Genomic DNA, 54612 nt, shown 5'->3' on the forward strand with positions numbered 1-54612 from the left:
AAAACTGGATCACCATTTACAACGAAGAAAGACCGCACAGCTCTCTTGGCAGAATATCGCCTAGAGACTATCGAGCACAGGCAGAAAACAACACTTTAGGAATGTCGGCTTGACGGGGGATACTACACCCTATTTCCAGGGTGTAGATGGCGGTAATGCGATCTACATTTAAGTTGGCGTTTAAGTTTTGTTGCATTATATGTTTCCTTGTGGTTTCGCTGGCTAAACCTTTTATTACTTTTTAAAAAAGATGTTTAACTAACTTACAAACAGTTTAGCCCGCTAAACCCATTTTGTCAACTAAAATTTAGGAATTGGGGTGAAATAGATGCAGGTGGTTTGTAGATAGTGCTATTAAGATCAAATAATGTTATATTCAAATCTCTATATATATCTTTATAGGATATAAATTGAACATAAATAATAATAATTCATCTAAAACTCTAGGCCCTCGCATGGCGGGGTTATTTACACGCCTATATGAGAAGGGGCTCTTAACGTTTAGGGTGGCTGACGCCGTCAAATACACGGGATTGTCTCCAATTGCAGTTAGTAACTTATTGCACAAAGCTCAACAGCGCGGGGTTGTTACACGATTAAAGCCGGGTCTATTCAATTTAGTACCTTTTGAGTTGGGGGGTGTGTCAGAGCATATTGATAGTCCTTACATCATCGCCAGAGAGCTTGTAGGGGCGGCACCCTATTTTTTATCGTATGGGACAGCATTTGAATTGCATCGGATGTTTACGCAACCGATGTTTACGACATACGTTTCATCCACTAAGCGTATGCGCTCCCAGACTGTTGGGGGGTATGAATTCAAGTTCGTCAAAGTGAGCAGCGATCAAGTCTTTGGGGTAGAGAAATACTGGGTGGATAAAGAGCGATTTGTGTTGATCAGTAATATTGAAAGAACACTCATTGATGGCTTGAAGCACCCAGAGTATGTTGGGGGGGTTACGGAGGTCGCAAAAGGTTTGTGGATGAAAAAAGACGCAATTAATTTTAAGACTCTGATTGAGTATGCAAAACAACTAGGTGTAGGTGCGGTAATTCGCCGACTCGGATATCTATTGGAGAGGTATGAATTGGTGGATGAAAGCATTTTGCGAGAATTACAAAAGCAGTTAAGTGCAACCTATCAGCGCTTAGATCCACAAATGCCTGCGCAGGGGATATTTCTTTCGAGATGGAAATTGCAACTGAATGTGAATCAAGAAGAGCTTGATGCCGTGAGGTTTGGATAATGATTCCGCAAAGAAATATTTCTCTAATTGCTAATAAATTATTAAAAGAGGGCGGTAAACGTGTTCCCGAGTCCGTGATTGAGCGGGACTATGTGTTGGCTTGGTTTTTGACCGGGCTTGCCAATCATCCTTTACGTGAGATATTGGTCTTTAAGGGTGGAACAGCCCTACGACGTTGCTGGATTGATCACTATCGATTTTCAGAAGACTTGGATTTCACTTTAACAAAACCCATTCAATTTTCAGAAATCTTGGTTGGATTAAATGAGGTATTTGAAAGCGTATATAGGGAGTGCGGCTTAAAAATAGAGTTCGATAGAGAAGATCGGGCCAGCCATCAAAATAGCTATACTTTTTATCTAAAGTATCAAGGACCGTTGCCAGCATCCAATGATGTCAAGGTGGATATCACGATTAATGAGGTATTTTGTTTTGGCGCACAAAGCAGGCCCATCTTTCAAACCTACGATGAGTTCGAAGATCTGCCACAGGGACCAATTCTCAATGTATATTCCATTGAAGAGATTGTGATTGAAAAGGTCGCAGCCCTAAGTGATCGTGCTAGAAATGAACCTAGAGATCTTTATGACCTTTGGCATTTATTTGGAGAGCATTCGATTGTTCTTCAAGAGTTACGCCCTGAACTTGTGCGCAAGTTAGCGCATCGCAATAGGCTCGTAAATGGTCTTGAGCAAGCAATTGCCGTTAAAAATGAGCGTTTAAAGCGTCTTTGGACAGGCCGCCTAGCTCATCAGATGAGTGCTCTTCCAGAGTTTGATGGCGTTTTCAGGGATGTTATGAGGGCAATTAGAGCTGCTGATTTACCGGAATGAAGGTATTTTTTGGATGAGGTTCATTTAATAAGGGCAGTTCATCATCAAAATTCAAGGCAGCTTATAAGTGGCAATCCGAACCCTAGAGAAAACAGTGATTTTGCGTATGATTTTTTCAAGGGTATGCCTACGGTAAATAATTGATATGCTCCACATACCTCATGACGGTATCCGTTTTTGACCATCGACCCATGCTCATGATGATGGGAAAGCTGGCTCCCGAAACAACTAAATCCTGGGCATGACCTACTCGCATTGAATGACCACTAATTCTGGCTACAAAAGATTCATCTAAGCCGGCTTTTCTGGCAATTCGCTTGAAGATCCTGTTAATTTGACCTCCACCCAGATGTGAGGATATCTTCTGCGATTTTCCAATGCCACGAAATATCTGACCCTCTTGATCCCCAATTTTCGCTATCCACTCCTTTAAGGCAAGATGAGCTCGTTGACTAACGTGTAGCCATTTGCCAGTAGAGTCTTGATCGGTTTTGCTTTTCCTAAGTAATATAGTCGTAGATTCAATACTATTTTTAATAGTAATTTTGACATCTTGGATTTGCAGGGAAACTAATTCGCTTCGTCTGCATAGGGTGTCATAGGCAACCAGCAGAAGCGCTCTATCTCTAATGCCCATATTATCTGCATCGGTTGCGCTAAGCATCTGCTCTAAAACATCTTGATTAATTCCTTGAGCCTGTTCGGACGCGCGCCCTAGTTTTCTATGCATTCGCCTCATTTCCAATGTGACATCTGGATCTTTGCTTGGATCGTCAAAGCGATTTAACTTATGGATTGTGGCGATTCCTGTAATTGCACGTCGAATGCTAGCGGACGTTCTGCCGCCATTCGCAAGCATAACAATATAGTCGGCAAGGATTAGCGGGTCAACTGGCAGGGCAGTTTGATTGTGCAGACTGCAATAAGTAATGAAATCAATAAAGTCAGCGCGATATGCCCTGATGGTCGAGGCAGAATAGGCGCCATCAATTTTTAGAACTGTTTTGGCCAACTGTTCGCTTGGGCTGAGTATTATTTTGGTATTTCCATAATTGTCTTTTACAGTTTAGCTAGCTAATGTACCGTAGCCAAAAAATCACTTCCTCATAAATTTAATTAATAAGTTTTTAACAAAACTCAATTGCGCCTCAGCAGAAGTTTCATTACGCTTTGCAGCTTTAATGATGTCAATTTTCTGACCCTTAAATTCCAACAAGCCAAATTCACTAGGAATCTGCTTGGCTCCCACTTTTGGGTCGTAATCGTGAAAGGTAACCCACACGAAGTCAAAATAGGAGCTAACCTTTTTTAAAGTGTCATATTTAGTTACAGGCGAATTATTTGATTTGATTTCAATGCCGTGTAATTCAATAGGGCCATCTACATTCATTTGAACTATTGCAATCGCATCGATGTAATAGAATTTAGACTCAGAGATGGCTAAGCGAGCTACCTCGCCCCTTAGAAGTTCAAAGTGAAATGGTTTTGGTGTTTTGAGCCAAGAACCTGCACTTTGAGAGAGGGCAGTAAACACATGCGCTTCTAATAAGCTGTCATGTTGAGCCTTATCTTTTAAATCTACTCTAGGAATAGGCATGCCCATACCCCTAGCTGTTCTTCCCTCAAGAATGGGGCGATAGATTAACCAAGTTTGTCTTAAAGAATCACGCGTAATTGTCGCGGAAATAACCTGGGCGGCTAATTTGATAAAAATATCATTGGGCATGACTCGCTCTAGCTTACCCAAAATTTCTATATTTTCAGGGCTGACCTTGGTGGGGAGTTCATTAAGGAGGGGATTGGTAATCTGATTTTTACTTAAAAGAGGCTGAAGCTCTTGATAGTATTTGCCCGCCCGATAGTAGCGCCAAATGCTACCTTCTTTAAGGCCAATGCTTTGCCCAAATGAAACAAGCCATTCAGTAAAGGAGCGATGACTGGCTTCCCAAAAGTTATTTTCTTCAACTTGTAAAACTATAAGAGCAATTTTTGTCCAGGCGCGAGCATCATCAGCGTTAAGACTTTTAATTGAACTTACAATTGTTTTGGTAATCTCTTGCTTGGACATATATATAGTGGTTTAAAGTAATTAGTTAAGCTTGTAGTCTAGCTCGCTAAAGTATTTATTGTCAAGTTAATAATAGAGATGCAGTGTTTATAAGGCTCGGCGGCGCTTGCACTTTATGGTCTCTCAACTTGCAGCTTATGGGGGGCAACTTGCACTTTATGCATGAACCCACAGGTGTATCAACTTGCAGCTTATGGGGCCCCAACTTGCACTTTATGAGTACACCCGCATTGGGGGATATGGAGTATTGAGATCGTTATTCCCTGCTGAAAAATTTAAATATGCTCAACATACCGCATCACCGTATCTGACTTGGACCACCTCCCCCGTTGCATCATGATTGGCATGCTTGCTCCAGAGCTCAATAAATCTTGAGCCGCGCCTACTCGCATGGAGTGACCGCTGATCCCCTTAATGACTGATTCATCTAATCCGGCTGCCCTGGCAATCCTCTTATAGATACGGTTAATCTGGCCTGCCCCCACTGCAGAGCTAATAATATGGGCTCTGTTAACACCAGCCATGATTTTTTCTTGCCCCTCGGGAAGTTGCTTTATCCACTCCATCAATGCAAGGCCGGCCCTTGGACTTAGGCGCAATACTTTACCCATTGAATCTTGATCGGTCTTACTTTTTCTCAGTAGGATCGAAGTACTCTCAACTCCATTTTTAATGGTTATTTTCACGTCTTTGACTTGCAGTGACACTAACTCACTGCGTCTACATAAGGTGTCGTAAGCCACAAGTAATAGGGCCCTATCTCGCAAGCCTCTGATCGAATCATCGGTAGCTGACAGCATCTTATCTAGAGTATCTATATTTATGCTGCCTGCTTGACTTGATGAGCGCCCTAGTTTTCGATGCATTCTTCGCATTTCGATGGTGACATCAGGATCCTTCGTGGGATCATCCATGCGGTTAAGTTTGTGAATGGTAGATATTCCACAAATGGCTCGACGAATACCTGCTGAACTTCGCTTGTTATTTGAGAGCTTAATGATGAAGTTGGCGATAGATGAGGGGAGGGCGGGCAATGCATCTTCATTGCATTCCTCGCAAAATTGGATGAAGGCATTGAAGTCAGCTCTATAGGCGCGAATGGATGCGTATGCGTAGGCACCTTCAATTTTCTCAAGGGTGTTAGCTAATAGCTCCCTGGGATCAATTCTGATTTTTAAGTCGTTCAGATTGGTGTGAGCTAATGCTGATGCGTTCTTTGGTAGGCTCGTCATATATGGCTTTCTGTGGTCGGGATGGTTTACTTCTGGGCTTTCGGATACTTCTAGACAAATGTCTCAATACTGGGCAAAATCTAACTTCTGATACTTTTTTATCTCCTTGTTAATAAATAATTATTGTAAATAAATAATTAATACTAATTATACAGCAAATATACCTTGATTACAAGCAATCAAATTCGTGCAGCGCGCGCCATGCTCCGGTGGAGTGGGAAAGATTTAGCAGAAAAAACAGGATTGGGTTTTTCAACCTTGATGCGTCTCGAGTCTTTAGAGGGCGTACCGGGCACCCACTCTAAAACTCTGGAAGCAATTGAAAAGGCTTTTGAAAAAGCGGGGATTGAATTCATTGGGACTCCAGAATCTGGTGCTGGTGTGCGCTGGAGGCTTAGGTAGACTTCAGCTTGCACCGAGCTAAGCGCATTGGAAGCTACATAAATGATTTGATTTGCATCCCTTGGCAGGATGGAGCCTTAAAGTCAGTCATCCATAAAACATAATGTATGTATTTATTAATATTTACCGACATTATGTTAAAATAATGCATATGCAGACATCCAAAGAAATCATTCTTGCAATGGCAAGTCAAAGAGGTATTTTGAGGGCCAGAGACTTGGGCGAGCTCAATTTGCCCCGAGTTGAATTGGCAAGACTGGTAGACGAAGGGCGTCTATTGCAACTAAGTCGTGGTTTGTATTCGCTTCCCGATAGAGTGGCAACTGAGCAAACAACACTGGCGGAAGTGGCTATTAAATTTCCTAAGGCCATATTCTGCCTACTCACGGCATTGCAGATGCATGGATTGACCACGCAGTCCCCACATCAAGTTTGGGTAGCAGTTGATGTAAAGGCACGCGCACCCAATATTAAATATCCACCGCTCAAGGTCGTTCGATTTTCAGGGGAAGCGTTGGAGTCAGGCGTAGATACTAAAGTGATTGACGGCGTAGTTAACGTCAGCGTCACATGCATTGAAAAGACCATAGTGGATTGCTTTAAGTTTCGGAACAAAATCGGGATTGATATTGCTATCGAGGCCTTGCACGAGGCTTGGCGTAGCAAGCGAATGTCAATGGATAAAGTTTGGGAATATGCAAAAATTTGTAGGGTAAATAATGTGATGAGACCTTATTTGGAGAGTCTGAATGGCTGACAAAAACATTGGCGCATCCGTTCGAGCTAAGTTGAAAAATAAGGCGCAAGCCGAGGGCAAAGAATTCAATTTAATTCTTACTCGCTATGCATTGGAGCGTTTTCTGTATCGCTTAAGTATTTCAGAGCATCGAGATCACTTTTTATTGAAAGGAGCCTTACTATTTGATTTATGGTTTGATGTTCCCTTAAGGGCCACAAGGGATATTGATTTACTGGGATTTCAACTTCCCGATGCCGCCTACTTGATAAAAGCATTTGAGGATCTATGCGCTTTAGAGGTGGCCGACGGCATCGAGTTTGAAGGGGGCAGCATTCGGGCGGAAGAAATTCGCAAAGAAGCAAATTACACAGGAATGCGGGTGACTTTAGTCGCCTATCTGGATGGGGCAAGATCAGCCATTCAAGTGGATGTCGGTAATGGGGACGCAGTCACACCAGCGCCAGAAATGGCGAACTATCCCGTACTCTTGAGTGAGTTTCCTAGCCCCAGGTTAAGGGTGTATCCACGCTATACCGTCGTGGCTGAAAAATTAGATGCAATTATTTCCTTAGGTATGGCCAATAGCAGAATGAAAGATTATTTTGATCTATGGGTAATCCTTAATCAATCTGGGTTGGATCAAGAAATTTTAAGGACTGCAGTAGAGGCCACCACTACTCGTAGAAAGACTTTGATGCCAGAGGGATTGCCATTGGGCTTATCTGATGAATTTGTGCAAGATAGGAATAAAAATATTCAATGGAATGCGTTCTTAAGTAAGAATCAATTAGATAGGGTTGAGTTGAAAGATTTGGTAATGGATCTAAAAAATAAATTAGGATATTTATTTCATGACTGATGCCAAGTGGAGAGTTTCAGATATTTTTAGAGAAAAGGCTGTGTGATGCTTGCATGTACGACAACCAATATCGGTGTCGGAGTAATTCTCCTGGGCACACTTCAATTTTTAGCATCTCTTTTGGTTACCGAAAGACTTAAAACCTCGTTACAGAAGGAGCACTCTCATTTCCTTGAAAAATTAAAGTGGGATTTGAAGGTTAGAGAGCAAGCCGTAAAGGTTGCCGAGTATCTTTCCCTTATAAGAGAAATGAATACAAGTCCAAATACTGCTGAGTTTGACTATCAAAAGTTAAATCAATTGTCTTGGGAGTTGGCATTATGGCTTCCTGAAAAGATATATAAGGAAATGGTACTTTCCATTAAAAATCCTACGCCCGAGGTTAATGAATTGACAACAATTATTTCTATTAGAAAATTACTCTTGGAGAAAAATTCTGGAAACCTGACCGCTGATGATATCGCGCATCACGGAGTTGATATTGGCAAAAAAAGTCAATCTTAAGTATGGCTTAGAAGGAGATTAGGTGCGCTAATGCCATGTATCGAACAGTCAATGGGTGAGTGCTAACCCCATTTAAGGCCAACTTGTATTGCTTATATTCAAGATTCACAGTATGATATGTATATACAAATATATGGTACAAGCATGAAAAATCTAATTATTAGCCCTGATACAGAAGAAAAACTGATCAAAAAACATGGTTTAAGGCGGATTGACGTAGAGCAGTGCTTTAGGAATAGGGAGCGCTCTTATTTACTTGAAACAAGACCAGAACATAAAACTGAGCCATTGAGTGAGTGGTTTATATCTGAAAACGATAGAGGTGTATTGATCAAGGTTGTTTGTATTTTTATAGAAGGCATGATTCATCTGAAAAGCGCATTTCCTCCAAATGATGAAGAGATTAGTATATACAATACAATGTCTGAAAATTACTAAAAGTGTTGACTACCAAAAAGCAGATAATTCAAATAGAGGACAGTGATGATTACAAACGAAAAAACAAAAAAGATTGAAGCCGCTCAAGACGCTTGGGAAAGTGGCAAGTTAGGCAGGGATAGTAAATATGCCGTAGCGGCTAGCAAAGAGCATGGTGATCAAATCGATGATGCATTGGGTTTACAAATGATTTCAATTCGATTGGATAGAGAGTTGATTGATACATTCAAGCTTTTGGGTGGGAAGTACCAAATGGGCTATCAGCCTTTAATGCGGGAAGCATTAAAGCGGTTTGTCGATGGTGAGCTGAAGATGGTGGCGCTTGAGGCTTTGGAAAAACAAAGCTTAGCAAGATCAAAATCAAAGGATGATCAAAATCCTCCCAAGAAAGAAAAGGTAGCCAAGGCTGCATAAAGTTAAAGTCCCATCAGGAGCTTTTTTATTAAGTGGAATGGTGTTTATTCGCCCAAGGACTTTATAGAAAGCGTAGCAAAACATGCCATCAACTAAATTATTTAAAGAAACAGTCCGTTTAAGAATCGAGCGTGATCCTGCTTTCAGACTAGCCTTGCTTCAAGAGGTGCTCTCTGCTTTATATATGGGGGATATGTCTCTTGGAAAAGCCATACTTCGAGACTTACTTATCCACAATTAGTCTTGAGAGTTAGGTTCGCTATGGGGAAATAGGGCGCTTATCTGAGCGACATTCCACTTCGTCTTACGAAAACTTCAGCAGTCACTGACCCGTTTGGGTTTGCTCTTTCTTTAGGATGTAGTGAGTCATCAATCCCAAGGAGTTGCAATGCTTTCAATTGAATATGTGCACAAGCGAGCTCGATTATTTCGGATCGAGTTGCGCTTAATCGTGGTTGCCTGTTTGGTGGTGCTGATACTTGTTTGGCAAATACTGCGTGTGCTCATGGTACTTAAATAATCTAATTGGTGCTACTTGTGATGTTTAAGGATGCATCCATTTAGGTGTTCTAAATGTAACCACTCTTCTGTAGAGCCACATATAGGACGCGACGAAGATGAAGAAAAATCCAATCAGTATTGGGGTTGAGCCGTAAAAAAATATTGCTGGAATAACTGAAAAACTACTAAGTACCCAGAGGTAGGGCGAAGTCCTAGCATTAGCGCTAATCCAGTCACTCTCAGTAGTAGTGTTTTTACGGTTAAGAATGCGTCTAAATATTAGAGAGTGAAAGTGAGTCCCATCGGGATGGCCAATACTTGTACCTTGATGAAATTTTCTACGATAAATTGTAAAGAGCGTTTCTAGAATGGGGTAAGCATTGTCCAGTACCGCAAACCAAGGGGAAATCTCACTATGTCGACCAACTATCAAGATGCTCAGGATCGCAATCCAAAGGCCGATGAGATAGGCGCCGCCATCTCCCAAAAATATCAAGCCTCGTGGGTAGTTCCAAATAAAAAATCCCAGGATTGCGCTAGCCATAGTAAAGCTTAAAGAAAAAATCATCGGGTCATTCAATTTAAAGCCAACGTAGCCTAATCCCAATAACGAGATAATGCCAACCATACTTGATAAACCATTGAAGCCATCAATGATGTTGTATGCATTGGCTAAGCCAGTTACGGCAAATACTGTAAACATAATGGAGACCACGGGGAGGGCAAATGCATAATCTATTAATGGGATATCTAAGCCATTAATTTGTGCGCCTAAAAAGAGGTTGGCGAGCAGTGCGCCAAAGGCCGTAAAAATGAGTCTACTGCGAACACTTATTTTTTTAGTCACATCCTCAGCAATACCAATGCAGAATGCAGGCAGAGCGCAAAAAAGAAGAATGAGGTCTGTAGCGTTCTCTAAATTGCTTTGGTGGCGCAGGGCAATGGCAACAAAAATTCCCAGTCCGATGGCTATACCCCCAACCCTTGGAACTACTTTAGTGTGAAATTTTTGGGGGCCTGAAAGATCTCTATCCCCACTAAAGCCGCTATGCAATTTCTGGGTACGAATAATCAGAATGGTGGCAATAAATGAAGTGAAAAAAGCGGCTAGCAAACTAATCATGGAATCATTATAAATTCTAATACTGCTTATTTAAAGGTTTAATTCGGGATAAACCATTAGATGTTCGGTTATGCGCCAATAAGTGCATATTTTGGCTAAAAGGCTATTGCTTTAATAAAGGTATTATTGGAAATAATATAAGTAATTTTGATTTTGACTTTATTCCCATCCGTCAATTAGCCCCATGAAAAATGGCCCTAAATTCACTACCTCTAGTGTTGCAAATTTTATTTCCGATTTGGCTTTATTGCGCTTGGCCTGCCTCGTTGCTTTATCGACATTAAGTTTGGGCACTTCTGCCCAGACCATTCAATTTGAATACGATCTCAAAATTACTGCAGACCCAGCCAAGCGTGTCGCCTATTTAAAGGAGTCTGGTGAAGCCCCGAGTCCTTACGAGCAAGTCTTTAATTTGGTCAAGGGCTCCATGCAGGTGGCTACTATTGTGGATAAGGTGGATATTCGTAAAGACCAATATCACATTAATTCCGTTGGCACTCTTGGCGCAGTGCTCTCAACTGCGCTCTCTGATCAAAAGTTGGTGAGAGATTCAGTAGGGTCTGTGGGTAAAGATGGCATGCTTACCAATACCTATCAAGAAAAGCGGGGTAACACTGACTTGCTGATCGCCAAGGTAGAAAAGAGTCTCGTGAACTTTTATAAAGTGTCCTCACGCAATCCGCCTGTTGGAAGTGCGCCTTATACGGGCCGTTTGCTTGACATGGTTTCGGTGGGTTACCAGTTTTTGGGTCGTGAATTATCCCCTAAATCGATTGTGTTACCGGTAACAGATGGCCGCTCTGTCAAAAATTACACCTTGGTACGTGGTGAGCCTTGGGAGTTCCCATTTGATGGTGGCAAGGTCAAGGCGATTCGTTATTACAAGACCACCTCTAAGGATGACACTGCTACTTTTGAGGTTTGGTTTTCTGAAAAAGAACATGCGCCGCTGCGCTCAGTGATTGGTCTGAATGCCCAGTATGGCGCAACTATTCAGTCAGATTTAAAGAAAATGCCTAAGTTTTAATGCTGTGTCTTTTTAAATAATTACTATTTGCAATGATAGGAAAATATTGTCATGAATAAAAAGGCCATCATTTTTATTGTTGCCATTGCGCTCATCATCTTTGTCTTAATAAAATTTATTTATAGTCAACTATGTGCGCCGACGCAAAACAATCTCATTGCTAATGTTGCCTCTAGTCTTGCTTCTGGCGTGGTTTCAGATGTTAGATCTGCGCCTCCCAGTGCTCCAGAGCCCTTATCTTGGGAGCTAGTGATTCAGCGCTTTGTTACATTCTTATCAAAAGCTTGTAATCGCTAAGAGTAGAAATGGCGACTGGTCTTAAGGCACTAGGCTCAAAAACAAATACTCAAAGAAAATAATTAAGTGAACCACGCCTTGCAACATGGTGGTTCTGCCAATGGCTAGTGTCAGTGCGCCAATAAAGAAGGATAGGTACATTAAGGTCACGTTGAGATTGCTGATACCTAGACTTAAAGGCAGATTAAAGTAAATCGCAATAGCCGCTACCGTTGGAATGGTGAGCCCAATACTCGCTAATGCAGAGCCTAAGGCTAAGTTCAAACTACTTTGCAGGCGATTGGCCCTCGCTGCTCTGACAGCGGCATAGCCTTCAGGCATCAGCACTAATAGTGCAATCGCAATACCCACAATAGTTTTTGGCGCCCCAGCAGCCTTGACGCCTGATTCAATCACGGGGCTGAGCAATTCAGCTAGACCCACTACAGTTACCAGGGAAATGAGTAAGAGTGCGCAACTGGCAGTTGTCTTTAAATTACTCGGTTTCTCAGCATGCGCGTGCTGATTGCCTACTTGCCCCTCTACTTTGGGTAGATAGTAATCGCGGTGACTGACGGTTTGGAAGAATAAAAAAGCAATATATAAAACAAATGAAGCAATCCCGGCAAAAGCTAATTGACTCTTGGTGAAGTCTGGTCCCGGGGTGCTAACAGTCACAATTGGCATGACTAAAATAAATGTTGCCAATGCAGTCAGTACTGCCAATGCAGAATTAGTACCTTCGTTGCGGAAACTCATTTCATGATGTTGAAAGCCGCCCATAAAAATACATATACCAATCACGCCATTGACCACAATCATCACAGTAGCAAAGACGGCGTCACGGGCAATAAATTCTGAGCCCTCATGGCCAGAGAGCATCATGGCGATGATGAGAGAGACCTCAATGATGGTAACGCTGATCGATAGCACTAAAGTGCCAAAAGGCTCACCCGTTTTATGTGCAATGACCTCTGCATGATGAACGGCCGAGAGAACCGCCCCAATCAAAATGGCTGCGAGTATGGCAATAAACCAAGAGTGGGTAAGTAAGTTGGCCATAGTTTGATAATCGATAAAGGTGACTGTGAATACGACTAATAATAGGTAATATAGAGTAAATCCATATTAAGGTACTAGTAGAGTATGAAGGCAATTATTCTGTTTGGTCATGGTGCACGAGATGCCCGCTGGCGTGAGCCTTTTGATCGCCTGGCCGCCCTATGGAAAGCCCAGCATCCAGACACTTTGGTTCAATTGGCCTTCCTGGAGATGATGGATCCCAGCTTAGAGGCTGCGGTTGTCAATCTTGCGAGTGCGGGTGCCTCTGACATTGTTGTAGTGCCGGTCTTTTTTGGACAAGGTGGCCATCTACGCAATGACTTCCCTGTGCTACTTAATTCCTGCCAAGAAAAGTTCCCCAGTGTGAAATTAAGTGCGACGCTTGCTGTTGGCGAGGATGAGGGTGTTTTGCAGGCTATCGTTGATTTTGCGGTTCAAAGGATCTAGAGCTAGATATCCATAACTTATGTAATGGTATTCATTACAATATAATGAATACCATTACAATAAGCCCTAGTAATTCATTGATTCAATCATTTCGTCATCGTGGATTAGAGCTCTTTTATTCAAAAGGGAGTTATCGAGCTATTCCCGCTCAATATGCTGCGCGTCTTGAGCGAATACTGGATCGCCTCGATGCTGCTATTTCTGCAGATGATATGGATTTACCGGGCTATCGGTTTCATCGGCTGAGCGGCAAGAGAAAGTCATACTACGCTATTGCAGTATCAGGTAATTGGCGTCTCACTTTTAGATTCGATGGAGATAACGCAATTGACGTTGACTTAGAGGATTATCACTAATGAAGAAAATGCTGAAAAGTTTAAGAAATACAAATCGTAGGCCAACCCATCCAGGTGCAATTTTGAGGGAGGATGTTCTGCCGGAGTTAGGCATTACCCAATCGCTTTTTGCAAATCACTTGGGAGTAAGTCGCCTCACGGTATCGGAAATTTTGCACGAGAAGCGTGGGATTAGTGCAGAGATGGCGGTCAGAATTGCCAGAGTTATCGGCGGCACTCCTGAAAGTTGGCTCCATATGCAGGAGGCCGTTGATCTTTGGGAAGTCGAGCAAAAGTTTAAGCAGAACCCCAAGATGGCCCCAACAGCGCTTTTCCCATTGGCACTCGCAGCATAGTTTTACACTAACTAGGCCGCTTTATTTTCCTCTTTAACTTTAATATCAAATTGCGTTGCATCTCTTTTGCGCAGACTATCAAGCTGTCGACCCTTTAAAGTTTCACCAATCATAATGAGCGCCGGCGAGCTGTTATCAAACCATTGATCAGCTTTGCCATGAGCGAGCTCACCTAAGTTGCTCGACCAGTGGCGCTCTCTTGGGGTGCTGACTGATTCCAAAATATGGACTGGAGTTTTTTGGGTGTGATTGGCGCTACTTTCTATCAGTTGCTTAGCAATCTTAGCTGCATCCTTGCGACCCATGTAATACACCAAGGTATCAGCCGTAGGATGTTGGATTGGACCTCTAGATACTTCTGTTTTACTCTTTGCTGTATTTTCTGTAGCTTGCGCAAGTGTCACAAATGCCACGCTTCTAGAGACGCCTCGCAGTGTTAAGGATTGCTGCAGGCTTGCTGCTCCGGCTAATGCCGCAGTAATGCCTGGCACCACTTCCACTGCAATACCTTCATTATGAAGTGCTTGTAATTCTTCATCAGCCCTGCCAAAAAGCATTGGGTCCCCACCCTTTAATCTGACTATAGTTGGATATTGTTTTGCTGCATCAACTAAGCGCTTGTTAATAAAGTGCTGGGCTGAAGATAATTTACCGCAGCGTTTACCAACAGCTACTTTGATCGCTTGTGGACAAAGATCAAGCATCTCAGGCTCTATGAGCGCATCGTGAAACACAATATCCGCTTGGGCCAACAGTTTTGCGCCGCGAATAGTAATGAGGTCAGCAGCGCCAGGACCGGCGCCAACCAAATAAACTTTTCCGAGGGTATCGTTGTTCATGAGATTGTTATGAGCTGTGCTGAGGCTTCTAGCAAGGTTCTTTTGCCGCGCCAACTGTTTTGTGTGCTCACTGTAAAGAGATCGAATTGCTTTAAGCCTACCTCTAGGTTTTGATCTGGACGCATTTCAAAGGCGTCAAATCCAACACGCGCACCTTGGAGCAATTGATCAATCAGTACATCACCAATGGCGCGTACCTCTCCCTGCCAGCTAAAACGGTCACGCAATAGCGCTGCGGTACTAAAACCTCTACCATCTCTAAAAATGGGGAAGTGGGCCGCCACTACTGCCCAGTACGCTTTGCCAGCTTGAATAATGTCAGCATGTTTCAGGATGTCATCATCGGCTGCGAACCACACACCAATTTCTCCTTTGTTGGCGCGCTCAACAATGTCGGCATTCTGATGATGGCCGCTGCAATGACTGCGCCACCAATAAAACGGCACTAGCACCTTATTGAGACCATGCTTCAAATCAGGGGTATTTAATGGTGCGCCTTCATCACCTTTACCATCCCATATTTGCCACTCATTGGCTGCTAGGCTAGGCTGGCCAGCTTTCGGAAATCGAATAATGTGCTTGTTCATCATTAACTCGCAGCACTTTCTTTTTGATCGACTGCTTTATCTTTTTTCTTAACGTTTTTATAAGCAGCTTCTTTGAAAGGTGTCACACCAATTCTGCGATATACATTGATAAAGGATTCATCATCGGTGCGATGTTCAACATACGTATTGATAACGTTGGTGATGACATCTGGAATTTCATCGGCGTAGAAAGAAGGTCCAATCACCTTACCAATGGCCGCGTCATTCCCTTGCTCGCCACCCAGGGTGATTTGATACCACTCTTCACCATCTTTATCCACACCGAGTACACCAATGTTGCCAACGTGATGGTGACCACAAGAATTAATGCATCCGGAAATATTTAAACTGATATCACCTAGATCAAATAAGTAATCTAAGTTATTAAAGCGTTCCTGAATAGCCTTGGCGATTGGTAAGGATTTAGCATTCGCTAAAGAACAGAAGTCACCGCCAGGGCAAGCGATGATGTCGGTGAGTAAGCCAATATTCGGCAGGGCTACATGTTGTTGCTTGGCGGCTTGCCATAGTTCAAGCAGTTTTGATTGCTCAACATCAGCCAAGACTAAGTTTTGTTCGTGTGTAACGCGCAGTTCACCAAAGCTATATTGATCTGAAAGGTCTGCAATCGCATTCATTTGCGCAGTAGTGGCATCGCCAGGTGCAACTGTTCCATGGGGTTTGAGTGACAAAATCACACTCGCATAGCCAGGTACTTGGTGCGGTTTGACATTGCGCTCGAGCCAGCGAGAAAAAGCGGAGCGCTGAGATTCTGGTGCGCTGGCAATGACTTGTTCACTTGTTAGTTTGCCCAGTTGCTTGTATGCAGGTTTGGTGAAGTGCTGTGCGACCCGATCCCACTCAGCTTGGGTAAAGTTGTCATCACCATTCTTAATGTGGATCCATTCGCCTTCGACTTGGCGGGCAAACTCTTCTGATCCCAAGGCCTTTACAAGAATCTTAATGCGGGCTTTGTAGAGATTGTCTCTGCGTCCAAAGCGGTTATATACCCGCAGGAGGGCAGTTAAATAACTCGGTAGTACTTCCCATGGCAGATCTTGCTTAATGAGTGAGCCTAGAATCGGAGTGCGACCCATGCCGCCACCAGCATAGATATCTGCTACTAGCTCACCTATGGGATTTTTCTTGAGCTCAATGCCAACGTCGTGACACAGCAGCACTGTACGATCCTCTTTAGCGCCATTGATTGCAAACTTAAACTTACGGGGCAAGTGGGCAAACTCGGGATGTAATGTTGACCATTGACGAAGTAATTCGCAAATCGGGCGAGGGTCAATATATTCATCTGCAGCAACACCAGCAAATGCATCGCTCGTAATATTGCGAATACAGTTTCCCGAAGTCTGAATGGCATGCATTTCAACTTTAGCTAGTTCCGCCAAAATGTCAGGAGTTTTTTCCAGCTCCACCCAGTTGTATTGAATATTCTGACGGGTAGTGAAGTGACCATAACCACGATCATATTTTTCTGCAATGAGGGCTAGGGTACGCAATTGCTTTGCACTCAAAAGTCCATAAGGAATCGCAACGCGCAGCATATATGCATGGCGTTGGTGATAAAGACCATTTTGCAGACGCAGGGGACGGAACTCTTCTTCAGCCAAAGTGCTATTCAGGCGCCTAGCAACCTGGTCTCTAAATTGGGCAACCCTTTGGTCTACAAGGGTTTGGTCAATCGTGTCGTATTTGTACATAGCGCTAGATTCTCGTAGTTTTTGAATATAACTTCAAATACTGAAAAGTCTCATCTATATATCTGATTGGATATATAAAGAGCTATTTGCTTGAAATAATGAAAATCTGTTTAAATACAAGGAGATATCTAAATTTTTCAATTTAACTATCAATTAAAAACAGAATAAATTGGAGACAAAATGAACTCATTAAAAGCTTTCAGCCTGCTGGCGGCATTATTGGCTAGCGCCACTCTCTGGGCGGCAGAGTCTGCAGCGCCACTACCAATGGCACTAGGCAAAGGGTTTAATCAAGAAGGTCTTGCCAAAATTGACGCTTATTTTGCGGATCAAATTGCAAGCAATCAAACGCCAGGCGCAGTGTTGGCAGTGGCTAAAAATGGCAAGTTGGCTATTTATAAGACCTACGGCTATTTAGATAAGGCTAACAATAAGCCGATGACAAAGGATGCTATTTTTAATTTGGCATCCATGACTAAGGTGATGGCGGCTGTCGGTGGTCTGACATTTTATGAAGAGGGTAGGCTACCGCTCAATGCCCCCATCTCTAATTGGTTTCCCCAATTTAAAAATATCACAGTAGGACAAGTTGATGCTGACGGCAAGGTTGCTGCTGTTCCAGCGAAGCGTCCAATTACAGTGCAAGATCTTATGCGCCATACCAATGGTCTGACTTACGGTGCTCGTGGTGATACTCCGGTACATAAGTTGTTTCCGCCATCCTCAGCAAATGCTGCTATGGATTACACCGGCGAACAATTCATTGATAAGTTGGCCAGCACACCTTTGTTATATGAGCCAGGGACGGTTTGGGACTATGGCTTCGGCATTGATGTGCTCGGTTTGCTTGAGGAAAAAATTGCTGGCAAGCCACTGGGCAGCATTCTTCAGGAGCGCGTATGGAGTAAGGTCGGCATGCCTGATACGACTTTTCAGGTGCCAGAAAAAGATCGCGCTCGTTTAGCTCAAGCATTGCCCATTGACCCAATTTCTGGCAAGCCACAAAAATTAAGTATTTTGACCGACAAGGTGAAATTTGATTGTGGTGGCTCTTGCGGATTTTCTACTGCGGGTGATTACGTGCGCTTTGGTCAGATGCTATTAAATGGCGGGAGCTTGGATGGCAAGCGTGTCCTCGGTCCGCAGACCGTGACCTTTATGACTTCAAACCACTTAAATAAAGACATTAAAAATTTAGTGGGCGATACAGAGCCAGGGCGTGTAGGTTATGGTTTTGGCTTGGGTGTTGCAGTGCGTATGGAGCGTGGCTTATCAGCTATTAACGGTAATGTTGGTGATTACACTTGGAATGGCGCTAATGGCACGATTTTTTGGGTTGATCCAAAAGAGCAATTAGTCGTAGTGATGATGTCTGTAGCTCCAGGGGAGATTCGGAAAATTCATCGCGAGAAGTTGAATGCACTTGTGTATGGGGCGCTTGAGAAGTAGATCATCAACTACATCTGCATGATAAAAAGCCCCGATAAGTCGGGGTTTTTTATGAACTACTTTTAGGTTTTATTGCCAATGCTTGATCAGAGTTTAAATTCTCGATAGTGTCGATATAAATTAGCAATCGATGCAAAACCCAGCACCACAATTAATACCGAGAAAAGATATTCGCTAGTTAAGTAAGTGAAGATGCCCAAGTAAATTGCTAGCATGGCCGCGATGAATGCACCAATCGCTCCCAGCACTACTAGCTTAAAGTTTGGAATAAAAGCGCCCAAGGTAATTGCTACAAAAATCAGAATCAGGTCCGAAACTAGTTTGTCGGCAGTTTCAAAAATAGTATTGGTTAGTGCAGGGTAGGAGATCTTACCCAATACAGCAATTAATAGAATGGCTGCAAGAACTATAAAATTGAGTTTTGCTTTATTCAGGATGGTTTTGAGTTGCTCGTTCATCGCCGTCTATTTTTCTTAAGAAATATTGCCATTAAAAACAAGGCTCATGCCAATCCAAAGCAGGATAAAAGCAACCAAAATGGTGAGACCCAGCTTTTTGAGGAAGTATTCGAGCGTATCCATATACGCTTCATCATTTTTGCCAAAGTACTGATCAAACCGTTTCCAGACGAGACGAGCTACGAATAGCGGAAGAATGATGGCCGCAATGCCAAGTAGGACGGTAAAGGTAGTGCTCATGTGATAAGTAAATCCTTGCGCTATCTAAGATGGTTGAGTTGGGAGCAGAAATTACGATAAGGATACATCGCTTGCTTCCAGGGGCTGATTTTTAAGGGGGCTGTAAGCCTAAGGGGCATTTAATACCCTTGCGACCGCATTTCTGATGATTTCCGTGGATTCATTGGATAATCAGCTAGGAGATTCAATTAAAAATTGAGTGATCAGTATTTATTGATGCATTACATGGCAAGCGCTAAAGGGTATATATATGTCTGAAAATAATTCACAATTATCTGGAGCCCAGCTTCAAGAAATTCGTACGGCCGTACTCGGAGCAGCTGCTAAGGCGCCGGGTGCACTAATTGGCTTGGGTGTTTTATTGATTATTTTGGGTATGGTTGGTGTGGCTGGTCAGGTCATGTTCTCATTTGCAACGATAAGTATGCTGGGCGCTTTTTTGATCATCGGCGGTGGCTTACAGTTTGCACATGCTATCAAGTCGCATGGCTGGAAGAGTGTTGGGACTCAAATGGCATTGGCTGTTTTGTATATTGTTGCTGGTGTCTATACTTGGGTTTACCCAATTCCCGCCTTAGAAGCAATCACCTTGTGGTTAGCAGCGATCTTCTTTATCACCGGCTTCTTACGTTTACTTTCCGCATTCCATCACCGTCATTTTCGTGAATGGTTTTGGTTGGTGCTGTCTTCAGCGATCTCTATTTTGATGGGTGTATTGATTATGAATGGCTACCCAGCATCAAGCTTGTGGTTGCCAGGACTGTTAATTGCAATTGAATTGCTATTACAAGGCTGGTCACTACTATTCTTGGGATTTGCTGCGCGCAATTTTGTAAAAAATCAATAATGGTGACATGGTGTTTGTGTAGACAATTTGCCGATAGATAACAATGAAAAAAACCGACCTGTATAAAAATCTAGGCCTAGCAACAGCCCAACGCATGAAAAATTCTGTGAAGGCTGCTAAGCCTGGTGGCGCAGATACCGCTAAAACTAAAAAAGAGCTAGCCAATGCCAATCCCCTGCTAGCGTCTTTAATGGGTAAGGCGAAATCTAAGTAAGTCGGCATCAGTGTTTGCCTAGTCTCTCAATCCTTTTTAAGTTGCCCCCTTGCAGTCAAAAAACCATTTCTTACTAATTGATTTTTTAAAGGTCTTTGCCGCCTTATTAATTATTCTTCATCATCTCTCCAGTTATGGACAGTTAGCTGAAGATGCGCAACATTTTTTACCTGGAATCATGACTTGGTTATTTGAGTATGGGCGCTATGCGGTTCAAATATTCTTGGTGATGGGCGGGTATTTGGCGGCTCAGTCGCTCACACGAACGAGAGACATTAAAAATCCGCATACCGTTCTTAAGCTGATCTTTAATCGCTACTTACGCCTTTTTGCGCCCTATGTCATTGCCTTGTTGGTCACCATGGTGTGTGCTTGGATAGCGCGCTTTTGGGTGCAGGACGAATATGTTGGTGAGTCCGAAACTTTGGGGCAATTTTTAGCCCACCTTTTTTTCTTACAGGGCATCTTGGGTCTCGATTCTATTTCTGCTGGCGCTTGGTATGTTGCAATTGATTGGCAGCTCTATGCGGTGCTTGCGATCATGCTGGGAATGTTTCCAAACTTTCGATCTTTGATTTGGGCGTCCCTCATCCTGATCGTAGCCTCTTTGCTATATTTCAATCGCTTGAGCCATTATGAAAATTATTTCATCTACTTTATTGGCGCTTATGGCTTAGGAGTATTGGCTCAATTAGCAAAAAATGATTCTGAGCCAACCATCAGTCGTTTGGCAAAGTTATCTATCGTAATTACGGGCTTGATTATTTTGGTTTCAAGTTTTCATCATCTCTGGATCAGAAATATTTTGGCCTACCTGGTGACCATTGCCTTAATCATGTGGGGCGATCGCGCATATAAAGATCAGAAGCACGCAAAAATGCACAATCTGGTTTTTTCTATCTTATGGGGTAGCCGTAGATCCTATTGTGCATTCTTGCTGCACTTTTCATTGATATTAATTGCGAACACGATTTATATTGCCTCAGGATTGAGCTCACAACACAACGGTGGGGTTGCTCTCGGATTAATGTTAGCAACTGTCGTAGCGAGTTGGATTGCGGCCAACTATTTATATCGTCTGGTAGAAGTGCCGTCGCGACACCTCAAGCTCTGATATTTATAGACCCAAGTCTTTTAAAACGCGGAAAATTTCACGATACGCTTTGGGTGGTTTGTTTTGTTCTTTTTCTCTACGGGCATTTCGAATGAGTGTGCGCATATTCTGAATATCCATATCCGGAAATTGCTCAATGAGTTTGGTGAATGTTTCATCATTTGCTATGAGCTTATCGCGGTAGTTTTCCAAGAAGTGTAGTTTGGCTGTTTCAGCCTTACTGACTCCTTGAATGGCATCTAAGCGTTTTTGAATGGCTGCCAGCTCTTCTTCATCCAAAAAGCGCATCAGTTTGCCTAGATATTGCTTATGACGACGAATCGCTTCAAAACTCTTAATCTTGGGTGTTTCGGCAATGGCAGTTTTAATCGCTTCATCCATGGGGATGCTCTTTAGTCCATCACTACTGAGAGCGGCCAATACCTCAGCTAACTTTTGACGCTCCGTCATTTGGCGTTTTAGCTCAGATTTACTGGGACCCTCATCAGGATCTTCCTTCTTGGGGGTGCGGTTCTTTTCATTAACGTGCATATGAGGATTTTAGACTGTATTGGTTCCATAGCCACTTAAAGAAAGTGCTTTTATGTGAGTATTTGTTTAAGTTTTCGAAGATCCATGGTTGAAAAGAGCTGGCTTCTGCCGATGACATCTTTAGGTTTCAGTTTGCCCGATTGAACATAGCGACGAAAGGTCGGCATAGAAACCTCTAAATATTCTGCGGCCTCTTCAGCAGAGAAGATGTCATTCCGAAGATGGCCAAATAGCTGCTCATGATTAAAGTCACTCTCTTGGAATGCGTTAATTGCGATTAAAGAGAAAAATTTGATACGCTCTTTCGTTGACATTTTTTTAACTTGATCAAACATATCTTCTGCCGTTATTGAGAAACTCATTTCTCCTCCTCTTCAGATTGTCGCAACACTGCTTCTTGTCGTAAAAATCGCTTTAATTCAGTATAAAAATTTTCGTGACTACCAATTTGGTAAAAATTAATCCAAATAAGATTAATTTTTCCATCACACTTACTAAATTTATAAGCTATCAAATACTCTTGTTTGTTAAAGCGAAACTTAAAAATAAAAATACTCTGTAAGTCCCCCAATTTTTGCTCACCTAAATTTGGGTTTTTGCATATCTCGATAACCCTATCTTCAATTGCGAGCTGAAAGGGCTTGTTTGCCTTTTTTACGAAGTGTGCAAAAGGTCTTTTGTAATTAATTTTTATGATCTAATATTAGATAAGCAATGATTCTATATAAAATCACTAAAAGTGACAAGATTCACTTGACTTTCTAGTATGGTGAATAATGAACATCAGGTACAACGTGCTTATCTAAATAGAGACATGACTCAAGCAGACCAAAATAATACTTACGACTACATCATTATTGGAGCGGGGAGCGCAGGCTGTTTGTTGGCAAAGCGTCTGACAGAAAATCCCAATAAGCGTGTTTTGTTGATCGAAGCCGGCAAGAGCGATAACTACATTTGGATTCATATTCCCGTTGGTTATTTGTATTGCATTGATAACCCACGTGCCGATTGGCGCTTTCGCACGAGCAATGAAGTTGGATTAAATGGACGATCATTGCTCTATCCAAGAGGAAAAGTGTTGGGTGGATGTTCCTCTATCAACGGCATGATTTATATGCGCGGTCAAACTGGCGACTACGAGTCTTGGGTAGCGGCCACCGGTGATGAGTCTTGGTCTTGGAAAAATGCCCTCAAGCGTTATAAGCAATTTGAGGATTACCACGGCGAGGCTAATGAATGGCATGCCAAGGGCGGTGAGTGGACTGTGTCTAAGCAACGTTTACGTTGGCCCATTATGGATATCTTTAGGCAGGCGGCAGTTGAGGCGGGCATTCCAGCTTCGGATGACTTCAATTGTGGTGATAACTTTGGCGTTGGCTATTTTGATGTTAGCCAGCGCAAGGGTTGGCGTCTGAATACCTCCAAAGCATTTTTATCTGACGCTGCAAAACGTAGCAATCTCACGGTGATTACCGAGGCTATGGTGACAAAGCTGAAAATTGACCCCATTAGCAAAAATTGTTACGGCGTCGAGTATCTGCAAAATGCTGTTGCAGCAGAAGCATTCTGTGCAATCGATCAAGGTGGTGAGGTCTTATTGACTGCGGGCTCTATCGGTAGCGTACAAATTTTGGAGCGCTCAGGGGTTGGTGCTGCGGCTCATCTAGAAAAGCTAGGCATTCCGGTAATTCAAGACTTACCTGGTGTTGGTGAAAATTTTCAAGATCACTTGCAACTGCGCATGATTTACAAGGTGAGTGGCATTAATACTCTGAACGCTAAAGTCCACTCATTATTTGGCAAGCTCATGATTGGCCTTGAATATGTATTCAAACGTTCTGGACCAATGTCGATGGCGCCATCGCAATTGGGCGCATTCGCCTTTAGTTCCCCGGAGCAAAAAAGTGCCAATGTGGAATACCACGTCCAACCTTTATCGCTAGAGAAGTTTGGTGAAAATCTGCATACGTTCAATGCTTTTACTGCAAGCGTTTGTAATTTGCGCCCCACATCTCGCGGTAGCGTTCATATCAATTCCATTGATCCTGAGGCACCTCCAGTTATTAGTCCCAATTATTTATCCACAGAGGAAGATCGAAAAGTTGCCGTTGAGTCTTTAAGGCTCACACGGAAGATCGTAGGGAGTACTGCCCTGCAGGCTTATGTCCCAGATGAATACAAACCAGGAAAGCAATATCAAACTGATGCAGAGCTTATTCAAGCTGCGGGTGACATTGGCACAACTATTTTTCATCCTGTAGGCACTTGTAAGATGGGCCGTGCTGATGATCCTTTTGCGGTATTGGATTCTGAGTTGCGAGTGAGGGGCATTCATCACCTGCGGGTTGTGGATGCATCCGCTATGCCAACGATTACTTCAGGAAATACTGCCGCTCCAACGATGATGATTGCGCAACGTGTGGCGGAGTTACTTACTGGTGAATAAGGCGCCCCCAAAGCAAGCATCGCATTATCAACTGCCTTTTAGCCACCTCCTTCTAGCATTGGCAATTGTGGCGGTATGGGGTACCAATTTTGTCGTGATTAAGATGTCCTTGGCTAGCTTTCCACCATTTCTGTTTGCTGCACTACGCTATGCCTTTGCCTTGTTGCCCGTAGTCTTTTTTGTAGCTAAGCCTAAAGTGCCCTGGAGCAATCTCTGTGTGTATGGGGTAGCGGTTGGGGTAGGGCAGTTCGGGGTGCTTTACTTCGCTATTAATGGCCACATTTCTCCAGGATTGGCTTCTTTGGTGATCCAGACCCAGGTGTTTTTTACGATTGGCTTTGCCATGTTTTTTGCTAATGAAAAGCTTCGGCTATATCAAGCAGTAGCGGTAGGGGTGGCCATGATCGGCCTAGGAATTATTGCAGTGCACACAGACTCTACAACTACTGTCTTGGGGCTGGCTTTAGTGGTGTTAGCTGGTTTCTCATGGGGAATAGCTAACACCGCCAGTCGCCGTGCCGGATCTATCAATATGTTCTCGTATGTAGTTTGGGCCAGTGCTTTTGCTGTCCCCCCATTAGTTCTGATTTCGTTTGTGTTTGAAGGAGGGTGGGAATCCATCTCCTATTCAATGGCTGCCGCTCCACCCGGGGCTTGGCTTGGGGTGCTCTGGCAGGCCTGGGGTAATACCCTTTTTGGCTATGCTGCGTGGGGCTGGTTGCTTTCCAAGCACCCAGCTGCGGTAGTGGCACCTGCCCCTCTATTGGTACCCATATTTGGCATGGGGTCATCCGCTTTTTTCTTGGACGAGTCCTTGCCGATCTGGAAAATCCTTGCCGCTGGATTGGTTATAGCCGGCTTGATGGTGAATTTATTCTGGCCAAATCTAAAGCGTAGGCTAATGTAAAACCCTAATACAAAGCACTTTTTTTGCGCTAGCATTAACAGTAAGATAAGCCTTCGATATAAGCTTTATCAATAAAACAGTATTTATTTAATTAGTAACTTTAGTCATGGAGACTTTATGAATATTCGTCATCACATTTTTGCAGTAGCTGCTGCTGCAATGCTTACCACCGGCGCATACGCTGCTGATATCAAAGTTGGTGTTATTGGCCCATTTACAGGCGGCTCATCATCCATGGGCGTCAGCATGCGAGATGGCGTGCGTTTAGCTACTAAAGAAATTAATGCTGCTGGTGGCATTAACGGCAACAAAATCGTTCTAGTTGAGCGAGATGATGAAGCTAAAAATGAGCGCGGCGTGCAAATTGCACAAGAATTTGTTAACAACGAAAAAGTAGTTGCTACATTGGGTTACATCAACACTGGAGTTGCATTGGCTTCCCAGCGCTTTTTCCAGGAAGCAAAGATTCCTGTCATCAATAACGTTGCTACAGGCACATTGATTACTAGTCAATTTCCGAATGCAGCAGAAAATTATGTATTTCGTACATCTGCTGCTGACAACATTCAAGCCCCAATGATTGCTAAAGAAGCAGTTGAAAAGCGTGGCTTGAAAAAAGTGGCGATTTTGGCTGACTCTACTGGCTATGGCCAATTGGGCCGTGAGGATTTAGAAAAAGCATTGAAGAAGTATGGCGTTACTCCAGTTGCGATTGAGAAATTCAATATTGGTGACGTTGATATGACATCACAGCTACTCAAGGCTAAGAATGCTGGCGCAGAAGTAGTTTTGACCTACGCAATTGGACCTGAGTTGGCGCAAATTGCTAACGGTATGGCTAAGTTGGGCTGGAAGAAGCCAATGATTGGTAGCTGGACATTATCTATGGCTAGCTTTATTGATACTGCTGGTAAAAACGGTAACGGTGCAACAATGCCAGAAACCTTTATTCAGGTTGGTAACACTCCAAAGCGCAAAGCATTTATTGATGCCTATTTAAAAGAGTTCAAGCCTAAGAATGGCATTATTGCTTCCCCAGTTTCTGCTGCTCAAGGTTACGACTCTGTTTACTTGTTGGCTGCTGCAATTAAGCAAGCTGGCGGCACAGATGGACCAAAAATTCTTGGCGCATTGCAAACCTTGAATACACCATTGGAAGGTGTTGTTACAACTTATAACAAGCCTTATAGCCAAACTGACCATGAGGCCATCACAGAGCAAGATGTAGTGATGGGTATTGTGGAGAATGGCCGTGTTGAGTTCTTGAATGCTGAAGATGCTACTAAGGGCACTAAGAAGAAGTAAGTTTGGCAAGGCGACTGGGTACGTCTTGATGGCCTATTCTGTGTCGCATCATTGCTAATGTCAAAACGCCGCCTATAAAGCGGCGTTTTGCTTACAATGTCAAATTCTTTAATAAAAACAGTTTTAAGCATTTTTGGGTCTAGACAATGGAAATCCTTGCACAAATCCTTTCGAGCGGTATAGCAGTGGGCATGATCTATGCGGTCATTGCTTTCGGCTTCCAGCTCACCTTTGCCACATCGGGCACCCTGAACTTCGGTCAAGGTGAAGCTTTGATGTTGGGCGCCTTGGTTGGCCTTACTTGTGTAGATACCTTAGGCATGAACTACTGGTTGATGATTCCAGTGGTGTGTTTATTCGGCATGCTCCAAGGTGGATTTGTCGAGTTGATTGGCGTGCGCCCTGCGATCAAAATTAAATCAGAGTTCGGCTGGATTATGTCCACCATTGCGCTGGGTATTATTTTTAAAAACGTTGCGGAAAATATTTGGGGTCGTGATGCATTGCCGTTCCCATCCCCGTTGAGCAGTGACCCATTAAATTTCTTGGGCGCAAATATCATGCCAATGGAAATTTTGGTGGTAGTTGGTGCGCTCGTGATGATGTTGCTTGTCGAGTTCTTTAATCGCAAAACAATTTATGGTAAAGCGGTTGTTGCAACGGCTAATGATCGTGATGCAGCAGGTCTGATGGGCATTAATACCAGTCTGGTAATTACTTTTTCCTACGCACTTTCTTCTTTAACAGCAGCATTTGCGGGCATCTTGATCGCGCCCTTGACCTTGACGGGTGCGACCATGGGTGGTGCCCTAGGTTTAAAGGCTTTCGCGGTGGCGATCATTGGTGGTCTTTCAAGCGGCCTTGGCATTATTGTTGGCGGTTTGATTTTAGGAATCATTGAGACTGCTACTGGCTTTTATATTTCGACAGGCTACAAAGATGTACCTGGCTTGATCTTGCTGTTGCTCGTACTTGCGTACAAGCCATCAGGTCTCTTTGGTAAATCTGCAATTAAGAAAGTTTAATAATGAAATTGAAGGCTCACCTTCCTCTATTAATTGCAATAGTTGCCCTCTTTTGTTTGCCGCTATTGATTCATAATCCTTATTACATTCACTTAGCTGAAACGATCCTGATTTACACCATTTTGTTGTTTGGTTTGGATATCGTTGTCGGTTATGTCGGTCAAGTGTCTTTAGGGCATGCAGGTCTTTTCGGGATTGGCTCTTATACAGTCGGCATTTTGTTTTTCCATCTAGGTTGGCCAATTTGGGCAACCCTGCCTGCATCCATCATCGTGACGGCTATCTTTGGCGGCATTTTGGCTTTGCCTGCCTTGAAGGTAATTGGACCATATTTGGCGATGGTCACCTTGGCATTTGGAACGATTGCCCAGATCATGATTAATGAGATGAGTTGGCTGACTGAAGGTCCTGTGGGCATTAAGCTCACAAGACCAGAGATCATGGGCGTACCGATGACTAAAGCCGAGTATTTCTGGCTGGTCTCAGCAGTCATGATCTTGGCATTAATTGTGATTGATCGTTTTGTAAAGTCACAAATGGGTCGCGCATTTGAAGCTCTGCGAGATAGTCCTGTAGCTTGCGATTGTATGGGCGTATCCGTTTATCGCTTTAAGGTGATTGCATTCGTGATTAGTGCTGGTTTCGCAGGTTTAGCTGGTGGCTTATATGCTTATTCAGAGCAGTACATTTCACCAAATACCTATATCAATGAGTTGGCCGTATTATTTTTATTAGCCATCATCATGGGTGGACGTAAGTCACGTTTAGGTGCAGTCATTGGTGCTGCCATTATTGTTCTGCTGCCAAAATTACTTGACGACATTCAGTTATTCCGCATTGTTGCATCCATCATTGCTCTCGTAGTAGTCGTTGGCGCTGCAATATTATTTGCCAAGAAATTAACTACTGCACGTCGAGTTGCCATACCCTTGGCTGGCGTAGTGGGCTTAGCGGCTTTTTCATTTTGGCTGGATAATATTTCTGACTGGCGTTTAAGCATCTTCGGTTTCATGATTTTGCTGGTGGTCTATTACTTGCAGAACGGTATTGTTGGTTTTGCAAAGAGCTTTTATCAGTCGATCGCAGGTAAGGCTAAAACAAGCCGTGGCGAGACCGCCCAAGAGGTAGATGATTCGATCAGCTTCATTAGTTCGGTTGCCAACCAAAATACAGGCGCTGAACTCTTACAGGTGGACTCCGTCTTAATGCAATTTGGCGGTTTGAAGGCACTCAATAATGTCAGCTTAAGTATTAAACGTGGCACCATTCATGGTTTGATTGGTCCTAACGGCTCTGGCAAGAGCACCATGATGAACGTGCTGACCGGCATTTACATGCCAACTAGTGGCAATGTTTTATTTTCCGGCCAAAGCGTGGTTGGTAAGACCTCTTCTGATATTGCTTTATCGGGAATTGCGCGTACATTCCAAAATGTGCAGTTGTTTGGCGAAATGACGGCCATCCAAAATATTTTGGTTGGACTCCATCACACCTTCAAATCGAATATGGTGGAGATTGCACTTCACTTGCCGCGCTATAACAAAGAAGAAGCTGAGGCTCACGCAAGAGCATTAGCGCTCTTGAAATTTGTTGGCCTTGAGGATTTGGCTAATGAAGAGGCGCGCAATCTGCCGTATGGTAAGCAGCGCCTCTTAGAGATTGCACGCGCCTTAGCGCTTGACCCAGAATTACTCTTATTAGATGAGCCTGCTGCGGGTTTAACAGCCCCTGATATTAAGGAACTTCTACGCATTATTCGGAAGATTCGTGACAGCGGCATTACCTTTATCTTGATTGAGCATCACATGGATGTAGTGATGTCAGTTTGCGATACCGTTTCTGTGCTGGACTTTGGCCAGAAGATTGCAGAGGGTAAACCAGCTGAAGTTCAGGCAGACGAGAAGGTGATTCATGCCTACTTGGGCGCTTAACCATTAGAACCATATTGAATCGGTAAATACCATGTTATCTATTAAGAATCTTGAAGCGGGTTACGGCAAAGTTAAAGTTCTTCACGGCATCAGTATTGACGTGCCTAAAGGGCAGGTGATTACTTTGATTGGATCTAACGGCGCTGGTAAAACAACCACTATGCGCGCCATTACTGGCATGATTAAACCTACTGGTGGCGAAGTGACCCTGGGTGGTGAAAAGATTGATGGTTATGACTCCCATAAAATTGCTCGATTAGGCTTAGCTCACAGTCCTGAAGGTCGTCGCGTCTTCACGACCATGTCGGTCAATGACAACCTTCTCTTGGGTGCTTTTCCACGCTTTACTGGCAGCCGCCCCAAGGGTGATATCAAGAATGACCTAGAGCATGCCTTAGAAATGTTCCCTCGTCTAAAAGAGCGTCGCAACCAGTTGGCTGGTACCTTGTCTGGCGGTGAACAGCAAATGCTAGCGATGGCTCGTGCGGTCATGCTAAACCCAGAAATCATTCTGCTTGATGAGCCATCGATGGGTCTTGCTCCGATTTTGGTTGAGGAAGTGTTCAAGATTATTTCTAATCTCAAAGCGCAGGGCGTAACCATGTTGCTAGTGGAGCAGTTTGCGGCAGCGGCTTTGAAGGTTGCTGACTATGGCTATGTATTGGAAAATGGAAGGATTGCTACCCATGGGCCTGCTAGCAAGCTTCAGGATGATCCTGCTGTGAAGGCTGCCTACTTAGGTGGTGCCGGCGGTCATTAATCGATTCTCGCCATGTTCAATTGAAGGCCCTCTTATCGAGGGCTTTTTCTTTTGGCGGGGTTAAATGGAAGTGAGCGATACCTTCGCTTGAGGGTGTATTCTGGTGCTAAGACAGAATAAGGAATAAGCAAATGAACATGACTCACTACATGCAATTGCTGGCGAATAATCAGCCCTGGAATCTGATTCTCTTTATGGCTATCCCGGTGGTTTTAGCCGAAACTTTAGCGATCACCGAGCTATACATCCTCTTTACTCGTAGATTCCATGGTTTGGTTTGGTCTATCAACCGCATCTCCGGCGCTCTTGTTGGTATATATTTTGTGGGCATTATTTATTATTTAGTCACAACGGCAGTTATTCCAATTACCAAAGCAGGTGAATGGAGAACAGTGATTGATGTGATTGCGGTGGGCACCTATTTAATTGGCGGGTTACCACTCATCTGGATTGCACTGCAAGAGTTGGGTTTTGTGAATAAGGCGATGAATCGCGAGGGCAAGCTGAAGATTCATGCTATTTGTGTGGCACTCTTCTTAGTGTTTGGGCATATTGCCATGATTAGCGGCATGTTGGATCCCGGTCTCTTGGGGTATCAGCCAGCACACGCGATGGAAATGCCGGCTGCTGAAATGCCGATGACTCATCAGCATTAAAGATTTACTTGGCTTAGCTTGGGTGCAGTCTTCGCTGGGCTAGTACACCATGGAATGTAAATAGGCTAAAAAATAACAATCCAGTAAGCCAGTGGATCAAGATAATGTCATCTCTTATTGATGCTGGGCCGTAATAAAGCAGGGCGCCAGAAATTGTGAGGATCGATAAAACTATTAATTGGCTAATTCCGCTGATGACCTTTCTGTTTGCTTTTAGGCCGACCTTTAAATGAAACGGCAGCACTGATCCTAGCGCTAGTGTGGCAATGATGGCTGTTATGCCATGAACAGAAAGCACTGAGTGTGTTCCAAGCCATTCTTTTTGTAACGAGAATTGACTCCCAAGTAAGTATGCGATGCCTGATGAGGAGCAGATCAACATCCCTGTAAGAACAAAGTATTTTTGCCAGCTTGCCATTTTGCCTAAACGACTCATACTTCAATCCTGATCGCTTGTGCCGAGAAATGGGAAAAGCAAGGATGATCCAATTTATTGGAGAGAGCTAAGACTTTGGTGAGCGCATCTGCATGGATACATTTTTTAGCAACGATCGAAAAAGATTCTGAAAAATGATGCTGAGCTTGATTGATTGGATTCACGATATGACTAGCGGCATGACTTTCATGTTTAGAAAAATATAGACCGCTGGTTGCGATAGATCCGTTTTGTAGTTCGCCAATATTGATTAACTCTGAAGGTGAGGCGGGGTTGCGAATCCGAATAGACCTCGCTTGATTTCCAAAGACCCTTAGATCACCGCCGGCATTGACATAGCCCGACTCGATTCCATTTGCTAGTAGGCTGTCGACTGCGATATCGACTGCGAATCCTTTGGCAATCCCACCTAAGTCTAGACAGAGCGGTTTATGTGAAAAAATGATATTTGAGTCTATAAAGACGAGATCTTCAATTCCACCAAATTTAAACGGCAATAAATCTAGATTGTCGGGAAGTAAGCCAGTTGCCACTAGGCGATGCCCAATACCACAGTTAAAAAGACCATTAGATTGCGTGTATACCTCACGCGCAGTTCTGAGCACTTGAGCAGTCCATGGATGAATCTCAATGCTTTGTAGGTGCGATAGGGCATTGATTTTGGAGAGCTCACTTTGAGGGTCATGAAAACCCATGAGGGCTTGCACTTTCTCTATAGTGGCAAAGGCTTTATACATAGCATTTTCTTGCGAATGTTTCATTGAGTGAATTGAGATTTCTACAAAGGTCCCAAGCAGTGGTTTGCAACGGGTCATTTGCTTTGAGGCTTCTTCAGGGCTTGGTCATAGAAGGCCAGAACTCGTTTCACACCATCAGTGATGTGCTTGCAAGATAGGGTGGCACCGCCAATATTTTGAATATCTTGATTAAGCTTGACAGGGTCGCTAGCCGTCTTGCCTATAAATTGCTGTCGCCAATGTGCTTCGGCGACCTCGTATCCATAAGACTCGATGTACTCTAATATTTCGATGCTTTGTACGCTACCAGCGGGGGTAAGCCCCACCGCATAAGTAATCATTTCATGTTTACCAACCACTTCATCCACTATGAGCCAACTACCATCTGACCCCTTCCAGACTCGGTCACCTTGAAATGGATGGCGAATGCTAGAGGCGCTACGCATCTTATCCTGCAGATCTGCCGTAATTAGAATGGGATTTTTAGTGAATGGTTTATTGGGAAAAATCAGCTTCTGCGCTTGTTCAATCGAAAGATAAATCTTTGCTTGCGCAATGATGGGGGCTGAAGCCATAGCTAGACCTGCAACAACAAAGTGGTTGGGTTTCCAATTCATGATGATTGTGCGCTCACACTAGTTCAGTGGAAATCCGACTTTGACAATAAATTCATTAACTGAATGGCTATCCCACACTCGGGCATTGGAGCATTCTGCTTCACCACCACCCATACAGTTACCACCTTTTAATTGATAGCGCCAAGCTCCTGTAACCCACCAGTCTTTGGCGGCATAGTGCATATTGGGCCCAACGAAAGTAGCCCTTTGGACTTGGTTGCGTAAATTTAATTCTGAGTAATCATTGTGCAGACGCGCCTCAACACCGGCTGACCATTTCGGTGCAAATCGATAACTGGCTCCGACCAAGAAATCCATCATGGATTCGGGCACATTGCCGTTCTCGATAAATTTGAGACGCTCATTGGCTAGCACTACATTGCCTGCCAATATCAGTCGATCATCAATGAAATTCGATTGCAGTAAGAGTCGCGCTTCAATTTCATCTTTGTTTCTCCCCCAAGTGGGTTCTAAATAAAGCCCTACTCCAACTGGTGATGTCACGGGGTTAGTGATACGGTAGATGGCCTCTAGTGACCCACCCTCTATGCCACTCTTCCTGTAAGCGGTGCTGGGATCATGGCTAGATGGTACGCCATAGCCTCCAGTGCAGGTAGGGCTATCTCCACAAGCTTCTGGATTTGTATAGTTTTGATTGGCATTGGTGTAATAGGAGTTGATGTAGCCGGCAACCTGCAAATCATTTGTGAGTCCGTACTCAAGCTCTGATCGCGCAGTCCATGCCTCATAAGTTCCAGAAGATTGCTGTTGATTGAGTTGAAGTCGTTGCTCAAATTCCCACTTTCCCTTAGGCTGAAGATCAAGGGTGTAAATCCAGCCAAATGCTCCTTCACCTGCATGTGCAAAAGAGAAATGGAGTGCCGTCGCCAAGAGTATGGAAAACGCGATGAGTCTTTTGATAGTTAATTTCATGGGTTCCGTTTGGTTGGTGAATAAATCTAAATGAGAATGATTCTTAATATACAATATTAAATAAGAATAATTCTCAATAAAAAAATGACCATGACAGAGTTAATGAAATATTTTTTAGATAGAGCGTGCCACTTGTAAGATGGGGGCTATGGATTCACAAGCACTTGAAAAACTTGTCCTGATGAAGATGCCCTTTGGCAAGCATGCTGGGCGTGCCATTGCCGATTTACCCGGGAATTACTTGGCTTGGTTTGCACGTGAAGGTTTTCCGAAGGGCGAGCTCGGGCAGTTGCTTGAATTGATGCATACCTTAGACCACAACGGCTTACGTGGTTTATTGGCACCGATTCAAAGAGCGCATGGTTTAACGCGCTCTAAATCACCTTAAGTTACTTTGAGCGAATAATAGCAGTGACCCGATTGCGCTCATAGCTTGCTGTAGCGGAATCTGGTGGGCTGCTTTGGGAGAGTTTAAGTTGTACTGAGGTCTGACGTTGAATTTCTTGAGCAATTTTTTTAGCTAATTCAGGATTACGGTCATATTGAATTTGAATGCTAGCAATCTTGCCCGCCTTGCTGTTGGCAATAATTTCCTGAACCTTGCTGGGTGAGTAGTCATCAAAAAAAATGGGATACCAGCCACCTACCAAGGGTTGTTGGTTCTGGTGCTGTTGATTCATTTTCTTGCCGTCTATAGAGGCAACATCGTCTGGTAAATGAAAATCAATCCCCGTTTTCGCTTTCAAATCCTGATAGGTAATCGGAGGGGACATAGTGGCTTCATTGGTGTTCTCAACCCAATATGCCCAGGCAGTATTTTTGCTTGGTTCATAAACCAGTTTGAATAAATGATCGGGAATGGCGACCCTGCCATTACCAATACTTCCCATCTTTCCAGTCGAACCCGTAAAGACGTATAGTTCTCCACCAGCTCTTTTGGCATATTGCCGAGTAGGCTCTTCTACATTTTTAGCCCAAATACCCTGATTATTTTGCCTAGCCTGCGGCATCATATTGGCCAATGAGAAAGATTGCGCCATTGCTCTTTCATTGGTCATATCGCCAGCAGGGACGTTGTGCCCACGGTCATACCCACTGCCCCGATAATCTGAAAGCAGGGCGCGTTCTTGATATGGCAGGCGAGCTTCTTCATAAAATTGGTTTGTTCTTTTGGGGTGTGGACCTGCTAAGCGCTCCCCATTAAGCTTCTCGACTGTATATATAGGTTTTTTATCTAATGGTGAGTAATAGACCGCAAAGGCATCAAAGCACAGGTCACGTCCAGCTTGAGCGCTAGTGGGAATACGTTGATCAGGGAAAAGATCCTTGCATTCATCAAAGAGGGCAAGTGCACTTAGCGGACTCAGCAGGGAGATGAATAGAAAAAGTTGGGCAATCCATTTCATATTTAGTAAGTGTAGGCGAGACCTCATCCAGGCGCATGATTGACCATCAGACTAGCCTGAAGGCTAATAAGAATCAGGGTTTTGGAGTATTTTTTTAAAACCCCCAGCCTCCAAATTAGAATCTCAAGCGATGATTTTCGGTACAGTGGCAAATTGCTTCCCATCACTACCGGTAGAATTTTTTCTTAGAGAAAATACTAAATGTATGGGTTTGCTATTGATTTTTCTTTCCCGAATTGTAAAAAAGTAGGATTTCACCCCGTTTTTTACAGTATGAAATTAGTACCCACTTACATTTTTAAGTCATTGATAAGTAAAGACTTATTACAAGATGAGTCCTCTCTATCGATGTGAATTCATATTTCTATATGAATTAGTTATGGAAATTCATTTACTTATTCTTGACTTGATATAAGAACCTTCTTAGCATGGCTCATGTTTTTCATATATTGCACTGCAACATAAATCGGAGCATTGGTTTGTGATCTTGTGTAACAAGGCGAATGAGTAAAAGTTTTTCAAACAATTTGAGTCAACTGCAGATTGCCCGTCAGGCAAGATTGTCAGGCGTTGATTATCTGAATCGCGCCATGGCGCCGGTATATCGCGTACTAAATAGCTTGCTAGTAATTGCTGTATTCATGTTGGTTGGCCTTTGGCTTTCTGGCAATGGTACTAATGCTGGAGCTTTTGATTTGGCGCGCATTTTGGTTCCAGATGAGGCGCGTCATATTGTTTGGCAGAATGGTCTAGGCACTGCTGATGCAAATAAAGAGGTAACCAACAGTCAGCCACTTGACCAAGACTTTTTGGCAAACTCCTATAGCAGGGTACAGCTTGGGCAGCAGTTCGGCCTGGTCAGTGCAAAAAAACAGACTATTGCCTTGCTAATGCCCTCAGTGGCGCGCGCTCAAATTAAGCCGATTTCGCATTTGACGGATCAAATCCCAACTTCAAAGATTGATCCGCAGGCCCTCGACAGTAATTTAATGGGTTCGATTCATAATCAACGAGCTGTAGCAGACTTTTTTGAAAAGAAATATAGCCTCGACCGCAGCAAGATTGAGGAGTACGTTTCTAATGCTGTACTGATTGCTAAAGAGGCAAACATTGATCCCGTCTTGCTGCTAGCAGTGATGTCGGTGGAGTCTAATTTCAATCCCAATACCAAGAGTTATGCTGGGGCAGAAGGTTTGATGCAGGTAATGACTGCGGTGCATAAAGATAAATATGCGCTCTATGGTGGAACCTCAGATGCAGTTAAGCCCGAGGTGAATATTCGGGTTGGTGCTTACATTCTGAAAAATCTGATTGCGAGCGCAGGTTCCTTGCGCAATGGCCTAAAGTTCTATGTTGGTGCAGCCAATGCTGAAGATGATGGTGGCTACGCTGATAAGGTGATGGCTGAGCGTCGTCGCATCATGAGCGTCTGTCAGCCTGCAGTCTCAAATAAACTAACGCTTAATGGCAAAGATTTGCGCTCATAACGTTTGTAAGAAAGCAAAAATAAAGGCCACCAGATATGGTGGCCTTTATTTTTTATAGAGCTCTTGGCAAGCGCTATTTAATTTACTCCATGCAATTCAACATCAAACACCAATGTAGCGTTGGGTGGAATGACGCCGCCGGCACCACGCGCGCCATATCCCATCTCCGCGGGGATGATGAGGGTGCGTTTGCCGCCGACCTTCATGCCTGCTACACCTTGATCCCAGCCCTTAATGACATGGCCGGCGCCTAAAGGGAAGCTAAATAACTGGCCGCGATCTAGGGAGCTATCAAATTTCTGGCCCTTATTCTCAGGGGCATTCTCATCAAATAGCCAGCCGGTATAGTGGACATCAACTTCTTGGCCCGGGGTTGCTTCTACGCCAGAGCCTACTACGCTATCGATTTTCTTAAGTTCACTCACAATATTTTCCTCTTCAACTGAAATTGATTGGCTAGTATATTCTGAGCCCTGTTTCATGTCTTCTTCAACGCAAAGCGCTTATGACAAATTATTGGCCTAGTTCTGCCTATCAGACCCTAAAGATTAGCCCCGATAATCAATTGCTGGTCACGGATGATTTTTTGCGGACATACCTACTCAGACCGGAGTTAAATTTAGTGCCCGAGTCTTGTGCTGCTGAAAAAGCTTTGCACCAGTGCTTAATGGCTAGCCCCCGCACTGAAATCACTGCCAGCGATATTGCCGCTATGGCTGATGAAGATATTCGGGCGAACTACCAAGTATGGCTACGCTATCGATCTAAATTATTGGCTGCAAGCTCCCTGGAAAATTTTTATATGGGGTTGTTTGAAGGCGAGGGAGTGGATGTGCCGCCATTATTTATTTCGCAGTTAGCGCAAATATTTGTACGCCATATTTTAAGTGACGCACCCCATCCATTGGATGCTCGCATGGGAGAATTATTTTTCAGACCCCAAAAGATTAGTGTCTTAGATGATGGTGTTGTGATGGGCGCGGATGACGAGGTGGTCTCACGCAATGCTCAGGCAGGAGAAACCGGAAACATTATGGATTTACTGAAAGGTAAATCGATGATGATGCGATCGATTGATTTAGACGTTTTGCATGAAGGGAATGCCGAGCTTTATTGGAGTAGGGATGATGATTATGATTTAGCGGTTCAGCTTAATGTTGGTCAGCCGCCGATCAACCACTTCAGTCGCCTCTTGGAAAAATGGGTTGATCATTTTTTAGGGGTAAAAGTACGTATTACGCCAATGCAGCAAATCACCGATACAAAATGGTCATGGCATGTTGGCCTAGATGCGGCAGCCACCGAAATCTTGAATAAACTCTATAACGAAGAGACTCTAGAGCCCGATGAGTTAGCTAAAGTGATCTGCCTTTTCCGGTTGGACTTTATTGATACCGCTGCTGTGCCTCGGGCACTCGAAGGTAAGCCAGTTTATTTAGGCATTGCCATGAATGACGAAAAACAATTAAAACTTAAGCCGCAAAATTTGCTATTCAATTTACCGCTAGCTAAAACGTCGTAATGGATTGATTGGCGCTTTTATTTTTTTGCTTATGTAGACTTAGCCAAACCAGCGCTGCCCCCGTAATGGAAACAGGAATGATCGAGCTTAGATTGAGGATGTCCCAACCTTGACCTGTAATCATGGCACCAGAGGCAAGTGAGGTGAAGGCCATGGTTCCAAAAACAAAGAAATTAATAACTGCCTGGGCTTTATCGCGCTCATCCGGTTTGTAAGTTGTCATTGCTAGCGAGGTGGATCCGGTGAACAAGAAGTTCCATCCATTGCCGAGTAAAAATAAGGCAATGGCAAATTGATGCAGATTTGTGCCGGTTAGCGCGATCGCAATGCATAGAAAATTGAGTAGCACTCCCAGGCCCATAATTTTTAGAGCTCCAAATCTTTGAATTAGTGAGCCAGTAAAAAATCCCGGAGCAAACATGCCGATGACGTGCCATTCCAATACGAGCGCAGTCTCTGAAAAAGGCAGGCCGCATATTTGCATTGCTAATGGGGTCGCGGCCATGAGCAAGTTCATCACGCCATAACCAAGTGCTGCACCAATGACTGCAACCATGAAGACTGGTTGCCTCAAGATTGTCTTGAGATCTCTGCCAGCCCCCAGTGTATGTTGGGTTTTAAATTCCGCCGGAAAGTGAATACATTGCATCACGACGATGCCGATCAAGGCAGCAATCGAAAGTGTTATGTAAGCCCCAAGAAAGGCAGTCTCAAATAGATTCTTGGTCCAAGAGGCAAGATTGGGTCCCACAACCGCTCCTAGTAGGCCCCCTGCTAGCACCCAAGACACTGCCTTATCCCTTTGGCTGGCAACAGTTAACTCTGCGGCGGCGAACCGGTATAGCTGGCCATTGGCAAAGTAGTAACCCGAAATAAAGGTGCCACACACTAAGAGCCAGAAGTTTTTGGTAGATGCCGCATAGGCACAGAGCAGGGCAGAAAATACGGCAACTAACAGGCCAAGCTGAAAAGAGGTCTTGCGGCCAAAGTAGTTCTGAGTCTTCGCCACGATAGAGGTAGAGAAGGCGCCGCCAACCACATACCCCATGACGGGCAATGTAGCCATCCAGGTCGCTGGACTTAGGCTTAGGCCAACTAGACCATTAATGGCTATGAAAGTGACATTATTTGTTAGGAAGAGCCCCTGGCAAATAATGAGCAATACAAGATTTTTGTTAAGGAGGGGGTGCTTACCAGTCATGGAGTGCAGTTTACGGTGAATTTGCTTTATGCATTGTGTTGGTGGATTCCCTTAAATTGGGAAAAAGGACCAGTTTGGGGCGCAAATCCAGTACTTTTCGCAATGTCGATGATTTAAAATAGAAATCTCACCCCACTAGCGATTGCCCGTTAAGTCTGGCCAACGGAATGTGAGGGTGACAAGGCTTAAACCGAGCCCTGCAAATTTACCAAAATCGAGGAAATATTAATGGCTTCAGAGAAATCAAAGATCATTTACACGCTGACAGATGAGGCGCCACTTTTGGCGACTTGTGCATTTTTGCCAGTGATTCGTACTTTTACAGCACCAGCTGGAGTTGAAGTTGTCACGAGCGACATTTCTGTTGCCGGGCGAATCTTGGCTGAATTCCCAGAATTTTTGACTGAAGAGCAAAAAGTTCCCGATAACTTGGCTGAACTAGGGCGAATGACCTTATTGCCTGACACCAATATTATTAAGCTGCCTAATATCAGTGCATCTGTTCCCCAATTGCTAGCTGCCATTAAAGAATTGCAGTCTAAGGGCTACAAGATTCCAAATTTTCCAGATGATCCTAAAGATGATGCTGAAAAAGCCATCCGTACTCGTTACTCTAAGTGCTTAGGTAGTGCTGTTAATCCAGTCTTGCGCGAAGGGAATTCAGACCGCCGCGCCCCTCCCGCTGTAAAACGCTATGCACGAAAAAATCCTCACACTATGGGTGAATGGAGTCAGGCTTCGCGCACTCACGTTTCCCATATGCATGGTGGCGACTTCTATGCAGGTGAGAAGTCAATGACAATGGATAAGGCATGTGACGTGAAGATGGATTTGGTCACTAAGAGTGGCAAAACCATTGTGCTCAAAGCCAAAACATCGTTACTTGCTGGAGAGATTATCGACAGCATGTACATGAGCAAGAAAGCGCTTTGCGAGTTCTACGAAAAAGAAATTGAAGATGCTTATAAAAGCGGCATGATGCTTTCACTGCATGTGAAGGCAACGATGATGAAGGTCTCGCACCCTATCGTGTTTGGTCATGCGGTTAAGATTTTCTACAAAGACGCTTTTGCAAAGCATGCAAAATTATTTGAAGAGCTAGGTGTCAATGCTAACAATGGTATGAGCAGCCTTTATGACAAGATCAAAACCTTGCCAGAATCGAAACGTGAAGAAATCATTCAAGATTTGCATGCATGCCATGAGCATCGTCCGGCATTGGCAATGGTCGATTCAGCCAAAGGGATTACCAACTTGCATTCTCCAAGCGATGTGATTGTTGATGCATCAATGCCTGCCATGATTCGCGTTGGCGGAAAAATGTGGGGTGCCGATGGTCGTCTACATGACACTAAGGCTGTGATCCCAGAAAGTACCTTTGCTCGTATTTATCAAGAGATTATTAACTTCTGTAAGACTCATGGCAACTTTGATCCAACCACCATGGGCACAGTACCAAACGTAGGTCTGATGGCTCAGCAAGCCGAAGAGTATGGTTCACACGACAAGACTTTTGAGATTCCAGAGGCTGGTGTAGCGCGGATTGTTGCTGACGACGGCACTGTTCTGCTCGAGCAAAATGTGGAAGAGGGTGATATTTGGCGTATGTGCCAAGCTAAAGACGCACCGATTCGTGATTGGGTGAAACTAGCCGTGAATCGTGCACGCCTTTCGAATACACCTGCAGTGTTCTGGTTGGATGAATACCGTCCACATGAGGCTGAGTTAATTAAGAAGGTTAAAACTTATCTCAAGGATTACGATTTGACGGGCGTTGATATTCAAATCATGTCTCAAACACGTGCAATGCGTTATACCTTAGAACGTGTTATTCGTGGCAAGGACACCATCTCTGTGACTGGCAATATCTTGCGTGACTACCTCACGGATCTATTCCCAATCATGGAATTGGGTACTAGCGCGAAGATGTTATCGATTGTTCCATTGATGGCTGGTGGTGGCCTCTTTGAAACAGGTGCAGGTGGTTCTGCTCCTAAGCACGTGCAACAGTTGGTTGAGGAAAACCATCTGCGTTGGGACTCGCTTGGTGAGTTCCTGGCCTTGGCTGTCTCGCTTGAGGATATTGGCGATAAAACTGGCAATACCAAAGTCAAGATTCTGGCCCGTACATTGGATGAGGCCACTGGCAAATTGTTAGAGAACAATAAGTCGCCTTCTCCACGCACGGGTGAGTTGGATAATCGTGGTAGCCAGTTTTATTTGGCAATGTATTGGGCTGAGGCCTTAGCCGCACAAACAGACGACAAAGAATTGCAAGCCCACTTTGCGCCACTGGCTAAATCATTGCTTGCGAATGAGGAAAAGATTGCCGGAGAGCTGAAGGCAGTTCAAGGTAAGCCGGCAGATATTGGCGGTTACTTTATGGCCGATACACAAAAGTGCGAAGCAGTTATGCGCCCAAGCGCAACCTTCAATGCGGCTTTGAAGGCGGTAGCAGTCTAATTAGCTCAAATTCGCTAATGCAAAAAAGGCAAGCCGAAAGGTTTGCCTTTTTTGTTGTCTGAGGCTAGAGAAATAGGTGGTCGAGCAATAAAATGATAAGAGTAGGAGAATGAGGATTGATCCAGCTTGAATGAAAAGGCTACTGCTATGCGCTTTACAGATAACACCATCTTGCCTAGTGAAATTACCCCCAAAAGTATCTTTGAGGGGCGCCGTGAGTTGATCAAGGCTGCCGCAGCTGGCAGTTTTGGCTTGGCCCTAGCGCCTTGGTTTGCCCGCGAGGCTTTGGCGGCAAATCCGGATAAGTTGGTCGTTAATCAAAATACTGCTTATGCGTCCAAAGATGAGTTGAGTGGCTACAAGAATGTCACTAGCTATAACAACTTTTATGAATTCGGAACAGACAAAACAGATCCATTCGTCAATGCTGGCACCCTCCAAACTAGGCCTTGGACTATTTCAATTGAGGGGCTAGTAAAAAAACCAGTGACTCTGGATATTGATGCCCTGCTAAAGCTCGCACCACTGGAAGAGCGTATTTACCGCATGCGTTGTGTAGAAGGTTGGTCAATGGTCATTCCTTGGGATGGCTATGCCTTATCTAAGTTATTGAACAAAGTGGAGCCACTGGGTTCTGCTAAGTATGTAGAGTTCATTTCTTTGGCTGATCGCAAGCAAATGCCAGGGGTAAAGAGCAACATCATCGAATGGCCCTATCGAGAGGGTTTACGTTTAGATGAGGCCATGAATCCTTTAACCCTTTTGACATTTGGTTTGTATGGAGAGGCTTTGCCAAAACAAAATGGGGCACCCGTACGCATCGTGGTGCCATGGAAATACGGCTTTAAGAGTGCCAAGTCGATTGTCAAAATTCGACTTACTGAAGAAATGCCAAAGACTAGTTGGAGCCAGTTTGATCCACGGGAGTATGGCTTCTATTCCAATGTAAATCCATTGGTAGATCATCCCCGCTGGAGTCAGGCTACAGAACGTCGCATTGCGGATAACAAGGGTGTATTTGCGCCGAAAATTAAAACGGAAATGTTTAATGGTTATGGTGATCAGGTCGCCAGCATGTACGCCGGCATGGACCTGAAAAAGTTCTACTAACTCAAAGTAGACTTACGCGAAGCGCTCCGTGATGAAAGTGATGATCTTTCTACTGGCATTGATACCATTAGACCGCTTGCTTTGGCTGGGTTTGACGGATGGTCTTGGCGCCAATCCAATTGAGTTCATTACCAGGTCGACTGGAACTTGGGCCCTGGTACTTCTTTGTATTACCTTAGCGATGACGCCCTTACGTCTACTGACTAACTCCCTGTTTTGGATAAAAATTCGCAGGATGCTTGGTTTATTTAGCTTCTTTTATGCGGCACTACATTTTTTAATTTGGCTTTGGCTGGATCAAAACTTTGATTTGCTTTCTATGCTCAAGGATATTGTTAAAAGGCCATACATTACGATGGGCTTTGCAAGTTTTGTCTTGTTGATTCCGCTCGCGCTGACTTCCAATCACTGGATGCAACGCAAATTGGGAAGACGTTGGTCTCAGTTGCATCGTCTAATTTATTTCATAGCATGTACTGTGATACTTCATTATTGGTGGCATAAAGCTGGCAAGAATGATCTTCAGACAGTTTCTATTTACGCGCTTATTGTGTGCTTGCTATTGTGTTGTAGGATTCCCTTTGTTAGAAGCAAACTCATTTTAAATAAGGTCAAATGAAAATTTCACACCCCACAACAGCCATAATCTTAGGCTTGATCACTAGTGCCTTGCTGTTTCAGGCAAAGGCGTATGGTGAGAGTACTCCGCTGCCAGTGCAGACGATTGCAGCGTTAGAGCTGCCTCGCTATCTGGGGGCTTGGTACGAGATTGCCAAATTCCCCAACTGGTTTCAGAAGAAATGCGTTGGCAGCACTAAGGCAGTGTATTCACTCAAGGATGATGGCAACGTGCAAGTGCTCAATAGCTGTAAAACAGCTAGCGGTGAAACTTCCTCTGCCCAAGGTACAGCAAAACAGATTGGTGCTAAAGATTCTCCAAAACTGGAGGTGCGCTTTGCGCCTGACTGGCTTTCATTTCTTCCAATGGTTTGGGGCGACTACTGGGTAATTGATCTAGACTCTCGTTATCAGGTTGCTGCAGTTAGTGATGCAAAGCGAGATTATCTTTGGATCTTATCTAGAACTCCGCAGATAGATCCAAAGGTTTACGATGATTTGTTATTGCGTTTACAGCAACAACAATTTGACATACGTAGACTAGAAAAGACTCCGCAGTAGAGTTCATTCAAAGACCGTTATGAATCATTTTGTATTGCCACCCGGAATTCAAATCTTCGAAAGAGGATGGCTTTCAGCAAATAATATTTTGCTCTATGGCAATGGCGATGTCTCGTTAGTGGATACAGGATATTGTGCGCATCAAGATCTCACGCTGGACTTAGTAAAAAATGCTTTGCAAAAGCATGGGCTATTCAGTTTGAATAAGATTGTTAACACTCATCTACATTCAGATCACTGTGGCGGTAATGCCGTGTTGTTTAAGGCTTACCAGCCCGAGATTTATATCCCTGCAGCAGAGGCTTTAGCAGTGAGCTCTTGGGATGAGGAGTTGCTCAGTTATCACAACCTAGGGCAAGAATGCCCACGCTTTTCGTATTCAAATTTGTTGCTTCCTGGGAGTGAGATCGTTTTAGGCTCGCATCTATGGCAGGTCTTGGCTGCACCAGGGCATGACCCGCACTCGGTCATGCTCTATCAAGCCAACCATCAAATTTTAATTTCAGCCGATGCTCTATGGGAAGAGGGGTTTGGGGTGATATTCCCGGAGCTATGGGGCGAGAGCGGGTTTGAAGAGGTGGCGCAAACCTTAGATCTTATTGAGGGTTTGAATATTGCTTTTGTTATCCCTGGACACGGCAAGCCTTTTGCTAATGTAAAAAAGGCCCTCGAGGCGGCACGCTCAAGATTAGATTACCTTGCCTCCGATCCAGATCGAAATGCACGGCATGGCGCTAAAGTCCTATTAAAGTATAAATTGCTTGAGTGGCGCAGCATAGAGATGCGAAAGGTAAGTCAATGGATTGCCAATACCCCTGCATTGCTGGCTGCCGCGACTTTGCTGAATATGGAAGTGGGAGAGATGGCAGCATGGCTTCCCCTAGCCTTAGTAAAATCTCGTGCCGCTAGGATTGAGCAAGAGCATTTAGTCAATCTCGATTAAAAATTAAAGGAAACTTTTCCATATACAGACCACTTGTATTCAGGATAGGTTTCCACAACCTGTTTGCTCGCTCCAATGGCTAGTAAAAAGTTTTTATTGAGGCGGTGGGTCACCATTGCATCGATTGGCACAAACCAGCCACCACCTGCAGTATTGTGGACAATCCCGTTCTCATCCCAGAGGCGCAGTTGGGTATCGTGTGCGAGATGAATTCCTAGCGTTGGAAATAGAGATAAAGTCCTCAGTAAGGTACCTTGATTGGGGCTAGCTGTACCAGCGTTATTTTTGGAATCAAAGCCATACATATAGCGCATGAGTGGGGAAAAATCATTTAATACCGAGTGACTGCCTTCAACTGGGCTAAACGAGGCGCTAACTTGGGGTCCAGCCACCCATTGACCATTATTCCCGAAAGGAAAAATAATACGACCGCCAAAATTAGCCTGCCAGCCTGGCAGTCCTCCCCAGACGGTGAGCAAGGTATTGCCAGCGCTATATTGGCCTGTTGCTTGTGATGGTAATGTGGGGCCATAATTCGCAATGTAGGATGTATCCAACCTCATTGTTCCTCTCCATCGATCGATCTTGAGAGGTTCGTAATACCGTAGTTTCAGGGTATCGCTGTAGTTTTCAGATCCTTGGTAATTATGATATCCCCAGAATTCTAGAATGTGATCTTCAGTATGATCTTGAGAGACATTTTTTAGATCTGAATGAATTATTAAGTCCGCAGTATCGTTAGCCCAGCATAGCCGCATAGTGCTAAGCAGTAGGGTTAGTAGAATGACGTACACGAATCGCATATAGGCGGTAATATTAAATGACGAAGACAGGAAGAGGAATATATGGAACATACTGCATTAGTTACTGGCGCAACTGCTGGTTTTGGTGAGGCAGCCGCCCGTCGCTTTTTAGCTCATGGCCATAAAGTCATTGCGCTAGGTCGAAGAATGGAGCGTCTTGAGGCTTTAAAGTCAGCATTGCCTCCTGAGCAACAGAAAAAATTATTGCTCTTAGCGCTCGATGTTTGTGACAGCGCAAGGGTTGACCAGTTAGCCGCTAGCTTACCAGCAGAATTTGCTCAAGTGAGTGTTTTGGTAAATAACGCAGGTCTCGCGCTAGGCCTAGAACCGGCTCATCAGGCGGTACTTTCGGATTGGGATCGTATGATTGATACCAATATCAAAGGACTGGTACATATGACGCGTGCTTTTTTACCTGGCATGGTTGATCGTAAACGTGGCCATGTGATTAATATCGGTTCGGTTGCAGCAAATTACCCCTATCCCGGCGGCAACGTCTATGGCGGTACGAAGGCCTTTGTAAAGCAGTTTAGTTTGAACTTACGTGCTGACCTTAGCGGTACTCCGGTTCGTGTTACGTGTATTGAGCCAGGAATGTCTGGCGGTACTGAGTTTTCTAATGTGCGCTTTAAGGGTGATGATAATAAAGTCGAGAGCGTCTATGCTGGTGTTCATGCGCTTACTGCGGATGATATTGCGGAGGCTATTTTTTGGTCAGCAACCTTACCTAGTCATATGAACATCAATGTGTTGGAAGTGATGCCTGTTCAGCAGGCTAGTGCCCCCATGAAGATTCATCGCGGAAGTTTTTAAAAATGATACTGTCCCTACGCTCGTTGTTCATTACCCTGATTTTTTTCTCATTGAGCACTCATGCAGCTGAGTATCGATTTTATTCGGCCGCTGGTGCTAAGGTGCCATTGATTGAGTTATCTCAGTTATTTAATCAAACTAATTCCGGTAGTCATATTGTGAATAATTTTGATACTGCTGGGGCTGCTGAGAAAAAATTCTTTGAGGACCCAAAGAGTACTTGCTTGATCACAACGCAGGTGCGTATTAATAGCGCCTTAAAGTCAGGCGCTCTGAAAGGGCAGGCGCAAATTCCATTGGCGGATACACTTGGTGCGTTGGCATCTTCAAATCCAGCCAAGCCTTCAATTTCCAATACCAATGAGCTAGTCAATACTTTGCTTAGTGCAAAGTCGATTGCATTCTCTAATCCAGCCAATGGCGCAACTGTAGGCTTGCATTTTCAGGAGATGATTAAAAAATTGGGTATCGAGAAGCAGGTAATGGAGAAAGCTATTCTTGCCAGCGATGGTGTAGAAACCATGAAACTTGTTTTAGCTAAAAAAGTTGAGCTGGGCGTTACACAAATGAGTGAAGTCATTCAGGCAGATCGAAATACCTTAGTTGGTCCTTTTCCTGCTGAGTTTGAGTTGGCAACTAGGTACTCTTTATGGTGTAAAGAGCCGGGGCTGCCAGAAATTTCTGCGTTTATTGGTTTGTTGACGTCACGTTTTGGCGCGCAAGTTTTCAGTTACAACGGCTTGCGCCCAGTGCAGCAATGATTGTTTGATTGTTGTTATTCTGATTTCCATTTGTAGAACTTGGGAAAATGGCGCATCACTGCTGTGCCATTGAAGTCCCAAGCTTTGCATTGGCCCAAATAGAGTGGCGGCTTATTTTCATCCTTATCAAGTAGTGCGCCTGGAATAGATTGGTATGCCGCTGTTCCAATATTAGCCAGTAGTTCGCGTAAATGGGTGCATCCTTTAAGCCCTCCCAAATGGAGATCAATTACTTTTCGCCACCCTTTACCAAGGCGGGCTCCAATTAGGGCATCCATCGGCGGAATAACTTGGGGACATTCAGGGTGAGGATGCTTATCCATCGATACTTCAATAGCCTGAATGATGAACTCGCTATTTAAGGTTAAGCGTAGCCACATATCATGTACGGCGTCGCCCGGAGCCCAAGTTACTCCACCGGTGGTAAAGGGGTATGCTTTTGTATCTTTGAGGTGCGCCTCGATATCCCAGAGTCCATCTTCTCGTGCATATCCCGAAAAGGTAATTTCGCGTGTGTGCAGTGGGGTGCGCGTTGTTGGAGTAGAAAGCATTGGTATAGGTGTTCACTCATTCTAAAGAAGTAAATAGCAATGATAATGATTCAAGCGGCAGCAACTGCAAATTGCGTAAAACTCTATAGTATTCTCACTGAAATATATGGCAAAACCAGTCTCCTTAGAAAAAATTCTCTTTAGCCAAGGCTTTGGCACCAGGCGGTATTGCAGCGATTTAGTCTATGCTGATTTAGTCAAAATCAATGGTGTTGTAGCCGAAGACCCCGAAGAACGCATCTTGACCGAAGGCCTCGTTTTAAATGTAGAAGGTCAGGATTGGGAATTCCATGAAAAAGCGTATATCGCTTTTAATAAACCCGCAAATTATGAGTGCTCGCATAAAACTTCTCATCATCCTAGCGTCTATAGTTTGCTGCCTCGTCCATTTGTCGAGCGCGGCTTGCAGTGCGTAGGGCGCTTGGACTATGACACTACTGGATTGCTTTTAATTTCTGATGACGGTCAGTTTATTCACAAGATGACTACGCCCAAGAAAAACATTGGCAAGGTCTATGAAATTACGACTTCTGAGCCCATCACCTCAAAGCAAATAGAGCATCTTTTAAAAGGCGTTGTGCTGGATGATGATCCTCGGCCCTGCCAAGCGGTAGCCTGCAAACAGTTAACTGAGAATACATTAGCAATGACTATTGTTGAGGGGCGCTACCATCAAGTAAAGCGCATGATGGCCGCTGTGGGAAATCACGTTGCAAGACTGCATCGCACCGAGATTGGTCAATATAGAATGCCCGCTGATTTGGCGGAAGGTCAATGGCGTTGGTTGTATGCGGATGAGTTAAAAATGCTCTCTAGAAGCGTTGAGGCGGATCATGCCTGAGCAGAAGTTGCTATCAGATAGGGTTGATATTCAGAGGAGGCTACCTGAGTGGCATGTGAGCCCTGATTTAAAGGCGATCTCGCGAGAATTTGCGTTTCAGAATTTTAAAGCTGCTTTCGAGTTTATGAAGCTCTCCGCTCAGTACGCAGAAGAGAACAATCATCATCCGGATTGGTCAAATGCCTGGAACATAGTGAATGTGTCTCTTAGCACTCACTCACTCCATGGAATCACCGAACTAGACCTTGCCATGGCAAATGCGATGGATGCGTTTGCTCGACAGGTCTAGCAATCTGTCTGCGATTAATGCTCTTCTTCCTCATCATCTTCTGAGGTCATACTCATGAGGATGGTTGCTAGCAGGCCATAGACAACCTCGGTTGCAATCATGCCGTCTTCATCGAGTTCGTCCATCAGATCATTGAGGCAATCTTCTGTAGGCTCATTTAGAAGGGTCATTGCGCACTCGCACCCGTAGTCGAAGTCTTCGTCGTTTTGGGTTTGATCTTCGTTAGTCATGGCAATTCCTTTATTGATTCTCCAGAATAGCAAATAAAGGCGCTTTTAGGGGTTTGATCTTAGGGGGTGCATGAATTAACCCCCTGGAATGCTGATTTATTCCGAGAAAACCTCCCCCATCGGTACTGGTAAATATTTATTTAAATTTAATTGAAAATTGTGTAAAGTCAGAGGAAATTAAACAAGAGTTTAAATATCCGAGACAAGTTATTTTGTGCACTGCAAAATAATTCTAAAAAAGAATGGAGACAATATGAGTTTGATGAAGTCTAAATTAGCATTGCTAGGTGCAACTGCACTTCTTCTAGTTGGTGCGGTAAACGCGCAGGGCGTCGATAAAGCCAAGAACATGAAGCTAGAGGGTTACAGCGATCTGCAAGGACGCACTGCCTATCAACCCACTATTCAAAAGCAAGGCGATCGTTGGATTGCTTATGTTGGGCACCATGGGGACAATAAACTAAACCCCCTCAATGGAAAAATGGAAGATAACGGGACATCTATTATTGATGTAACCGATGTTAAGCACCCTAAATACCTTTACCACGTGCCAGGTGATGTCGGTAAGGCCGAGCAGGGCGGCAGTCAGATGGTTCGCGTATGTAGTGGCGCCACTTTGCCAAAAGCAGATAAGAGCAAATTTTATATGCTGAGGACTTTTGGAAATCAAGCGCACGAGATTTGGGACGTTTCAACACCAGAAAATCCTACGTTATTGACTACGATTGCTAAAGGCTTGAATGGCACACATAAAAACTTTTGGGAATGTGACACCGGCATTGCCTATTTAGTTTCAGGTAATCCCCAGTGGCGCACCAATCGCATGACTCAGATTTATGACTTGTCTGATCCTGCTAAACCTGTTTTCATCCGTGATTTTGGCTTAGTTGGCCAACAGCCAGGCTCCTCAGGTGCGGTACCAGTAGATTTGCATGGCGCAATATCGACAGGTCCAAAGGGCAATCGAGTGTATTTTGGTTATGGTACTAATGGCAACGGAGTAATTCAGATCGTAGACCGTGAAAAGTTGTTGAACGGACCGAAAGACCCTACGCCAGAAAACCTCCTCTATCCGGAAGTTTCTCGCACTTATATGCCAACGATGAATGGTGCGCATACGACTTTCCCATTGCTTGGCGTGGAAATTCCCGAGTTCTCCAAGAATCTACTCGGAGCGAAGCGCGATTTCATTGTTGTTACTAATGAGGCCATCCAAAAAGAATGTTTAGAAGGTCGTCAAATGGTTTGGGTGGTTGATGCAACCAATGAAAAACATCCATTTGGCGTTTCAAACTGGGGACTTCCAGAGAAGAAAGAGGGCTACTGTAGTAAAGGCGGTCGCTTTGGTACCCATTCTTCAAACGAGAATATGACTGACGTTTTCTATAAAAAGTTAATGTTCATTACTTACTTCAATGCCGGTGTTCGCGCATTGGATGTTCGTGACCCATTCTCGCCAAAAGAAGTTGGTTACTTTGTACCGGCCATGAATAAAAATACTGTAGTGCTAGAAACCCCAGCAAGTCAAAGAGGCAAACTACCCTTTACTGAGGCTTCTAATCGCAAGGTAATCCAAACCAACAACGTTGATGTTGATGAGCGTGGATATATCTATATTGTTGATAGAGCAAACACGGGTATGCATATTCTTTCTGTAACAGGACCAGCGCGCGACATTGCAAATTGGAATGCGGCTGTTAAGTGATGTTTTGGGGTGGTTGCCATCTCTGAAGATGAGAAAAATTCTACAGAGATGCCTCCTCCCCTTTTTGTTGTTTGCTCTAGTCTCTCATGCGCAAGCTGAGGCTAGAGTATTTAATATCAATATCAAAAATGGCGTCATCCCATCCGCCGATAGATTAATGCGGGTGCAAAAGGATGATCAAATCACGTGGAGAATTGAGAGCAATTCGGATGGCGAGCTGCATATCCATGCTTATCAAATTGATTTAACCATTAAAGCTGGCGTTAAGAAGGTGTATTCATTTAAGGCTTTTGCTTCCGGTCGCTACCGTGTCGAGTGGCATCCTGAGAGTGAGCGAGGGCTAGGTATTCATCATGAGGACAGCTTAGCTCTCTTCGAAGTTTTTCCTAAGTAGGTCTCGTGTTTAATTTCTGTTCATTCATTATTTTTATTCTCGCCTCAGGTGTTGCGAATGCGCATAGCTTTGATGAGCGCTATGACTTACCAATTCCACTAGAGTTTTTTATCGTTGGCGGCGGTTTGGTGGTTGGTCTGTCATTTCTATTGTTGTTGATAGGCGAGAAATATTGGTCAAATCTTCGCTTCCGATCAGCCGTCCAAATTTCAATTCCCTTTAGTCGGTTAATGGGCATTGGTGTTCTATTGGTTCGAAGTATAAGCCTGCTTTTTTCCTGTTTAGTATTAGCGGCAGGTTTTTGGGGTTCTGGAAACCCGCTATTAAATTTAGCTACAAATTTTATTTGGATTAATTGGTGGCTGGGTTGTTCAATGGCAATAGCAATGCTGGGTAATTTTTGGCCCTTACTCAATCCGTGGCTAAGCCTCTTTGATCTTATCCAGTTCATTTTGCAGAAGCTGGGGTTTAAGAAAGGCAATGAATACGCTGGCTATCAATATCCTAAATGGCTCGGACTCTATCTTGCTACTGCGCTTTTATTGGCATGGAGCTGGATGGAGGTGGTGTATCCGATTGCTTATGTTCCCGCTAGAGTGACAACGATTGCCTTGATCTGGACCTTTTTAAATCTTTGCGGCATGTTTCTTTTTGGCAAGTCAGTTTGGCAAAGTCGTGGCGATGTTTTCGCTGTGTACTTCTCCATGTTGGGCCAATTCGGCATTTTTGCTTATATAAAGCAAGATCGCGCAATCTGCCTGCGTCTTCCAGGTGCGGGAATCGTGCAAGAGCTTGCTGTATGGCGTGGGGTCAATGGATTTGCAGCATTCATCATCGCTATGTTATCGATTGTCTTGTTTGACGGCTTGCACGGCAGTCAAGTATGGAATATTTTTCTTGGCTTACTTCAGTATCTTGGATTGGGCTGGGTTGCTTCGAGTTCATATCTCTCTGGAACAATCGGCTTGCTATTGGTTTGGGCGTTTTTTGCAGGTCTTTATTATTTTTCTTGCTCGCTCTCGAGTCGTTTATTTTCACTAGCAAGCCCCTCAATTTTGGCTAATATATTTGCCGGGTCCTTAATTCCGATTGCTGTGGCTTATCTGATTGCTCATGGTTTTTCAAGTCTGATAATTCAGGGTCAGAATATCTTCTTTTTAATATCTGATCCTTTGAGTTTGGGTTGGGATCTCTTTGGAACTGCTGCATATCGACCTAATATTGGGATTATTGATGCTGGTACAACCTGGTATTTAGCAGTAAGCTCTATTGTCATTGGGCACGTTATCGCACTGGTAGTGAGTCACGGGCTAACTTTGAAAGTTGCTCATGCTACTCGTGCTGTAAGTCTAGTCACATTGCCGCAAACAGTGTTGATGATCCTGTTTACGATGTTAAGTTTAATTATTATTGCTGAGCCAATGACGACCTCCGAGTTTTCATTGTTGCCGGATATTTGTTTTGTTCAAGAGCCTCAACAATGAAGATGAGTTTCAAAATACTAGCGGTAGATAATAAAAGGAGATGGCAATGCAATTAACAGTTAATGGGCAGGTTCACAATATTGATGTTGAACCTAATATGCCTTTGTTATGGGCAATTCGTGAGATCGTTGGGTTGACTGGTACTAAGTATGGCTGTGGAGTTGCTCAGTGTGGCGCTTGTACTGTGTACATGAATGGTGAGCCTGTTCGCTCATGCTCTATTCCAGTATCAGCAGTAGGCGGCATGAAGATCGTGACTGTCGAGGCATTATCTAAAGACAACTCACATCCGGTTCAAAAGGCATGGATTGCGTTGGACGTGCCACAGTGCGGATATTGCCAATCTGGTCAAGTGATGGCTGCGGCGGCCTTGCTTAAGAGAATTCCGAAGCCAACAGATGCTGATATTGATAATGCGATGACCAATGTCTGCCGTTGCGGAACTTACCAAAAAGTGCGAGATGGTATTCATGTAGCTTCTGGTCAGAAAAAGCTAGAGGATGTTCTTGCGCAGTACGATGCCTCAACTAAAACACGTGGATAAGGGGAGCGTAATGACTAACAATATCGAAAATAACAATATGCCAGCTAATATCTCGCGTCGAGATTTTATTATTAAGGGCTCTCTAATTGGCGGTGGCTTGATGCTTGGGCTTGGCGCCTTGCCTGAGCTTGCTTTTGCACAAGCCAATAGTGCGTATGACACCAACACTCCAATGAAATTTGGCGATCCGGAAGTGAATGCTTGGGTCAGTATTAAGCCTGATGAAACAGTGGTCATTAGAATTGTTCGCTCAGAGATGGGTCAAGGTACTCGTACTGGTTTGGCTCAATTGGTTGCCGAGGAGTTAGAGTGCAATTGGAAAAAAGTAACAACTGAATCTCCAACACCTGGCCATAGCCTAACTCGCAAGCGCGTTTGGGGTGAGCATGGTACTGGTGGTAGTCGCGGTATTCGCACCTCCGAGGATTATGTTCGTCGTGGCGCTGCAGCTGCTCGCATCATGCTAGTACATGCTGCTGCAAATAACTGGAATGTTCCGGTCAGCGAATTAAAAGTCGACAAGGGCGTCATTACTCATGTGCCAACCGGTCGTCAAACTACTTATGGAAAAGTGGCTGAACTTGCCTCTACATTAACGCCTCCTGATCCAAAGTCGATTACCTTAAAAGATCCTAGAACTTGGAAGGTGGCAGGGCAGCCTTATGCTCGTTTCGATACGGTCAATAAAGTGAACGGCACTAAAGTATTCGGAGTAGATTTGCAGTTACCGGGTATGCTCTGTGCCGCTGTTAAAGCTTGCCCTGTATTTGGTGGCAAGTTGGTTAGTTATGATGAGGCTAAAGTTAAAGGCTTGCGTGGAGTTAAGGGTGTTGTTAGGGTCAATGACTTTACCGTTGCTGTAGTTGCTGATACATGGTGGCGTGCCAAGACTGCTCTGGATGTGTTGCCGATTGTGTGGGATGAAGGTAAGAATGCCAATGTTTCACAGGCCGATATCAATAAAGCATTGCGTGACGGCTTAGATGAGCAAGGCGATTTTTGGCAACGCAAAGAGGGCGATGCTCCTGCCGCCATCTCTGGATCCGCTAAAAAAGTAGAAGCCATTTATTTCACACCATTTCGTGCGCACGTCAATATGGAGCCGATGAACGCCACCGTCAAGGTAACTGGTGATCGTGTGGAGGCTTGGGTGCCAACGCAGAATGGCGAGGGCTCGCACGCTGCGCTCTCAGAAGCAACAGGATTTCCATTAGACAAGTGCGAAGTTTATAAATTAGACTCTGGCACTGGTTTAGGTCGTCGTGGATCTACT

General features: G+C 44.2%; 67 protein-coding genes (1 of these 67 only partly in view). 44 read left to right on the forward strand and 23 right to left on the reverse strand.

Features of this window, described 5'->3' with window-relative positions; genetic code table 11:
• The 3 genes from ICN46_RS09710 to ICN46_RS09720 all read left to right on the forward strand — a co-directional run.
• Nucleotides 1-113, forward strand: a 113-nt coding sequence (locus tag ICN46_RS09710) for an integrase core domain-containing protein (protein WP_215336448.1), incomplete at its 5' end; no start/stop codon positions are given.
• Nucleotides 114-410: 297 nt separating this feature from the next.
• Entirely contained in the window at nt 411-1247 is an 837-nt protein-coding gene (locus ICN46_RS09715) for a type IV toxin-antitoxin system AbiEi family antitoxin domain-containing protein (RefSeq protein ID WP_216208020.1), read from the forward strand.
• Nucleotides 1247-2080, forward strand: a complete 834-nt coding sequence (locus ICN46_RS09720) for a nucleotidyl transferase AbiEii/AbiGii toxin family protein (protein WP_071467093.1) — start codon at nt 1247-1249, stop codon at nt 2078-2080. The genes ICN46_RS09715 and ICN46_RS09720 overlap by 1 nt, the downstream gene beginning before the upstream one ends.
• A gap of 127 nt (nt 2081-2207) precedes the next feature.
• Here the strand turns inward: ICN46_RS09720 and ICN46_RS09725 are convergent, their stop codons facing one another.
• The 3 genes from ICN46_RS09725 to ICN46_RS09735 form a co-directional block, all read right to left on the reverse strand.
• Nucleotides 2208-3092, reverse strand: coding sequence for a tyrosine-type recombinase/integrase (locus tag ICN46_RS09725; protein ID WP_216208023.1), 885 nt, complete (start codon nt 3090-3092; stop codon nt 2208-2210).
• Nucleotides 3093-3176: 84 nt separating this feature from the next.
• Complete coding sequence (locus ICN46_RS09730; protein ID WP_216208027.1) at nt 3177-4148, reverse strand: hypothetical protein; 972 nt, start codon at nt 4146-4148, stop codon at nt 3177-3179.
• 275 nt (nt 4149-4423) lie between these two features.
• A complete protein-coding gene (locus ICN46_RS09735; RefSeq protein WP_216208030.1) occupies nt 4424-5380 on the reverse strand; it encodes a tyrosine-type recombinase/integrase in 957 nt (318 codons plus the stop codon).
• Nucleotides 5381-5545: 165 nt separating this feature from the next.
• On the opposite strand from ICN46_RS09735, the gene ICN46_RS09740 reads away from it, so the two are divergent.
• The 8 genes from ICN46_RS09740 (at nt 5546) to ICN46_RS12025 (ending at nt 9256) form a co-directional block, all read left to right on the forward strand.
• Nucleotides 5546-5782 (forward strand): helix-turn-helix domain-containing protein, encoded by a 237-nt coding sequence (locus ICN46_RS09740; RefSeq protein ID WP_215304037.1) that lies wholly within the window; start codon nt 5546-5548, stop codon nt 5780-5782.
• Nucleotides 5783-5933: 151 nt separating this feature from the next.
• A complete protein-coding gene (locus ICN46_RS09745; protein WP_216208033.1) occupies nt 5934-6539 on the forward strand; it encodes a type IV toxin-antitoxin system AbiEi family antitoxin domain-containing protein in 606 nt (201 codons plus the stop codon).
• On the forward strand, nt 6532-7380 hold the full coding sequence (locus ICN46_RS09750) for a nucleotidyl transferase AbiEii/AbiGii toxin family protein (protein WP_216208037.1): 849 nt from the start codon (nt 6532-6534) through the stop codon (nt 7378-7380). Before ICN46_RS09745 ends, ICN46_RS09750 begins: the two co-directional genes overlap by 8 nt.
• A 45-nt stretch (nt 7381-7425) precedes the next feature.
• On the forward strand, nt 7426-7884 hold the full coding sequence (locus ICN46_RS09755; protein ID WP_216208040.1) for a hypothetical protein: 459 nt from the start codon (nt 7426-7428) through the stop codon (nt 7882-7884).
• A gap of 144 nt (nt 7885-8028) precedes the next feature.
• Entirely contained in the window at nt 8029-8322 is a 294-nt protein-coding gene (locus ICN46_RS09760) for an ADP-ribosyl-(dinitrogen reductase) hydrolase (RefSeq protein WP_216208042.1), read from the forward strand.
• Between the two features lie 45 nt (nt 8323-8367).
• On the forward strand, nt 8368-8736 hold the full coding sequence (locus ICN46_RS09765; protein ID WP_216208045.1) for a BrnA antitoxin family protein: 369 nt from the start codon (nt 8368-8370) through the stop codon (nt 8734-8736).
• An 82-nt stretch (nt 8737-8818) separates the two neighbouring features.
• A complete protein-coding gene (locus tag ICN46_RS09770) occupies nt 8819-8977 on the forward strand; it encodes a hypothetical protein (RefSeq protein WP_216208048.1) in 159 nt (52 codons plus the stop codon).
• Nucleotides 8978-9124: 147 nt separating this feature from the next.
• The gene (locus ICN46_RS12025) at nt 9125-9256 is read left to right on the forward strand and encodes a hypothetical protein (RefSeq protein WP_255538830.1); all 132 of its coding nucleotides are present in this window, start codon (nt 9125-9127) and stop codon (nt 9254-9256) included.
• Between the two features lie 24 nt (nt 9257-9280).
• On the opposite strand, the gene ICN46_RS09775 is transcribed toward ICN46_RS12025, so the two are convergent.
• Nucleotides 9281-10360, reverse strand: a complete 1080-nt coding sequence (locus ICN46_RS09775; protein WP_216208051.1) for an MraY family glycosyltransferase — start codon at nt 10358-10360, stop codon at nt 9281-9283.
• A gap of 184 nt (nt 10361-10544) precedes the next feature.
• Between ICN46_RS09775 and ICN46_RS09780 the strand changes: the two genes are divergently transcribed.
• Together ICN46_RS09780 and ICN46_RS09785 are read left to right on the forward strand one after the other, a co-directional pair.
• The gene (locus ICN46_RS09780) at nt 10545-11387 is read left to right on the forward strand and encodes a DUF3108 domain-containing protein (protein ID WP_216208054.1); all 843 of its coding nucleotides are present in this window, start codon (nt 10545-10547) and stop codon (nt 11385-11387) included.
• A gap of 51 nt (nt 11388-11438) precedes the next feature.
• Entirely contained in the window at nt 11439-11684 is a 246-nt protein-coding gene (locus ICN46_RS09785) for a hypothetical protein (RefSeq protein WP_216208058.1), read from the forward strand.
• Nucleotides 11685-11705: 21 nt separating this feature from the next.
• Here the strand turns inward: ICN46_RS09785 and ICN46_RS09790 are convergent, their stop codons facing one another.
• The gene (locus tag ICN46_RS09790) at nt 11706-12725 is read right to left on the reverse strand and encodes a calcium:cation antiporter (RefSeq protein WP_216208061.1); all 1020 of its coding nucleotides are present in this window, start codon (nt 12723-12725) and stop codon (nt 11706-11708) included.
• Nucleotides 12726-12809: 84 nt separating this feature from the next.
• On the opposite strand from ICN46_RS09790, the gene ICN46_RS09795 reads away from it, so the two are divergent.
• The 3 genes from ICN46_RS09795 to ICN46_RS09805 are packed head-to-tail and all read left to right on the forward strand — an operon-like array spanning nt 12810 to nt 13863.
• Nucleotides 12810-13172: a sirohydrochlorin chelatase gene (locus ICN46_RS09795; protein WP_216208064.1), complete on the forward strand. Its 363-nt coding sequence runs from the start codon at nt 12810-12812 to the stop codon at nt 13170-13172.
• A 44-nt stretch (nt 13173-13216) separates the two neighbouring features.
• A complete protein-coding gene (locus tag ICN46_RS09800; RefSeq protein ID WP_255538831.1) occupies nt 13217-13528 on the forward strand; it encodes a type II toxin-antitoxin system RelE/ParE family toxin in 312 nt (103 codons plus the stop codon).
• Nucleotides 13528-13863: a HigA family addiction module antitoxin gene (locus ICN46_RS09805; RefSeq protein WP_255538832.1), complete on the forward strand. Its 336-nt coding sequence runs from the start codon at nt 13528-13530 to the stop codon at nt 13861-13863. The genes ICN46_RS09800 and ICN46_RS09805 overlap by 1 nt, the downstream gene beginning before the upstream one ends.
• Nucleotides 13864-13874: 11 nt before the next feature.
• Here ICN46_RS09805 and cobA read toward each other — a convergent pair whose 3' ends face one another.
• The 3 genes from cobA to ICN46_RS09820 are packed head-to-tail and all read right to left on the reverse strand — an operon-like array spanning nt 13875 to nt 17004.
• On the reverse strand, nt 13875-14702 hold the full coding sequence (gene cobA, locus ICN46_RS09810) for a uroporphyrinogen-III C-methyltransferase (protein WP_216208066.1): 828 nt from the start codon (nt 14700-14702) through the stop codon (nt 13875-13877).
• The gene (locus tag ICN46_RS09815) at nt 14699-15289 is read right to left on the reverse strand and encodes a DUF934 domain-containing protein (protein ID WP_255538833.1); all 591 of its coding nucleotides are present in this window, start codon (nt 15287-15289) and stop codon (nt 14699-14701) included. Before ICN46_RS09815 ends, cobA begins: the two co-directional genes overlap by 4 nt.
• Nucleotides 15290-15291: 2 nt before the next feature.
• On the reverse strand, nt 15292-17004 hold the full coding sequence (locus tag ICN46_RS09820; protein WP_216208073.1) for a nitrite/sulfite reductase: 1713 nt from the start codon (nt 17002-17004) through the stop codon (nt 15292-15294).
• Between the two features lie 180 nt (nt 17005-17184).
• Between ICN46_RS09820 and ICN46_RS09825 the strand changes: the two genes are divergently transcribed.
• A complete protein-coding gene (locus ICN46_RS09825) occupies nt 17185-18453 on the forward strand; it encodes a serine hydrolase domain-containing protein (RefSeq protein ID WP_216208076.1) in 1269 nt (422 codons plus the stop codon).
• Nucleotides 18454-18539: 86 nt separating this feature from the next.
• On the opposite strand, the gene ICN46_RS09830 is transcribed toward ICN46_RS09825, so the two are convergent.
• Nucleotides 18540-18911 carry a hypothetical protein gene (locus ICN46_RS09830; RefSeq protein WP_216208079.1) on the reverse strand — a complete coding sequence of 124 codons (372 nt, stop codon included), beginning with the start codon at nt 18909-18911 and terminating at the stop codon, nt 18540-18542.
• A gap of 15 nt (nt 18912-18926) precedes the next feature.
• Nucleotides 18927-19151, reverse strand: coding sequence for a hypothetical protein (locus ICN46_RS09835; protein ID WP_216208082.1), 225 nt, complete (start codon nt 19149-19151; stop codon nt 18927-18929).
• 250 nt (nt 19152-19401) lie between these two features.
• Here ICN46_RS09835 and ICN46_RS09840 point away from each other — a divergent pair, with 250 nt between their 5' ends.
• Genes ICN46_RS09840 through ICN46_RS09850 form a run of 3 tightly spaced genes read left to right on the forward strand, consistent with a single transcriptional unit; the run spans nt 19402 to nt 21326 of the window.
• On the forward strand, nt 19402-19998 hold the full coding sequence (locus ICN46_RS09840; protein WP_216208085.1) for an HdeD family acid-resistance protein: 597 nt from the start codon (nt 19402-19404) through the stop codon (nt 19996-19998).
• Nucleotides 19999-20041: 43 nt separating this feature from the next.
• Entirely contained in the window at nt 20042-20212 is a 171-nt protein-coding gene (locus tag ICN46_RS09845) for a hypothetical protein (RefSeq protein ID WP_216208087.1), read from the forward strand.
• Nucleotides 20213-20261: 49 nt separating this feature from the next.
• Nucleotides 20262-21326, forward strand: coding sequence for an acyltransferase family protein (locus tag ICN46_RS09850; protein ID WP_216208090.1), 1065 nt, complete (start codon nt 20262-20264; stop codon nt 21324-21326).
• A gap of 3 nt (nt 21327-21329) precedes the next feature.
• Here the strand turns inward: ICN46_RS09850 and yjgA are convergent, their stop codons facing one another.
• Genes yjgA through ICN46_RS09865 form a run of 3 tightly spaced genes read right to left on the reverse strand, consistent with a single transcriptional unit; the run spans nt 21330 to nt 22554 of the window.
• Nucleotides 21330-21857, reverse strand: a complete 528-nt coding sequence (yjgA, locus tag ICN46_RS09855) for a ribosome biogenesis factor YjgA (RefSeq protein WP_216208093.1) — start codon at nt 21855-21857, stop codon at nt 21330-21332.
• 50 nt (nt 21858-21907) lie between these two features.
• Nucleotides 21908-22219: a helix-turn-helix domain-containing protein gene (locus ICN46_RS09860; protein WP_216208097.1), complete on the reverse strand. Its 312-nt coding sequence runs from the start codon at nt 22217-22219 to the stop codon at nt 21908-21910.
• Nucleotides 22216-22554: a type II toxin-antitoxin system RelE/ParE family toxin gene (locus ICN46_RS09865; RefSeq protein WP_370625534.1), complete on the reverse strand. Its 339-nt coding sequence runs from the start codon at nt 22552-22554 to the stop codon at nt 22216-22218. Before ICN46_RS09865 ends, ICN46_RS09860 begins: the two co-directional genes overlap by 4 nt.
• Nucleotides 22555-22671: 117 nt before the next feature.
• On the opposite strand from ICN46_RS09865, the gene ICN46_RS09870 reads away from it, so the two are divergent.
• The 7 genes from ICN46_RS09870 (at nt 22672) to ICN46_RS09900 (ending at nt 30890) form a co-directional block, all read left to right on the forward strand.
• Nucleotides 22672-24306, forward strand: coding sequence for a GMC family oxidoreductase (locus ICN46_RS09870; RefSeq protein ID WP_216208099.1), 1635 nt, complete (start codon nt 22672-22674; stop codon nt 24304-24306).
• A gap of 31 nt (nt 24307-24337) precedes the next feature.
• On the forward strand, nt 24338-25213 hold the full coding sequence (locus tag ICN46_RS09875; protein ID WP_216208294.1) for an EamA family transporter: 876 nt from the start codon (nt 24338-24340) through the stop codon (nt 25211-25213).
• Between the two features lie 117 nt (nt 25214-25330).
• Nucleotides 25331-26518, forward strand: coding sequence for an ABC transporter substrate-binding protein (locus ICN46_RS09880; RefSeq protein WP_216208102.1), 1188 nt, complete (start codon nt 25331-25333; stop codon nt 26516-26518).
• A 146-nt stretch (nt 26519-26664) separates the two neighbouring features.
• A complete protein-coding gene (locus ICN46_RS09885) occupies nt 26665-27543 on the forward strand; it encodes a branched-chain amino acid ABC transporter permease (RefSeq protein ID WP_216208104.1) in 879 nt (292 codons plus the stop codon).
• A gap of 2 nt (nt 27544-27545) precedes the next feature.
• Nucleotides 27546-29474 carry a branched-chain amino acid ABC transporter ATP-binding protein/permease gene (locus tag ICN46_RS09890; RefSeq protein WP_216208108.1) on the forward strand — a complete coding sequence of 643 codons (1929 nt, stop codon included), beginning with the start codon at nt 27546-27548 and terminating at the stop codon, nt 29472-29474.
• A 31-nt stretch (nt 29475-29505) separates the two neighbouring features.
• Nucleotides 29506-30234 (forward strand): ABC transporter ATP-binding protein, encoded by a 729-nt coding sequence (locus ICN46_RS09895; protein WP_216208111.1) that lies wholly within the window; start codon nt 29506-29508, stop codon nt 30232-30234.
• 131 nt (nt 30235-30365) lie between these two features.
• Nucleotides 30366-30890 carry a DUF6803 family protein gene (locus ICN46_RS09900; RefSeq protein WP_216208114.1) on the forward strand — a complete coding sequence of 175 codons (525 nt, stop codon included), beginning with the start codon at nt 30366-30368 and terminating at the stop codon, nt 30888-30890.
• Nucleotides 30891-30903: 13 nt separating this feature from the next.
• On the opposite strand, the gene ICN46_RS09905 is transcribed toward ICN46_RS09900, so the two are convergent.
• Genes ICN46_RS09905 through ICN46_RS09920 form a run of 4 tightly spaced genes read right to left on the reverse strand, consistent with a single transcriptional unit; the run spans nt 30904 to nt 33613 of the window.
• The gene (locus ICN46_RS09905; RefSeq protein WP_216208116.1) at nt 30904-31326 is read right to left on the reverse strand and encodes a hypothetical protein; all 423 of its coding nucleotides are present in this window, start codon (nt 31324-31326) and stop codon (nt 30904-30906) included.
• A complete protein-coding gene (locus ICN46_RS09910) occupies nt 31323-32141 on the reverse strand; it encodes an FAD:protein FMN transferase (protein ID WP_216208118.1) in 819 nt (272 codons plus the stop codon). Before ICN46_RS09910 ends, ICN46_RS09905 begins: the two co-directional genes overlap by 4 nt.
• Entirely contained in the window at nt 32138-32680 is a 543-nt protein-coding gene (locus ICN46_RS09915) for an FMN-binding protein (RefSeq protein WP_216208122.1), read from the reverse strand. Before ICN46_RS09915 ends, ICN46_RS09910 begins: the two co-directional genes overlap by 4 nt.
• 18 nt (nt 32681-32698) lie before the next feature.
• Nucleotides 32699-33613, reverse strand: coding sequence for a DUF6662 family protein (locus ICN46_RS09920; protein ID WP_216208125.1), 915 nt, complete (start codon nt 33611-33613; stop codon nt 32699-32701).
• Nucleotides 33614-33761: 148 nt separating this feature from the next.
• Here ICN46_RS09920 and ICN46_RS09925 point away from each other — a divergent pair, with 148 nt between their 5' ends.
• Nucleotides 33762-34001: a DUF3820 family protein gene (locus ICN46_RS09925; protein ID WP_216208126.1), complete on the forward strand. Its 240-nt coding sequence runs from the start codon at nt 33762-33764 to the stop codon at nt 33999-34001.
• A gap of 1 nt (nt 34002) precedes the next feature.
• On the opposite strand, the gene ICN46_RS09930 is transcribed toward ICN46_RS09925, so the two are convergent.
• Nucleotides 34003-35019: a DNA/RNA non-specific endonuclease gene (locus tag ICN46_RS09930; RefSeq protein WP_216208129.1), complete on the reverse strand. Its 1017-nt coding sequence runs from the start codon at nt 35017-35019 to the stop codon at nt 34003-34005.
• Nucleotides 35020-35522: 503 nt separating this feature from the next.
• Here ICN46_RS09930 and ICN46_RS09935 point away from each other — a divergent pair.
• Nucleotides 35523-36506, forward strand: coding sequence for a transglycosylase SLT domain-containing protein (locus ICN46_RS09935; protein ID WP_216208132.1), 984 nt, complete (start codon nt 35523-35525; stop codon nt 36504-36506).
• Nucleotides 36507-36583: 77 nt separating this feature from the next.
• Here the strand turns inward: ICN46_RS09935 and ICN46_RS09940 are convergent, their stop codons facing one another.
• The gene (locus ICN46_RS09940) at nt 36584-36931 is read right to left on the reverse strand and encodes an FKBP-type peptidyl-prolyl cis-trans isomerase (RefSeq protein ID WP_370625530.1); all 348 of its coding nucleotides are present in this window, start codon (nt 36929-36931) and stop codon (nt 36584-36586) included.
• 80 nt (nt 36932-37011) lie between these two features.
• Here ICN46_RS09940 and ICN46_RS09945 point away from each other — a divergent pair, with 80 nt between their 5' ends.
• A complete protein-coding gene (locus ICN46_RS09945) occupies nt 37012-38028 on the forward strand; it encodes a DUF6352 family protein (protein WP_216208138.1) in 1017 nt (338 codons plus the stop codon).
• On the opposite strand, the gene ICN46_RS09950 is transcribed toward ICN46_RS09945, so the two are convergent.
• Nucleotides 38015-39229 carry an MFS transporter gene (locus ICN46_RS09950; RefSeq protein ID WP_216208142.1) on the reverse strand — a complete coding sequence of 405 codons (1215 nt, stop codon included), beginning with the start codon at nt 39227-39229 and terminating at the stop codon, nt 38015-38017. The genes ICN46_RS09945 and ICN46_RS09950 overlap by 14 nt on opposite strands.
• Before the next feature lie 228 nt (nt 39230-39457).
• Between ICN46_RS09950 and ICN46_RS09955 the strand changes: the two genes are divergently transcribed.
• The 5 genes from ICN46_RS09955 to ICN46_RS09975 all read left to right on the forward strand — a co-directional run bounded on the left by ICN46_RS09955 (nt 39458) and on the right by ICN46_RS09975 (nt 44924).
• A complete protein-coding gene (locus ICN46_RS09955; protein ID WP_216208145.1) occupies nt 39458-41692 on the forward strand; it encodes an NADP-dependent isocitrate dehydrogenase in 2235 nt (744 codons plus the stop codon).
• Nucleotides 41693-41839: 147 nt separating this feature from the next.
• On the forward strand, nt 41840-42802 hold the full coding sequence (gene msrP, locus ICN46_RS09960; RefSeq protein ID WP_216208149.1) for a protein-methionine-sulfoxide reductase catalytic subunit MsrP: 963 nt from the start codon (nt 41840-41842) through the stop codon (nt 42800-42802).
• Between the two features lie 31 nt (nt 42803-42833).
• Nucleotides 42834-43421, forward strand: a complete 588-nt coding sequence (msrQ, locus tag ICN46_RS09965) for a protein-methionine-sulfoxide reductase heme-binding subunit MsrQ (protein WP_216208152.1) — start codon at nt 42834-42836, stop codon at nt 43419-43421.
• On the forward strand, nt 43418-43981 hold the full coding sequence (locus ICN46_RS09970) for a lipocalin family protein (RefSeq protein WP_216208155.1): 564 nt from the start codon (nt 43418-43420) through the stop codon (nt 43979-43981). Before msrQ ends, ICN46_RS09970 begins: the two co-directional genes overlap by 4 nt.
• 19 nt (nt 43982-44000) lie before the next feature.
• Nucleotides 44001-44924 (forward strand): MBL fold metallo-hydrolase, encoded by a 924-nt coding sequence (locus ICN46_RS09975; RefSeq protein ID WP_216208158.1) that lies wholly within the window; start codon nt 44001-44003, stop codon nt 44922-44924.
• Here ICN46_RS09975 and ICN46_RS09980 read toward each other — a convergent pair.
• Nucleotides 44921-45487, reverse strand: a complete 567-nt coding sequence (locus ICN46_RS09980) for a hypothetical protein (RefSeq protein WP_216208161.1) — start codon at nt 45485-45487, stop codon at nt 44921-44923. The genes ICN46_RS09975 and ICN46_RS09980 overlap by 4 nt on opposite strands.
• Before the next feature lie 282 nt (nt 45488-45769).
• Between ICN46_RS09980 and ICN46_RS09985 the strand changes: the two genes are divergently transcribed.
• Nucleotides 45770-46540: an SDR family NAD(P)-dependent oxidoreductase gene (locus ICN46_RS09985; protein WP_216208164.1), complete on the forward strand. Its 771-nt coding sequence runs from the start codon at nt 45770-45772 to the stop codon at nt 46538-46540.
• A gap of 2 nt (nt 46541-46542) precedes the next feature.
• Nucleotides 46543-47301 (forward strand): molybdate ABC transporter substrate-binding protein, encoded by a 759-nt coding sequence (locus ICN46_RS09990; RefSeq protein ID WP_216208166.1) that lies wholly within the window; start codon nt 46543-46545, stop codon nt 47299-47301.
• Between the two features lie 14 nt (nt 47302-47315).
• Here ICN46_RS09990 and ICN46_RS09995 read toward each other — a convergent pair whose 3' ends face one another.
• Nucleotides 47316-47852: a DUF2889 domain-containing protein gene (locus tag ICN46_RS09995; protein WP_216208168.1), complete on the reverse strand. Its 537-nt coding sequence runs from the start codon at nt 47850-47852 to the stop codon at nt 47316-47318.
• A 106-nt stretch (nt 47853-47958) separates the two neighbouring features.
• On the opposite strand from ICN46_RS09995, the gene ICN46_RS10000 reads away from it, so the two are divergent.
• Both ICN46_RS10000 and ICN46_RS10005 read left to right on the forward strand, forming a co-directional pair.
• Complete coding sequence (locus ICN46_RS10000) at nt 47959-48693, forward strand: pseudouridine synthase (RefSeq protein ID WP_216208171.1); 735 nt, start codon at nt 47959-47961, stop codon at nt 48691-48693.
• Entirely contained in the window at nt 48686-48982 is a 297-nt protein-coding gene (locus tag ICN46_RS10005) for a 4a-hydroxytetrahydrobiopterin dehydratase (protein ID WP_216208175.1), read from the forward strand. The genes ICN46_RS10000 and ICN46_RS10005 overlap by 8 nt, the downstream gene beginning before the upstream one ends.
• Nucleotides 48983-48996: 14 nt before the next feature.
• On the opposite strand, the gene ICN46_RS10010 is transcribed toward ICN46_RS10005, so the two are convergent.
• A complete protein-coding gene (locus ICN46_RS10010; RefSeq protein ID WP_216208178.1) occupies nt 48997-49212 on the reverse strand; it encodes a hypothetical protein in 216 nt (71 codons plus the stop codon).
• A gap of 253 nt (nt 49213-49465) precedes the next feature.
• On the opposite strand from ICN46_RS10010, the gene ICN46_RS10015 reads away from it, so the two are divergent.
• The 5 genes in view from ICN46_RS10015 to ICN46_RS10035 are tightly spaced (at most 40 nt apart) and all read left to right on the forward strand, a layout consistent with a single transcriptional unit that may run on beyond the window.
• Nucleotides 49466-50917, forward strand: a complete 1452-nt coding sequence (locus ICN46_RS10015) for an LVIVD repeat-containing protein (protein WP_216208182.1) — start codon at nt 49466-49468, stop codon at nt 50915-50917.
• Nucleotides 50901-51311 (forward strand): cupredoxin domain-containing protein, encoded by a 411-nt coding sequence (locus ICN46_RS10020; protein WP_216208186.1) that lies wholly within the window; start codon nt 50901-50903, stop codon nt 51309-51311. The genes ICN46_RS10015 and ICN46_RS10020 overlap by 17 nt, the downstream gene beginning before the upstream one ends.
• A 5-nt stretch (nt 51312-51316) precedes the next feature.
• Complete coding sequence (locus ICN46_RS10025) at nt 51317-52795, forward strand: hypothetical protein (RefSeq protein WP_216208187.1); 1479 nt, start codon at nt 51317-51319, stop codon at nt 52793-52795.
• A gap of 40 nt (nt 52796-52835) precedes the next feature.
• The gene (locus tag ICN46_RS10030; protein WP_370625532.1) at nt 52836-53339 is read left to right on the forward strand and encodes a (2Fe-2S)-binding protein; all 504 of its coding nucleotides are present in this window, start codon (nt 52836-52838) and stop codon (nt 53337-53339) included.
• A 10-nt stretch (nt 53340-53349) separates the two neighbouring features.
• Nucleotides 53350-54612, forward strand: the 5' portion of a protein-coding gene (locus tag ICN46_RS10035; protein ID WP_216208194.1) for a xanthine dehydrogenase family protein molybdopterin-binding subunit. Its footprint extends 972 nt past the window's final position; only the first 1263 of its 2235 coding nucleotides appear in the window; the start codon lies at nt 53350-53352; its stop codon lies beyond the right edge, outside the window.

The organism is Polynucleobacter sp. Latsch14-2 (genome assembly GCF_018881925.1).
Taxonomy (GTDB): domain Bacteria; phylum Pseudomonadota; class Gammaproteobacteria; order Burkholderiales; family Burkholderiaceae; genus Polynucleobacter.

Bases quoted from the DNA above. Each gene is read 5' to 3' on its own strand.
- ICN46_RS09720 (WP_071467093.1), top strand. From the start codon at position 1,247: ATGATTCCGCAAAGAAATATTTCTCTAATTGCTAATAAATTATTAAAA.
- ICN46_RS09795 (WP_216208064.1), top strand. From the start codon at position 12,810: ATGAAGGCAATTATTCTGTTTGGTCATGGTGCACGAGATGCCCGCTGG.
- ICN46_RS09815 (WP_255538833.1), bottom strand. From the start codon at position 15,289: ATGAACAAGCACATTATTCGATTTCCGAAAGCTGGCCAGCCTAGCCTA.
- ICN46_RS09985 (WP_216208164.1), top strand. From the start codon at position 45,770: ATGGAACATACTGCATTAGTTACTGGCGCAACTGCTGGTTTTGGTGAG.
- ICN46_RS10000 (WP_216208171.1), top strand. From the start codon at position 47,959: ATGGCAAAACCAGTCTCCTTAGAAAAAATTCTCTTTAGCCAAGGCTTT.
- ICN46_RS09885 (WP_216208104.1), top strand. From the start codon at position 26,665: ATGGAAATCCTTGCACAAATCCTTTCGAGCGGTATAGCAGTGGGCATG.
- ICN46_RS09880 (WP_216208102.1), top strand. From the start codon at position 25,331: ATGAATATTCGTCATCACATTTTTGCAGTAGCTGCTGCTGCAATGCTT.
- ICN46_RS10020 (WP_216208186.1), top strand. From the start codon at position 50,901: ATGCGGCTGTTAAGTGATGTTTTGGGGTGGTTGCCATCTCTGAAGATG.
- ICN46_RS09980 (WP_216208161.1), bottom strand. From the start codon at position 45,487: ATGAGGTTGGATACATCCTACATTGCGAATTATGGCCCCACATTACCA.
- ICN46_RS09925 (WP_216208126.1), top strand. From the start codon at position 33,762: ATGGATTCACAAGCACTTGAAAAACTTGTCCTGATGAAGATGCCCTTT.
- ICN46_RS09990 (WP_216208166.1), top strand. From the start codon at position 46,543: ATGATACTGTCCCTACGCTCGTTGTTCATTACCCTGATTTTTTTCTCA.
- ICN46_RS12025 (WP_255538830.1), top strand. From the start codon at position 9,125: ATGCTTTCAATTGAATATGTGCACAAGCGAGCTCGATTATTTCGGATC.
- ICN46_RS09935 (WP_216208132.1), top strand. From the start codon at position 35,523: ATGAGTAAAAGTTTTTCAAACAATTTGAGTCAACTGCAGATTGCCCGT.
- ICN46_RS09765 (WP_216208045.1), top strand. From the start codon at position 8,368: ATGATTACAAACGAAAAAACAAAAAAGATTGAAGCCGCTCAAGACGCT.
- ICN46_RS09745 (WP_216208033.1), top strand. From the start codon at position 5,934: ATGCAGACATCCAAAGAAATCATTCTTGCAATGGCAAGTCAAAGAGGT.
- ICN46_RS09950 (WP_216208142.1), bottom strand. From the start codon at position 39,229: ATGACTGGTAAGCACCCCCTCCTTAACAAAAATCTTGTATTGCTCATT.
- ICN46_RS09790 (WP_216208061.1), bottom strand. From the start codon at position 12,725: ATGGCCAACTTACTTACCCACTCTTGGTTTATTGCCATACTCGCAGCC.
- ICN46_RS09835 (WP_216208082.1), bottom strand. From the start codon at position 19,151: ATGAGCACTACCTTTACCGTCCTACTTGGCATTGCGGCCATCATTCTT.
- ICN46_RS10010 (WP_216208178.1), bottom strand. From the start codon at position 49,212: ATGACTAACGAAGATCAAACCCAAAACGACGAAGACTTCGACTACGGG.
- ICN46_RS09910 (WP_216208118.1), bottom strand. From the start codon at position 32,141: ATGACCCGTTGCAAACCACTGCTTGGGACCTTTGTAGAAATCTCAATT.
- ICN46_RS09955 (WP_216208145.1), top strand. From the start codon at position 39,458: ATGGCTTCAGAGAAATCAAAGATCATTTACACGCTGACAGATGAGGCG.
- ICN46_RS09805 (WP_255538832.1), top strand. From the start codon at position 13,528: ATGAAGAAAATGCTGAAAAGTTTAAGAAATACAAATCGTAGGCCAACC.
- ICN46_RS09930 (WP_216208129.1), bottom strand. From the start codon at position 35,019: ATGAAATGGATTGCCCAACTTTTTCTATTCATCTCCCTGCTGAGTCCG.
- ICN46_RS09920 (WP_216208125.1), bottom strand. From the start codon at position 33,613: ATGAAATTAACTATCAAAAGACTCATCGCGTTTTCCATACTCTTGGCG.
- ICN46_RS09820 (WP_216208073.1), bottom strand. From the start codon at position 17,004: ATGTACAAATACGACACGATTGACCAAACCCTTGTAGACCAAAGGGTT.
- ICN46_RS09735 (WP_216208030.1), bottom strand. From the start codon at position 5,380: ATGACGAGCCTACCAAAGAACGCATCAGCATTAGCTCACACCAATCTG.
- ICN46_RS10005 (WP_216208175.1), top strand. From the start codon at position 48,686: ATGCCTGAGCAGAAGTTGCTATCAGATAGGGTTGATATTCAGAGGAGG.
- ICN46_RS09775 (WP_216208051.1), bottom strand. From the start codon at position 10,360: ATGATTAGTTTGCTAGCCGCTTTTTTCACTTCATTTATTGCCACCATT.
- ICN46_RS09970 (WP_216208155.1), top strand. From the start codon at position 43,418: ATGAAAATTTCACACCCCACAACAGCCATAATCTTAGGCTTGATCACT.
- ICN46_RS09750 (WP_216208037.1), top strand. From the start codon at position 6,532: ATGGCTGACAAAAACATTGGCGCATCCGTTCGAGCTAAGTTGAAAAAT.
- ICN46_RS09995 (WP_216208168.1), bottom strand. From the start codon at position 47,852: ATGCTTTCTACTCCAACAACGCGCACCCCACTGCACACACGCGAAATT.
- ICN46_RS10030 (WP_370625532.1), top strand. From the start codon at position 52,836: ATGGCAATGCAATTAACAGTTAATGGGCAGGTTCACAATATTGATGTT.
- ICN46_RS09830 (WP_216208079.1), bottom strand. From the start codon at position 18,911: ATGAACGAGCAACTCAAAACCATCCTGAATAAAGCAAAACTCAATTTT.
- ICN46_RS09975 (WP_216208158.1), top strand. From the start codon at position 44,001: ATGAATCATTTTGTATTGCCACCCGGAATTCAAATCTTCGAAAGAGGA.
- ICN46_RS09860 (WP_216208097.1), bottom strand. From the start codon at position 22,219: ATGAGTTTCTCAATAACGGCAGAAGATATGTTTGATCAAGTTAAAAAA.
- ICN46_RS09900 (WP_216208114.1), top strand. From the start codon at position 30,366: ATGAACATGACTCACTACATGCAATTGCTGGCGAATAATCAGCCCTGG.
- cobA (WP_216208066.1), bottom strand. From the start codon at position 14,702: ATGAACAACGATACCCTCGGAAAAGTTTATTTGGTTGGCGCCGGTCCT.
- ICN46_RS09785 (WP_216208058.1), top strand. From the start codon at position 11,439: ATGAATAAAAAGGCCATCATTTTTATTGTTGCCATTGCGCTCATCATC.
- ICN46_RS09800 (WP_255538831.1), top strand. From the start codon at position 13,217: ATGAATACCATTACAATAAGCCCTAGTAATTCATTGATTCAATCATTT.
- ICN46_RS09890 (WP_216208108.1), top strand. From the start codon at position 27,546: ATGAAATTGAAGGCTCACCTTCCTCTATTAATTGCAATAGTTGCCCTC.
- ICN46_RS09845 (WP_216208087.1), top strand. From the start codon at position 20,042: ATGAAAAAAACCGACCTGTATAAAAATCTAGGCCTAGCAACAGCCCAA.
- yjgA (WP_216208093.1), bottom strand. From the start codon at position 21,857: ATGCACGTTAATGAAAAGAACCGCACCCCCAAGAAGGAAGATCCTGAT.
- ICN46_RS09915 (WP_216208122.1), bottom strand. From the start codon at position 32,680: ATGAATTGGAAACCCAACCACTTTGTTGTTGCAGGTCTAGCTATGGCT.
- ICN46_RS09780 (WP_216208054.1), top strand. From the start codon at position 10,545: ATGAAAAATGGCCCTAAATTCACTACCTCTAGTGTTGCAAATTTTATT.
- ICN46_RS09730 (WP_216208027.1), bottom strand. From the start codon at position 4,148: ATGTCCAAGCAAGAGATTACCAAAACAATTGTAAGTTCAATTAAAAGT.
- ICN46_RS09870 (WP_216208099.1), top strand. From the start codon at position 22,672: ATGACTCAAGCAGACCAAAATAATACTTACGACTACATCATTATTGGA.
- ICN46_RS09770 (WP_216208048.1), top strand. From the start codon at position 8,819: ATGCCATCAACTAAATTATTTAAAGAAACAGTCCGTTTAAGAATCGAG.
- ICN46_RS09840 (WP_216208085.1), top strand. From the start codon at position 19,402: ATGTCTGAAAATAATTCACAATTATCTGGAGCCCAGCTTCAAGAAATT.
- ICN46_RS09825 (WP_216208076.1), top strand. From the start codon at position 17,185: ATGAACTCATTAAAAGCTTTCAGCCTGCTGGCGGCATTATTGGCTAGC.
- ICN46_RS09895 (WP_216208111.1), top strand. From the start codon at position 29,506: ATGTTATCTATTAAGAATCTTGAAGCGGGTTACGGCAAAGTTAAAGTT.
- msrP (WP_216208149.1), top strand. From the start codon at position 41,840: ATGCGCTTTACAGATAACACCATCTTGCCTAGTGAAATTACCCCCAAA.
- ICN46_RS09760 (WP_216208042.1), top strand. From the start codon at position 8,029: ATGAAAAATCTAATTATTAGCCCTGATACAGAAGAAAAACTGATCAAA.
- ICN46_RS09905 (WP_216208116.1), bottom strand. From the start codon at position 31,326: ATGAGTCGTTTAGGCAAAATGGCAAGCTGGCAAAAATACTTTGTTCTT.
- msrQ (WP_216208152.1), top strand. From the start codon at position 42,834: ATGAAAGTGATGATCTTTCTACTGGCATTGATACCATTAGACCGCTTG.
- ICN46_RS10015 (WP_216208182.1), top strand. From the start codon at position 49,466: ATGAGTTTGATGAAGTCTAAATTAGCATTGCTAGGTGCAACTGCACTT.
- ICN46_RS09945 (WP_216208138.1), top strand. From the start codon at position 37,012: ATGACAAATTATTGGCCTAGTTCTGCCTATCAGACCCTAAAGATTAGC.
- ICN46_RS09755 (WP_216208040.1), top strand. From the start codon at position 7,426: ATGCTTGCATGTACGACAACCAATATCGGTGTCGGAGTAATTCTCCTG.